The following is a 40,937-nucleotide window of genomic DNA, read 5'->3' as shown; positions in this document are numbered from 1 at the left end:
ACCCCCACCCCCGCCGCCGTTGCCGCCAGCCAGAAGGTGTGGATGGCCATGACCGTGGACCATGTGGTGGTCTGCGGCATGGTGCCCCGGCCAAGGCCGCGCCCCTGGGCTGGGTCATTGTCGGAAAAGACCGCGACATGGTGCGGCGCGTCGTCCAGCCCGGCAAGCTTCAGCCGCGCGTAATCCCCCGCGTCGGAGCCGTCGCGCGCGGCGAGGGCTTCGGCATTGCATCGGGCGAAATCCTCCCGCACGGCATGCCGGCGCGCGGGGTCGTCCACGCGGACGAAGCGCCACGGTTCGCTCAGCCCCACCGAGGGCGCAAGGCATGCCGTCGCCAGCAGCCCGTCAAGCACCCCGGCAGGCACGGGATCGCGCCGGAAATGGCGCACGTCGCGCCGCCAGCGCAGCAGGGTTTCGAATTCCTTGGTAAACGTGCCGGAAAATCCGGGCTGGGTCATGACTGTTCCTTACGTGGGGCGGGTGCAGGCGAAGCCGCCATGGATCGCGCGCCGGGGTCGCGCCTCAGTAGCGGCGGCCGTAGGACTGTCCCGGTTCTTCCGCCTGCGCCGGGCCGGCGAAGGCGGCATCTTCCCAGAACCCGCCCGCCACCTCATGCAGTTCGTCAAAGCTGGCCTTGTACCAGTCCACCTGTGTCGCGGTGCGCGCGGTGATGGTGAATTTCATGAACGGCTTGCCCGTGTCCCCACCATACGACCATCCCTCGCGCGAGAGGAACTCGAAATGGCACTGCTCACGGTGACCGAACCGCTGGAAGGCGTGGTCGACCACGACGGGGGCGATCTCCTCCGCCGTGGCGCGCATGTAGAAATTGGTCCGCCGGCGCAGCAGGGGCGTGTCCACGTTGTCAAGGATGCCCATGCTGTCGAGCACCTTCGCGCTTGAGGCGAAGCGCCCCGCGTCAAAGGAGACCTGCACCGTGCAGCGGCCATAGGCGCCATTGCCGGTGACGGTGACGCCGAACTGCGCGTAATCGCCAAGGCCGGGGATGCCGACGCTGGCGGCATGCGCCACGGGGGCGGGGAAGGGGGCGCAGACAGGGGCGGACAGGCACAGCGCGAGTGCCCCGCGCCGCAGGCAGGCGCGCAGGCGCGGGCGGCCGCGCGCCATCACGGAAGTCCGTGCCTGTATCGGTCGGCTCACGCTTGGGGGTCCTTATGCTGTGGTGCCATGGGGCATGGCGGAAACAGATGTGGCGGCGCATCGCTGCGCCGCCACACATTATGGCACCATGGGCATGGAAAAGCATTATCCCCGATGCGCTTTATCGCGCCATGGCCCCGCCGGGGCGGCGATGGCGCGACAGGCCGGGGCCTCAGCCGCGAGTCGGGGCCTCGATGGCCGTGCGGACCGACATCGGCACCGCGACGCTGTTGAGCGTCGCGAGTTCCGTCATGCCGCGACGGCGCAGCGCGGCGGCGAACCAGGCGAACAGACCGGTGGTCGTCTGGCGGGTTTCCTGCGTGCCGGGGGGAAGGCCGGTTGCGGGGACAAGGTGAAAAGTACTCATCTGAGCGTTTCCATGAGCCTTGGCGGGCACGATTGCCGCAAGCTGCTCCTGAGGCGGACGCTACGCCGTATTTCGCTGCTGGCAATATGATATTTTCGCAGCGTTTTCCCCCGTCCCATGATGTTTTTGCAATGCTTGTGCGGCCCCCCCCGCCGCAAGGTGGCGTCAGGGGTGATTTCAGACCGGGGCGACGCTCCATCTCGCGTGCCATTCCTGTCCGGGCGGCAGGTGGAACAGGCCGGGCTTGGTGGCGAATTCGCCCCTGAAATCCTGCGGGCTGCTCATGCCGTACCACGGCTCGATGCACAGGAAGTCGGCCCCCGGCTTCATCCACAGGCCCAGCTGGCGAAAGCCCTTCCATGTGAAGCGCAGGCCCGGCCCGTTGGGGATGCGGTACGTCAGGCCGTGGCTGGCGGGATGGTCGAGGATCAGCGCATCCTGCGCGAACAGGCTTTCCGACAGGGCGAGTTCGCGGCCCACGATGGGGGTGGGGAACAGTTCGGGCGACAGCAGGCCGCCCGTGACGCGGCGCACCTTTTCGGGTTCGGGCTGGTCGAATTCGATGATGTGCGCGTCCTTGGGCACGTCGGGGCGCAGCGGCCAGACAAAGGCCGGATGCGCGCCGAGCGAGGCGGACAGCGTGCGCGTGGGGTCGGGGTTGATGACGCGGTAATCCACCTCCAGCGCGCCATTGGCGATGCGGTAGGCGATCTTCAGCCGGAAGGCGAAGGGGAACAGCGCGCGCGTCTGTTCATTGTCGGCAAGTTCGAGCACGCAGCCATCGGCATTGCGTTCGATCCAGCGGAAATCCATGTCGCGGGCGAATCCGTGCTGCGTGATGCGGTAGGCCTTGCCATCGAACAGCGCCGTGTCGTTGTCGAGCCGCCCGACAATGGGGAACAGCACGGGGGAGTGGCGCTTCCACGCGTCCCCGGCATTCCACAGCAGGTCGCACCCCGCGAGTTCGTCATGCAGCGCGCACAGTTCCGCCCCATGCAGCGCCACCGTGGCGCGCAGGCGCGAATCGCCAAAGCTGTGACTGGCGTCTTCGTTCATCGCATGTCTCCTTCTGTCCTGCGCATCATCATGCGCGTCATGCGGGCAGGATGCCCGATTGTGCGGGCCTGCCGCCAGCCTTGTGACAACAGGTGTGGTGTGCGCCCGCAAAACCATTCAGGAGTTCTTGGTGAAGCTTTTTTCAAAAAGCTTCGAAAGACGCTGCCTTTCTGGAAAAAGGCGGCACCCCAGGACTTTTATTGCTTTCGCCATGTTTGCGCGGGCGCAGGCGCGGCGGTAGAAACCCCCGCATTCACCACAGCCATGGGACGGGCCGATACAGGCATGACGACGCCATCCTCCACGCCCCGGACATGGCGCGCCTTCGCCCTTACGCTGCTGGTCGTGGTGGTGTCGGGGGTGGGGGGCATGTTCGCCTTCATCGCGGGGATGGATGCGTGGGATGTCCTGCCGGTGCACCTGCCGCTGTCGCGCGTGCCGACGGGGGGCAACGCACGCTATACCATGGGGGCGCTGGCGCGTGGCGGGCGGTTTGATTCGGCCATGCTCGGCACTTCCACCGCGCGCCTGATCCGGCCCGACGTGATGGGGCCGCTGTTTGGCGCGCGCTTCGTCAACCTTGCCATGAACAACGCCACCGCATGGGAACAGGACCGCCTGCTTGACGTGTTCATGCAGGCCCACCGGACGCCACGGGTCGTCATGCTCGACCTTGACCATGTGTGGTGCCTGGCGGGGGACAATGCCGCGCGCGGGCCGCATGAACACTGGCCGGAATGGGCCTATTCCGCCCCGCCATGGCAACGGTACGGCCATATGCTCGACCTGTATGCGTTGCAGGAGGCGGTGAACCAGGCGCTCTACCAGCTCGGGCTGAAGGCCGACCATGCCGGGGCGGACGGGTACCAGAGCTTCGTGCCCGATGACGCGACCTATGACCGCGCGCGGGTCAGCGCCAATTTCGCGCTGTGGCTGTCGGCCACGCCGGTCGCATCCCCCACGGCGCAGGTGGCCCCCGCCGCGTCACTTGCGCTGCTGCCGCGCCTGCTGGCGCGCATCCCGGCCGATACGCTCAAGATCGTCTGGTTTCCCCCCGTCGCGCGGGAAATGAAGCAGCATGCAGGCCCCGCCCGCGCCATGGCCGTGGCGCAGTGCCGCGCGCGCATCGTCGCGGACATGGAGCGCGTGCCCAACGCCATCGTAGTCGATTTCGACATCCCCGGCCCCATTGCCGACGTGCGCGACAGTTTCTGGGACCCGCTGCATTACCGCACGGGGGTGGCGGCGCGCATCGCGCGCGACCTGGCCATGGCCGTGCGCGACCCGGACCGGCATGCGGATGATTACGTGGTCCGCGTGGCGCATCTTTCTCCACAGGTCCGCGACATGACGCATCCGCCGCCCGGATGATGCGTCCGGGACACAATGAAATGCCTGCATGAAAGGGGTGGACACAGCTTCCCTCACGAGTCGTGGCGCAGCATGCGCGGGCGTGCGCGACGGGTGTGGATTCTTTTTGGCAAACAGGACTCGTATCCTGACCGTCTTGGTCATATAACCGTTCGCCTTTTGGGCTGTCATGCGATTCCATGGCGGTTTTCCGCCATTTTTCAGAATCGTTGAAAAAGGCCGCGCCCGCAGGCTGCTCACAGATTTCCGGAAAGGTCTGTGGATAACTTTGTGTATAGTTTGTCGGCTATGGGGATTGCGGGGGTGGCCCGCGCCATTTCCCGGTTTGTTCCGGCGGATGTTCCTGCCGGTGTTCCCCTGCCTGTCCGGCCATGGCCGCGCGCATGCCGGGCCGGGTCGCCCGCGGCCGGATGGGGAACGCGGCCGTGGCCGGATGCCTTACAGGATCGTGCAGGACATCGCGGCCAGCCGCGACGGGGCAAGGAGCTGGATGATCTGGCGGGAGCGGTGGATCATCTTTTCCTGGTGGAAGACGCTCATCAGGCGCGAGACGGTTTCCGTGGACAGGCCAAGATAGTCGGCAATGTCCGCGCGCGACATCTGCAGCGAAAACGGCAGGTGGATGTCCTGGCCATTGTTGCGCGTCGCCTCCCGCAGGAGGAAGCCGGCCAGCTTCTCCCGTGCGGTCTTGCGCCCCAGCGCCAGCAGGCGTTCCTGGATCATCACCAGCTGCGACGTCGTCTCGTCCAGCAGGCGCGACAGGATGTCCGGCGCGTTGACCAGGATGTCCTCGAACATCGTGCGGCTCAGCCTGTTGACGGTGACATCGGTGATCGCCTCCGCCTGGAACATGTAGAGTTCCTGTGAACTGGTGCCCAGGATATGCCCGCTGCCGACAAAGCCGACGATCTGGCTGCGGCCGTTGGGCATGGATTTCGACAGCTTCACCGTCCCGTGGCGCACAAGGAAGGTGTAATGCGCGGTGGCGCTTTCCTCGATGATGATGTTGCGGGGGCGAAAGCGCGTCTCCCGGCAGGTGGCGTGGTGCTTGTTGCAGAAGTCCACGATGTCGCGGCACAGGCGGTCAGGCATCGGGGGAAAGGACGGGATCCCGTTGTGCGCCGCCGGGGGGATGGAGGGTGTGGTGGGCATAACGATGCTGTCTTCTTCTGCCGGTGAATGGGGGAAGCGGGCCTTTGGGGCTGCTTCTCGTCTGCCTGTCTTTCGCGGCCGTCATGTGCTGCGGACCGGGGGGCGGCATGGATGGGGCGTTCCATCATGGCGGCCCCTGCGGAAGGACCGGAGGGGTGAACGCACGATCGCGGTACGAAAAAGGCATGGCAATAACAGCATCACGCATGCATCGTGTCAATAATTTATGTATTTTTATTTAAAGCTTCCTAAAAAATACATTAATATTTCAAGCTGTGTTTTATAAATAACCATTATTGTTACAGCTTTGTAAAGCATTTGTGCGCCAGCATGCGGATCTGGCCGCATGAATGCTGTCGGGCGGTGTGTTTCCATGCGCGTCACCGGGGATGGCGCGCCCTGCCCGACGGGTCAGCCGTTGCCCTGTGGCAGGGCGGCGCCGTGCGCGCCCGGTTGCAGGTTCCCCTGCATCAGGGGGTTGGTCGTGAACAGGTCGATGATCCGCGTGACAAAGGCGCGGATGCTGTCCTCGCGCTCCTGTTCCAGCGGGATGTGCCCTTCGGCGATCATTCCCGCCAGGCCATGGCTCATGGCGAAGATGCAGTACCCGATATGCGCGGCCTGCGCCTCCCCGCTGGGGGGGGTGGCGGCGCTGTCGGCCGATTCGGCATGCGGGAACTCCTGCGCTTCCATCAGGTCGCGCAGGCGGTTGAAGGTGCGCCGCGCGGCCCGGCTGTAACGGGGGTGGCGCGCCGTGTCGTTCAGGTAGCCGAACATCACGCGATAGAGTTGCGTATGGCGGCAGGCGAACTCCACATAATGCGTGACCGTGCGTTTGAGCGCGTCATGGCGGTTGGCGGAGCGGTGGACGATATGGCCGATCATGTCGGAAAAATCATCCAGGCAGTCGGCCGCGATCTCCACCAGCAGCATGTTGAGCGACGCATAGTGGTTGTAGAAATTGGCGGGCGCGACCCGGACCTCGCGCGTGAGGCGACGGACCGACAGGTCCTCCAGCCGTTCGGTCTGCAGGATCCGCAGCGTGGCCAGGCGCAGGTCCTCCGCCACGTTGCCCTTGTGATAGGGGCGCGTCATCGGGCGCGGCCATGTGGGCGGCTGGTTCATGTCAGATATTGCATTTCTGATATCAGATTCTTGCATATCCATGGCTTTGCCTGAACGTAGTCTGGAAAAACGTGTAACGCATGGATCCCGCCATGTTTGCCATCACGCCATGGTGGCGCAGAACCTGCCCGCAGGAGGAGTGGTGTAAACGGTGCCCTGCCATTCCCGGATTCTCAGTATGAAAAATGGGCAGGTTTGATCTGTGACATGCCATGCGGTCCTGCTGGGGGATATGATGTGGCCCATCCTGATCCGCCAGTGGGGCAGGGGGCGGCACGAAAAGGCAAAGATGCATATCGGATGAATTATATCCCCACGGTGTAAGACATTTATTCTTAAAGCATGCACAAAGCCCGTAAGTCCATGCGCCGGTCCGGGGGAAACAGGAAATGATTCCTTGTTACAGCATGTTGCATGCACCAGTCGTACCGTGTTCAATTCACCCGGCCATAAGAACGGTACTGTGCCGTATGGAATCGGATTATGTCGATATCATGGCCACGGTCCCTTTTTGCCACCACAGGGGGCATTATGTTGCTTGACACTCTATGGGGGGGCCGGTAGATGCTTTTTAAGACAATATTAACAGCGTTCATAAGTGCCTGAAATCAAGGCGGATATGAAGGCCTGTCAGACCTGTCCCGGACAGGGGGGAATGGCGGGCCGTGGCGTAATTCGGCATGGAAGCCGCTGGCTAGGAATATGGGTGTCGGGATAGGCCCGGCCGTCTTGCGGGATATGGGCGCGTGCAGGCACGTGGCCGGATGTGCCGGACGGTCGGGCATGTGTCAATTTATTGGAATTCCGAAACGATGTACGGGACGATGATGTACAGGGAGATCCTGAAACGCCTGCGTCTTTAGCAGTTTGTACGTTCCCCCATTGTCTCCGCCATCTCTCCGTTCGTCATGATGGCGGTCGGGGTCTTCCTGATGCTGATGACGGGCGGCGTCACGATGTCGACCAACGGGCAGGCCCTGGTCTCGTGCGGGACGCTGGCCCTGTTCTTTGTGCTCAAGGGGCGCAAGGGGCGGGGGATCACCTGTTTCCTGATGATGCTCTCCCTGCTGGTGTCGCTGCGCTACATGGTGTGGCGGCTGACCACGACGCTGCAGCTGTATTCGCCACTGCAGGCGGTGCTGTCGCTTCTGCTGGTGCTGGCGGAACTCTATGCGCTGATGACGCTGTGCCTGAGCTATTTCCAGATGGCCTGGCCGCTCGACCGCAAGCCGCTGCCGCTGCCTGCCGATACCGCCGACTGGCCCGTGGTCGATGTGTATGTGCCGTCCTATAACGAGGAACTCTCCCTCGTGCGCTCCACCGTGCTGGGGGCGCTGGCGATCGACTGGCCCGAAGACAAGCTCAACGTCTATATCCTTGATGACGGGCGCCGCAAGAGCTTCCACGCCTTCGCGATGGAGGCGGGCGCGGGCTACATCATCCGTTCCGAAAACAACCATGCCAAGGCGGGCAACCTCAATCACGCGCTGCGCGTGACGGAAGGGGAATATGTCGTCATCTTCGACTGCGACCATATCCCCACGCGCGGCTTCCTGAAGAAGACGATCGGCTGGATGATGGCCGACCGCAAGCTCGCGCTGCTGCAGACGCCGCACCATTTCTATTCCCCCGACCCGTTCCAGCGCAACCTCGCCTCCGGGCAGCATGTGCCGCCGGAAGGCAACATGTTCTACGGGCTGGTGCAGGACGGCAATGACTTCTGGGACGCCACGTTCTTCTGCGGTTCGTGTGCTGCGATCCGCCGTTCGGCGGTGCTGGGCATCGGCGGCTTCGCGACCGAAACGGTGACGGAGGACGCGCACACCGCGCTCAAGATGCAGCGCGAGGGATGGCATACCGCCTACCTGCGCGAACCGCTGGCCGCCGGGCTTTCGACCGAACGCCTGATGCTGCATATCGGACAGCGCGTGCGCTGGGCGCGCGGGATGCTGCAGATCATGCGGCTGGACAATCCGCTGCTTGGCCCCGGCCTGCACTGGCAGCAGCGGCTTTGCTACCTCTCCGCGATGTCGCACTTCCTGTTCGCGATCCCGCGCCTGATCTTCCTTGCCTCCCCGCTGGCGTTCCTGTTCCTGGGGCAGAACATCATCGCCGCCTCGCCCTATGCGATCCTGGTCTATGCCTTCCCGCATGTCTTTCATTCCATCAGCACCCTGTCACGGGTGGAGGGGCGGTGGCGCTACTCCTTCTGGAGCGAGATCTACGAGACCACGCTGGCGCTGTTCCTTGTGCGCGTGACGATCATGACGCTGCTGAACCCGCGCAAGGGGGAGTTCAACGTCACGGACAAGGGCGGCCTGCTGCAGAGCGAGTATTTCGACCTCAACGCGGTCTATCCCAACGTCATCCTTGCCGGGATCCTTGCGGTGGCGCTCGTGCGCGGGATCGGCGGGATGCTGTGGGAATACCATGACCGCCTGGCGCTGCAGTCCTTTGCGCTCAATACGCTGTGGGTGGCCGTCAGCCTGATCATCGTCCTGGCCTCCATCGCGGTGGGGCGCGAAACGCGGCAGATCCGCCACAAGCCGCGCGTGCGCGCCAACCTGCCGATCACGCTGGTGGACGAGGAGGGGCGCCATTACCACGCCCATACCAGCGACATCTCGCTGGGCGGGATCGCGGCGCGCCTTTCGACGGAACATTCCCTGCCGACGCAGACGCGCGTCACCACGCTCTACCACAATGAAAAAGACGGCATCGACGTGCGCATCCCCGCCGTGATCCTGTTTTCCAAGCCGGGGATGCTGCACCTGCAATGGTGTGTCGACAACCTTGAGGTGGAACGCCAGATCGTCGAGTTCATGTTTGGCCGCAACGATGCGTGGGCCAACTGGGCCGATTTCCAGCCTGACCGCCCCCTGCGCAGCTTCCTGATGGTCCTGCGCAGCATCGGTGGCCTGTTCCGCCGTGGCGAGAAGCTGTTCCGCTGGCAGACCCCGCAGGAAGCGCCGCTATCCGAAGCCGAACATGTCGAAGAAGAAAAACTGGAGAGAAAGAGCCTCGTGCTGAAACCCGTCCGACGGAGCGCCCGCTACGGCGCCACGGCCTCGCTCATCGTGCTGCTGGGACTGGCCACCAGCGCGCCTTCGCTTGCGCAGGCTCCTTCTCCTGCCGCGTCCGCCGCGCCCGCCCCGGCGGAAGGGCCGGCCGCGCCGCCCGCGGGCGGGGATGCGCCACTGCAGCCGCCGCCGGGCACACTGCCGACGCCGCCGCAGCTTGCCCCCGCCGCCGCCGGGGAACAGGTGCCCCCCGCAACGCCGGTGCCGCTGCCGACGGGGCCCGCGACACAGCAGTTGCGTGAACGCATGGCCGAACGGACCGGCGTGTCGCCCGCGGCGCCGTTTGGCGACACCAATACCGGCGCGCTGCCCGCCGACCCGTCCGCCCCCCCGATCGACCCGGCGGACGCCACGCGCGTCGCGGATGGGGAGATCACGCGCACCTCCACCTTCCGCGACCTCGGCCTTGCGACCGGGCCGCTGACGCTGCGCGGGTTTTCGCCGCTGCAGGGGCTGGATGTCATCGTGCCGGCCAACCGCGTGGTGACGCGCGCGCGCATCACGCTGACGGGCGCGCTCTCTCCCTCCCTCCTGCCGGAGGCGAGCGCGGTCAGCGTCACGCTCAATGAACAGTATGTCGGCACGATCCGCGTCGATCCGGAACACCCGCGCTTCGGGCCGATCACCTTCGATATCGACCCGCTCTATTTCACCGGCGACAACAAGCTGAACTTCCACTTCGCCGGTGAATACCGCCGCGACTGCAACGACCTGTACAACGAGGTCCTGTGGGCGCGCATTTCCGACTTCTCCACCGTCACGCTGACGACGACGCGCATCGCGCCCGACCGCAAGCTGTCGTACCTGCCCGCGCCGTTCTATGACCCCAACCTGCGCACGCCGCTGCGCGTGCCGGTGGTCATGCCCAACCCGGATTCGCACGGGGTGCTCAAGGCGTCGGCGCTGGTCGCGTCGTGGTTTGGCAAGCTGGCGGATTTCCGCACGGCGTCCTTCCCCGTTTCCACCACCATCCCGGCATCGGGCAACGCGGTCGCGATCGGGGAGAACCTGCCCGTTGACGCGCACGGCACGCGGCCTGTCGGCCCGACCCTGTCGGAAGTCGAAAACCCCAATGACCGGCTGGGCACGATCCTGGTCATCACCGGGCGCAACGCGCAGGAGGTCGAGGTCGCGGCCCGCGTGCTGGCGTTCTCCTCCGACACGCTGGGCGCGGTGGGGACAAAGGTGGTCAATGACGTGACGCTGCAGCCGCGCCGCCCGTATGACGCGCCGGCCTTCGTCCCCACTGACCGACCGGTACGCTTTGGCGAGCTTGTCGCCGCAAGCGACCTGCAGGGGGGCGGGTTCGCGCCGCCGGTCATGGCGCTGCCGTTCCACCTGCCGCCCGACCTGTATTCATGGCGCAACCGTCCCTACCCGATCGACCTGTGGGTGCGCACGCCCGGCGGCCCTGTGGTGGACCTGGAGACGTCGCGCCTGGATGTGCACCTGAACAACAACTACCTCGACAGCTTCACGCTCAAGCCGCCAAGCCTGTGGCAGGCCTGGTCGGAACGGCTGGTCAACCAGCATGCGGGTGCGGTCGAACATGCCGCCGCCCTGCCGTCATGGCTGCTGTTCGGGCAGAACCAGCTGAAGTTCAGCTTTGACGCGCGCCCGATCGACCGTGGCGTGTGCCGCCGCACCCCCGATGACATCCACATGAGTGTCGATTCCGATTCGTGGATGGACTTCCGCCGTGGCTACCATTTCGCGCAGCTGCCGAACCTGTCGTACTTCGCGGAGGCCGCGTTCCCGTTCTCGCGCATGGCGGACCTGTCGGACACGACGGTGGTCGTGCCGCACCACCTCGATGCGGGCACGGCCGGGACGTTCATGGACCTGATGGGCTTCTTTGGCGCGACGACGTGGTATCCGGCCTCCGGCGTGCAGCTGGAGGACGTGAACGACCTGGCGGAGCATCCGCCGCAGGGTGACATCGTGGTGCTGGCGACGGCGGGCGATGCGCCGAAGTTCGCGGAACTGCTGTCACGCTCCCCCTATGAACTGTCCGACGGGCATATCCGCGTGGGCCAGCATATGGGCCTGCAGGGGATCTGGTACCTGTTCCAGGACCACGACCATGCCGGGCTGCAGGACGGGGTTCAGGCGAACCTGAACGCGCCGGTCGCCGGTGCGGGCGTGCTGATCGGGGCGCAGTCGCCGTTCCGTTCGGACCGTTCGGTCGTCGCCCTGATGGGCGATACGCCCGCGCGCATGCATGACCTTGTCATGGGCCTGCGCAGCAAGGAGGACGTGCCGCGCATCCAGGGTGACCTCGTGCTGCGCAATGGCGACAGGCTGACGAGTTACCGCACCGCGCCGACCTTCACCATGGGGTCGCTGCCGTGGTGGATGTGGCTGGACTGGTATCTCGGGACGCGTCCGCTCACGCTGTATGTGCTGGGCCTGCTGGGTGCCGGGCTTGTGGCCACGGCGGCCGTGAAGCTGCTGCGCCGCCATGCCCGCAAGCGGATGGAAGAGGGTGAACAGATCAAGGATGGCCCGTCCAAAACGGAGTAGGGACCGGTGCTGTCATGGCGTGCCGCCGGAACCGTGGCGCGGGATCAGGGGATCCGCGCGCCCGCCGGGAAATGGCTGCCGATGCAACCGGTGTCATACAAATTGTTATTATTGGAGAACTGAGACATGAGTGCACTTCTTGCCGGCCTTACATTGCTGATCATTGGTGACAGCCACGTCACCTTCAAGGATTCGCTCCTGTCCGTGCTGCCTGAGGAATTTTCGAAGCAGGGCGCAAAGGTCGTGACCTATGGCGTGTGCTCGTCCACGGCGGCGGACTGGGTGGTGCCGAACCCTAACAATGGCTGTGGCGCGGCGCAGCGCATCGGTGACGAACCGATCGCCGCGCCGAACATGAAGCCCGCGTCGCCGCCGCCGGTGACCGGCCTGATCGAAAAGTGGCACCCCAATGTGGTCATGGTCATCCTTGGCGACACGATGGCATCCTATGGCCAGAACGCGGTGTCCAAGGACTGGCTGGACGAGCAGGTGAAGACCCTGACCTATGCCATCGGCAAGACGTCGTGCATCTGGGTCGGCCCGACCTGGGGCCAGTACAGCCCCCGTTATGGCAAGACCGACCAGCGCGCGACCGAAATGGCGTCGCTGCTGAAGGCCGATGTCACGCCGTGCGTCTATATCGACGGCACGCAGTTGATGAAGCAGGGCAGCGTCAACACCATCGACGGCATCCATGCAACGCCCGCCAGCTACAAGGAATGGGGTGATGCGATCGTCAAGGCGACGACCCCTGAACTGGAAAAGATGAAAGACGCGGCCCCGGCCGCCGCACAGTAATTATTCAATAAAACAGATACGCATGGTGGCCATATTATTGGCCGCCATGCAGATGCCAGTAGTATTCCTGGCATCACACGTGGAAAAACAGCCCGATGCAACAGACTACAGTCGTCATGCCTGCCCAGAGCAAGTGGCAGCACATGCTCCAGCATGAGTTCTTTCCCAAGGACCGTCGTCGCGACATTGACGGGTTGCGCGCGCTTGCGATCATTGCGGTCGTGCTGTTTCACGCCGGATGGCTGAAGGGCGGCTTTGTCGGCGTTGACATATTCGTAGTCATTTCGGGCTATTTCATGGGGCGTTCCGCCCTGATGCAGCAGCCGTTCCAGCCCGCGCGCTTTGTCTGCCGCCGGTTGTACCGACTGTTACCCGCGCTGTTCTGCATGATCGCCATCATATCGGCGAGCATGCTGTGGTGGGTGCTGCAGAGCGACCGCGCCGACATTGCGATCAACGGTGCGTACGCCCTGGTGTACCTGTCCAATTTCTGGGCATCGGGCCATGTGGGGTATTTCCAGGGGCAGGCCATTGCCTACCCGTTCCTGCATACATGGTCGCTGTCGCTGGAAATGCAGTTCTACACGATCATTTTCATCATGGCGCTGGTGCTGCCGTTCACGCGGCACCGCAAGCTTGCGATCAGCAGCATCTTCACCCTGTCGCTGGGCTACAGCATCTACAGCCATGTCACTGGCGACACGCAGGGATATTACAACATCCTTGACCGCATGTGGCAGTTTTCCATGGGGACGATGATCTGGATCTTCCCCCGGCCGCGGCTGTCGCGGGTGCTGGCCAACGTGCTGTACCTGCTGGCGCTGGCGGTGCTGGTGGGGTCGTGCCTGTTCTATGTGCTGGAATTCGCCTGCCCGTCTTACATGATGCTGTTCCCCTGCCTTGCGGTGGTGGGCATCATCATGCTGCCGCAGACGGATGTCGCGCGCTTTACCCTTGTGCCGGTGTCGCCGGTGGGGGTGATTTCCTATTCAATCTACCTGTGGCACTGGCCCGCGATCGTGATGGCGAACTACCTGCTGTCATTCCAGGTGTTCGGCGCGACGATGGCCGGCGTGCTTGGCATCGTCATGGTCATCAGCCTGCTGAGCTATATCTTCGTCGAGCGCGTCTTCCTCGATTACGAGGGACGGGTCAGCCCGGCGGTGCGTAACCGTGGCGCGGCCATGCTGGTCGCGGCCTGCGGGCTGCTGGCCGGCGTGCTTGGCTATGTTTCGTATGTTTCGCGTGTCCACTGAGGCATACCCTCTTATCGTGCAATGCCTGCGGGCGGGGACATGATGGCACACCATAAAACCATGACAGGCCTGTCCTGTGGCGCGTTCCCGCGTGGGCGTTCCGGTCTGCTGGGGGTCACCGCATTGTGGGGCATGGCGACGGCCGGGGCGGTGTGCATGCCGCATGCCGCATGGGCGCAGGCACAGCCCGCGCCCCCCGGCGCCCAGGCCCCCGCCACGACGCCCGATGCGCAGGAGGAGGAGGCGATCGAACGCGCCGCCCATCCCACGCCGCAGGACGAGGAGGCGGCCCATCCCTATGCCGTGTCCGACGTGGATGACCCCGCCGATGGCCCCATGGCCGCGCCCCCCACGGACCTTGTCCCGTCCGACCCGTCGGAGACGCAGGCCGTTGACGCCAGCGTGCAGCGCCTTGAACATGCGACGGCGGTGTTCGACCTGCTGCTGGACGAGGGCAGCTACTGGCTGGCGCACCATGACCTGCGCCGCGCGCATGAGGCGGCGGGCCGTGCCCTGCAGATCGACCCGGCAAGTCCCGCCGCCCTGTACCTGATGGCGCGGATCGAGATTTCGCAGGGCGGGTTGCCGCAGGCGCAGGCGCTGACAGACCGGCTGGAACAGTCGGGGCGCATGACGGACGAGGTCGCGCAACTGCGCCGGATGATCAAGGCGGGGCCGCCGGATCCAAAGCTTCTGGCGGAAGCGCGCGCGCTGGCCGCGTCGGGCAAGATGATGCCCGCGATGTTCAAGTACAAGGCCCTGTTCAAGAATGGCGACCCGCCACCGGACATGGCGCTGGAATATTACCGTGTCCTGGGCGCGACCATCCTTGGCTATCAGGAGGCGCGGACCAAGCTTGCGGCCTATGTCGCGCATAACCCGCACGACCTTGACGCGGCGCTGACCTATTACCGTGTCCTGACCTATCGCGTGACGTCGCGTACCGAAGGGATGTCCGGGCTGGAACGCCTGATCAACGGCCATGTGCCCACCGGCATCCATGAGGAGGCGCTGCGCGCCTGGCGCGAGGCGCTGCTGTGGGAGCCGATCGTTGGCCAGACGGTCCCGCTGTACAAGGAATGGCTGTCGATGCACCCCGATGACGAGGAGGTGCATACACGCCTGATCAAGGCGCTGGAGACGCAGGCCACGTTCGATGCCGCGAACGACCGGATGGAGGGATACACCCTCATGGCGCAGCGGCGGTTCGGGGATTCGGAAGCGCTGTTCCGCAAGGCGCTGGCGGTGGACCCCAAGGATGTCGATGCGCTGGGCGGGATGGGCCTTGTGGCGCAGGCGCGCGGGCAGCGCGAGCAGGCGCGCGCCTATTTTGAAAAGGCGCTGGCCCTTGACCCCGATCATGCCGACCGCTGGCACAAGGCGATCACGGGGCTGAACGGCTGGAAAACGTCCGGCGGCGTGCGCAGCGACCCGCTGGTGGCGGGGATCGCCCATGACATCGCCGTGGGGGATTTCGCTGGCGCGCATGTGGGCCTCGAACGTCTGGCGCGGCGGCGCAACAGCGCACTGACGGTGCTGTCGCTGCAGGGTGCGCTGGCGCGGCGCGAGGGCAACACGGCGGAGGCCATGCTCGCCTACCGCACGATCCTTGAACGCTGGCCGGGGAATGCGGATGCGCTGTTCAACCTTGCGGACCTGCTGATCGCCAGTGGCCATGGGGAGGAGGCGCGCGCCATGCTCCCGCGCTTTGGTACCGGCCATCACACGATGGTCGAATACCTGGAGGCCGAACTCCTGGCGGCGGAGGCCGCGCAGGCGCCCAATGACGCGACGCGCATCGACCTGCTGCGCCGTGCGGTGGCGACCAACCCGCGCAGTCCGTGGCTGCGCCTGCGCCTGGCCCAGACGCTGTACAATACCGAAGACCCCGCCAGCCGTGCGGAGGCCGCGCGGATCATGGCGGACCTGACCACATCCCCGCATGCCGACGTGCAGGCGTTGCAGGCGGGCGTGATCTATGCGCTGAGCCAGCATGACACCGCCACGGCGCAACGCCTGCTGGCGCGCATTCCCGACAGCCAGCGCACGGTGGACATCGACGCCCTGTCGCAGCAGGCCGACCTTGCGCAGGAAATCCACGATATCGAGGCCGCCCACCATTTCGACCGCAAGGCGCTGATGGCGCTGGCGGACCGGTCGGACCCGACGGGCGTGCGCGGCGTGATGATCGGCAATGCCCTGATCGACCACAACATGCCCCAGTCCGTGCGCGACGTGCTGCAGGCGGAGGAACGCATGACCCCGGCGCCGCAGCCGCAGGGCATGCTGTCCTATGCCGGTCTGTACCTTCAGGTACACGACATTGCCGACGCGCGGCGCTGCCTTGACGTGTTCGACCGCCTGCGCCAGCAGGACGGTGTGCAGGTCACCGCGGAGCAGGCCCGCCTGCGGGAGCAGCTGGGACTGGCGATGCAGATCCTTGCGGCGGACCAGATGGACAATCGCGGCCATCCCGCCCGGGCGAAGGACGTGCTGGCGCCGCTGATGACGCGGTATCCGGATTCGGTGGACCTGCACCTTGCGATGGGCCGTGTCTACCAGGCGCGGGGCGACGCGCAGCGCGCGCTGGCGGAGGACCGCGCCGCGCTGGCGATCCGGCCCAACAACATCTATGCCCTGGCGTCGGCGGCGCGCGACGCTGGCGGGGCGGGCGACATGACGGCCGCGCGCGCATATGCACGCCGGCTGTCGGACCTGCAGCCAGACGCCCCCGTGACATGGGAAATCCGCGCGGAAATGGCCCGCATCGACCACAGTTCGCGCGCGCAGTTGGCCGACCTGGACCATGTGCATGAACAGCAGTGCGACATGCCCGGCACCGTGCATTGCGGCACGCGCGACAGTTTCCTGCCGGATTACCGCTGGCCCGACATCGACAGCGAATATGTCAACCTGCGCGGGGCGACGCTGCCGGATACGTACCATTACCTGCGGCAGGATGACCAGATCCAGGCGACCAACCGCCAGATGGTCTACCTGCGGGATTCGGTCTCGCCGCAGATCGACGCCAACACCTTCGTGCGCAGCCGCACCGGCACGACGGGGCTGGGGCAGTTGACGGAATTCGCCATTCCCATCACCGGGACCATCCCGTTCAATTCATGGGACCACCGGCTGTCATTCTCCGTGACGCCGACGCTGCTGTTCACCGGCGACCCGCTGCGCAACCCCAGTTCGGCGCGGCAGTTCGGTACGGTGGCGGTCAACGGCGCGCAGCCATGGGGGTACCACCATTACTATACACAGGGCGTTGGCCTGAATCTCAGCTATTTCAACCGCTGGTTCAATGCGGATATCGGGTCCTCGCCGCTGGGCATGCCCATCGCCAACGTGGTGGGCGGGGTGGAATTCGCCCCGCACCTGACGCGCAACCTGACGCTGCGCATCAGTGGCGGGCGGCGCATGGTGACCGACAGCGAACTGTCCTATGCGGGGGAACGCGATCCGGGCACCGGCCGCAAATGGGGCGGCGTCACGCGCAATTTCGGCCACGGCGCGCTGGAATGGTCGGAGGCGGGGTGGAACGTCTATGCCGGGGGTGGCTTTGCCTACCTGGAGGGGGACAACGTCGTCAGCAACACCGAGACCGAGGCCGGGGCCGGCGGCAGCGCCACCGTGTGGGAGGAAAAGGGCCGCCAGCGCCTGCGTGTCGGCGGGGACCTGATGTATTTCGGCTACAAGCGCGACACCTACTTCTTCACATGGGGGCAGGGGGGATACTTCTCCCCGCGTGATTATTTCGGTGCGATGGTGCCGGTGGAATGGTCGGGCCATACCGACCACTGGACATGGTTCCTGCGTGGCGAGGCGGGATACCAGAATTACCACAGCAGGAGCGCGCCCTATTACCCCACCAGTTCCCTGCTGCAGTCCCAGCTTACGGCCCCCAGCACCTTTGGCGGGTATGGGGCCAGCGGCCTGGCGGGCAATGTGCGCGGGCGCGTGGTCTATCAGGTGAACCACCGTTTCCGCCTCGGGCTGGAGGGGGGATACACCCGTGCCGGCACATGGTCTGAATCGGATGGCATGCTGCTGTTCCATTATGCGTTCGACGGGCAGTAAGGAACCCATGGCATGACACGATCGCATCGAAAGGCGACCCGGATGAAGATGGCGGACCAGCATATCACCCTGTTTGCGGCCCTTGCGCTGGCGGCGTTGCCGCATGGGGTGCGGGCGCAGGCCTGTCCCGATGCGGGCGACGGCACGCAGGGCCTGTGCATGCCCGCGGCGCAGGCGGCGTCCGCCGGGATGGACCGCGCGCCCGCCGCCCATGACGATGCGGGGGCGGGATACCGCACGGGCGACCTGTGGCAGGCGCACGGGCAGGTCTGGCAGGCGGAATCGGTCGCGGCGGGGCAGGCGCGCTGGACGCGCATGACGCCCGCGCGCCCTGCCGATACGTTCGGCGCGCATGCCCTCTTTGCCGGCGGGCCGATGCAGATGGTGTCGGGCTATCACGGGCCCGCGCTGGATGTGGAGGTCACGCAGGGCGGGCGGCCGGTGGTGGTCACGCTTGGCATCGGCGCGGACGGGGACCTCGACCACGCGGCCCTGCGCGCGGCGCTGGCGCGGCGCGATGCCGGGACGTTCGCCAATGTCGTGCGGGTGTATGACCAGTCGGGGCATGGCAACCACCTGGCCGCGACGCCGCAGCATGTCGTGCATGTTGGCGAGGTCCGCATCGCGGGGCATGACGCCATTTCGTGGGGGGAGGCCAACGGCCCCGGCGGCTTTGTCCTGCCCGCGGGGATGCGCGTGCCGGCCGACGGCTTCTTTTTCGGCACGACGGGCACCTATGCCTCCTCCAATTCCGGGTTCTCGGCATTTCCCGTGCCGGTCCTGCTGGGCCAGGCGGGGCAGAAAAACACGTTCAAGCTGTTCCTTGGCAGCTACAGCCTTGACGGTTTCGCGCATGTGGCCGACGGGATGGACCCCGACCACCGCACGGACCTGGTGGTCATGAACGCCCCCGCCGCCGTCAGCGTGTATGCCGACCATGATGGCTATCACCTTGACGCGGGCAATGCGGCCGGCAGCTACCTGCGTGGCGCGATGCCCGCGGGCATGCTGTCGGGCGGGTATGTCGGGTATAATGCCGACGGGGGCGAATGGTTCGTGCAGGGGCGCAACACCGGGCAGTGGACGGGCATCGTCATTGCCGATGTCGCCCCACGCCGCGAACAGGTCCGCGCGTTCCAGGCCGCCGCCGCCGTGGCGGGTGAGGAGATGCCGCAGCTACGTTCGGTGTTCGTGGCGATCGGGGACAGCCGGACGGAGGGATACCTGCTGTCGGATGGCCGCAACTGGCCTTACCTGATGCAGCGCCATGGGCGGTACCAGAGCTATGATTTCGCGGTGTCGGGGGCAACGACGCGGCAGATGGTGGGCATGCTGCCTGCGGCGGAGGCGGCGGGACGCAACGCGCCGGTCAAGGTCGCGGTGGTGTTTGGCGGGGTGAACGACCACCTGCCGTACAACCACATCCCGGTGCAGGAGACGGTGCGCAACCTTGCGCGGATCACGCAGCGCCTGAAGGCGGCCGGGTTCCGTGTCGTCATCATGGCCGAGGCGAACACCACCGGCGCCCCGCGCGCGGAAATACAGCAGGCGATCGACAGCCACGAGATAACGGTTGATGCGGAAATCGACCCCTTTGCGCCGGGGCAGCCGATGGCCGACGTGGGCGACCGGACCTACTGGCTGCCGGATTATACCCACCCGACACAGCACGGGCACTGGGTCCTGTCGGAGACGGTGTGGAAACGGGTTGGCGGCTGGCTGATGCAGCGGGTGCGGGACTGACGGCGGCCGCGCACATGCCCCGTGCGAGAGGATTTGCCACGCCCATGGCATAGGCGACATACTGCGCGCCATTGCGCCGGAGAAAGCCTGCATGCCGCCATTCCGTGTCACCGACCATTGCGACGGGACCCGTTTTTACAATCCCCCCGCCATCGTGCCGCAGGACTGGCACCCGCGCAGGCTGCGCGCGCTGGCCATCTGGAAGTGGCAGCGCAACCGCCCGCCGTCCGACTGGCCCGCGTGGATCGACAACCCCACCCCCACGGGGGACCCGTACCAGCCCCCGGCCCCTGGCGCGGTGCAGGTGACGTTCATCGGCCACAGCACGTTCCTGCTGCGCATCATGCGCGCCGACGGGTCGGTGGTGACGGTGCTGACGGACCCGATCTTCTCGCAACGCTGTTCGCCCGTGCAGTGGGCGGGACCGAAGCGCGTGCGCGCGCCGGGCCGGGCGCTGGCGGACCTGCCGCCGATCGACGTCATCCTCGTCTCCCACTGCCATTACGACCATATGGACCTGCCCTCGCTGCGCGCGCTGGGGCGGCGGGGGGATGACCCGCTGGTGGTCGTGCCGCTGGGCAATGCACGCCACCTGCGCCGGACGGGACTGCGGCGCGTGGTCGAACTCGACTGGTGGGAGGGGGTGGAACTGCCCGGCGTGCGCATTGCCGCAACCCCCGCCCGCCACGCCACCGCGCGCACCCCCTTTGACCGCAACCGCAGCCTGTGGGCCGGGTTCATGGTGCAGGTGCACGGTGCGGGCGGGCGCGCGCAGCGGGTGTTCTTTGCCGGCGATACGGCGCATGGCCGCCACTGGGGCATGATCCGCGACCGGCTGGGGGCGCCGGACCTCGCGCTGCTGCCGATCGGGGCCTACAACCCGCGCGACCTGATGGCGGGGGTGCATGTCACGCCGGAGGAGGCATGCACGGGCTTCCTCGAACTTGGCGCGCGGCGGGGGATCGGCATGCATTTCGGCACGTTCCGCCTGACGGATGAACCGATGGACGAACCGGTACAGCGCCTGGCGCGCGTGGCGGCGGCGGCGGGGTGGCCTGCCGACAGGTTCACCACACTGGAACATGGCGCGTGCCGCGACATCATCTGCGATGCGCCCGGCGCGGGATGAAAACCAGGGGTTTTCCGGGCACTGTGGACAGGGAAGGGGGATATCGCCCTTGGGGCCCCGAACCCGCCGCCTACAGCGTCAGGGCGGGTTTGCGAACGGGCACCAGCCCCTGCAGGATCCGGCGCGTGGTGTCCAGTGCGCGCGTCAGGCGTGGGGAGTTGCGGTGGATCTTGAACGCCACCGTATTGCCCAGCCAGTAATGGAACAGTTCACGCGCCACGTTCGGTGCTTCGATGATCGGGGAGATCGACCCATCGCTGATGCCCGCGCGGATGCCCCCGTCCAGAAGCCCGACCAGCATGTCGATCCCGCGTTCCATCACCGCGCGCATGCCGTCGGACAGTTCGCTGACCTCGGACCCGATCTTGACGATCAGGCATTTCTGGCGCGGGTCGGGGCTGGTTTCACGTTCCACCCATGACGACCAGTACGCCATCATCCGCTCCAGCCCCGACAGGTGCGGCGTGCCGAGGAACATGCGGATTGCCTCGGCATGCTCGCACATGTTATACTGTAGCAGTTCCTGGCCGAATATGTCCTTGGAAGAAAAGTAGTAATAAAAAGACCCCTTTGGCACGTGGGCGGCCTCCAGCACGTCATTGATGCTGGTATTGGCAAAGCCCTTGCGTGCAATCAGGGGCCATGCCTGTTCCATCAGCCTCAGGCGTGTGGTGGCTTGCATTGGTGTGGCGGCCATGCTGACGGCTTATCTCCTTGGCGAAGGTCGTGCGGTCCAGGGCATGTTCCCGTGCGGATGGGGTGCACGCATGCACATGCCGCGAGAGTGTACCCGGGTAAATAAAAACGCGAACATACTTGAAATATAAATGTTTATTTAATGTCCGTGGTGAATTCGTTACGCGTCTCGTCAATACCAGTTTTGAACAGTTTTGTCAGGCGTCCTTGATGTTGGGGAATGTATCAATCCCTGACGTCGCCCTTATGCCCGCATATGGTGCGTGGTTTAAGGGGAAAACGGGAAAGGGCCGGCGCCACCCCGCGTTTGGGAGAGTCGCGGGGCATGCCCTGTTGGGGCATGTATAGCGAATTCTTATGTAACCATATGATAAAATGATGGAAAGTCCGGGCATGCAAAACCACTAATTAATACGTTTAATTACAATTACAACGAATCGTAGTCGTTTAATCTTGACACTTCCACATGCTCCGTTATGATGCTGCCCATATCGTAATGCTCCTGACTTCTGGAGGGTCCGTACCATGTGTCTATATACACACGGACATAGACGATGTCCTGTTTTCCTTGCGCCGGCACGCCCCCGGCATTTCCATCCAGTGCGATAGGCATTCCCCGGGACCTGCCGAAATCGTCTGGAGATGCAGAAAGATTTTTTCGGATATGGATCATGCTGGAATCAACAATTATTGAAATTGACGGCATTTTTGTCGGTACCGCGATTGCGCTGGCCGGTGTGGTCGGACGGCGGTTCTATGCCACCCATGACAGCGTGCGTGCCCTGCATAATGTTGTGCTGCCCGACCTGTCGAGCCTGCGTCGCCGCGTCGCCGCCCTGTTCCGCGCCGCCACACGCTGACCCCGGCAGGAAGCGCGCTCCCCGTACCCTGATGTCATGGTTTCCAAAGGGCGATGCCCTTTGGTGGGGGGCGGGGGCAAAGCCCCTGAGACAATCGCCGCATGCACCGCCCGGGCAACTTGCTCCGGACCCGGCAGGGAGCGCGCTCCCTGCACCCTGATCTGTTGAAAATCATGGTTTCCAAAGGGCAATGCCCTTTGGTGGGGTTTCAGGGGCAACGCCCCTGAGCCTTCAGAACCGGAAGACGAAATTGGACTGGTAATATGTCCCGCTCGACCCGCCGGCGGCGTTCAGGGCGCGTGATGTCATGAAGCGCGAGACATACTGTGTCCATGACAGGTGTGTATTGATCTGCCATGCCAGTGACGCCTGCGGGGCCATTCCGATGAACTTTCCGCCGAAGTTGCCGGGAAAGCTGTAGGCGCCAGAGGATTTGTAAACCCGGTCATTTGTGCTGTCGCGCCAGAACAGGGGATACTTGATCTGGATGCTGACGGATTTGAACGGTGTGATGCGCACCATCGGCGCGAAGCTGATGAGGTTCGACGCCGTCATGTAGGTCGTGGTGTCGAGGTAGTTGGTCTGCGGATTGAACGGCGAGATATAGGTGCCGATATCCCCGCTCTTGCTGGCGTCATTGCCGCCGGAATACACATCCGTCTGGATCCCGGCAAAGGTGTGCAGCCTGTCCTTTGGCACGCGGTATCCGACGATGGAGTTGATGGCATAGGCGCTGACATTGCGTGCGACGTTGGTCCTGGCATAGCGGAACACGCCGCCCTGCCACACCGCGCCGACGGAAAATTCGATCGGCCCGGCCTGCCCGTGCCAGCGCACGCCGAAATTGTTGCGCGTGTTCGATCCCGTCGCCGTGCCCGTCTGCGTCGCGATCGCGCCGGACGATCCCGACAGCTTGTAGCCGATATAGAACGCATCGACGAAGGAATAGCCACGTTCGCCAAGGAAGCGGAAATCCGGCGGCGCCCATGTGGTGTCGAACCCGTACAGCCGCGTGGAATAGTTTTCGGTGTCGTGGAACATCTTGTTCTGGCTGTCATTCGTCTGCACGAAATCCCAGCCGTCGATGCGGATGCGGTCCCAGATGGCATAGGCGCGGAACCCGTCCCATGACAGCGGCACGTTCGGCGTCTCGCGGTTATAGAGCATGTAGGAGGGCGCATCGAGGAACTGCTGCCGCCCGAACATGAACCCCGTTTTCGCGCCAAACAGGTTCCACCGCGTCTCCACGAACGCCTGCTGCGCATCCAGCCGCTTGCGATAGGTGGAGCCGTAGCCATACCCGCCCCACCCGCCGGCATCGGCGTTGATGAGTTGCCCGAAAAACCGCAGGTGCGACCCGATATGCAGGTCCGCGCCATACAGGTTGCGCACGCCAAAGCGGCCCGAATCGTTGGGTTTCTGGGTGCCGAGGTTGGGCCGGGTCTCGAACCAGTTGCGCAGCCGCGTCTCGCCCGAAAAGCTGATCCAGACCAGCCCGTCCGGCGTCAGCGGGATGTATTTCAGCACGTCGAACGGGTCGGTGTGGTTTTTGCTGTTGCGCAGGCGGCTCCAGTCCTCGGCCCAGGGGGCGACGCCGTATTGACCGACCGGTCCAAAGCCAGCCGCCTCCCCGTTGCCGCGATTGAACACGCCCCAGTCATAGGGATGGCCGTTGATGCGGTTCTGCGCCCCGGTCATGACGATCGGCTGTCCCACCGGGTTGGCATGGGGATAGGTCTGGATCGGCGGGCGGGGGCCAACATGGACCGTCATGTTTTCGGGCCGCCCGTCCGGCGTGGCCGGGGCCACCGTGACGTGCGACGGCGTGACGTGCGACGCCGCCACGGCAGGGGCCGCGTGGCCATGCGCGGGCGTGCGTGGGGAGGGGCGGGTGGCCCCTGCCGTGAGGCTTCCCTGCGTGGTGGCGGCCTGCGCGCGCGCGCTGGGCAGTCCGCCCCATGGCAGCGCGAGGGCAAGGGCGGCCGATCCCGCCAGCGGCGCGGTACGCAGGCAGCGCGCGTTCCGTATGATGACGGAGGCGAAGCGGGAGGGCATCGCGCCTGCTGTGACTGACCTTGGCAAGGATGTCATGGGAAGACCATCTTGGTGGGAAAGGGGACGGAACGGGGGTGAAGTCTGATCCATATCCGTAATGTGATTTTATAATACGGTCAACAAAGTTAAATATCGAAAGTGTCGTTTGATGTGTGCATATCCGGCGCGGTCGGCCGGAACAGTGACGTGGCATGATTGTAACGCATTGGAATAAAACGATAAAAATGAATGCGTGCCCGTCTTCGTCGTGGCATATAAACAACATAACGATCGTTAATTATCGTGAATCACATGCCACGAAGATGATTATTGACAGGTTTTGCGGGCGCGTCCTATCGTATTGAACGATATAAAATGGTTTAATTATCCCCCGCTCCCGCCGCCCTGTCGCGTGGCGGGCCGCCGGGGATGCCCGTCATGTGTGACGCCGCCTGGGAAGACCTGTTCCATGAAGCCATCATTCCTTTCGAACCGTCGTGCTTTCCTTCAGGCCGGGCTGGGCTGCGCCGCGCTGCTGGCGGGGCGTCCGCGCGGGGCATGGGCGGCGGGGACGCTGCTGAATGTCTCCTACGACCCGACGCGCGAACTGTATCAGGAGGTCGACCGCGCCTTTGCCGCGCAATGGGCGCGCACGCATGGGGGGGCGCCGGTGATGGTGCGGACCTCCCACGGGGGATCGGCCGCGCAGGCCCGTTCGGTGCAGGAGGGCGCGCCCGCCGACGTGGTGACGCTGGGCCTGGCCTATGACATCGACATGCTGGCGGCGAGCGGCCTTCTGCCCGCCAACTGGCAGGGGCTGCTGCCGCACAATGCGACTCCGTTCACCAGCACGATCGTCTTTCTGGTGCGCAAGGGCAACCCGAAAGGCATCCATGACTGGCCCGACCTGATCCGCGACGGGGTGCAGGTCATCACCCCCAACCCCAAGACATCGGGCGGCGCGCGGTGGAACTACCTCGCGGCATGGGGCTGGGAGCTGCGCCAGTCCGGCGGCACGCCGGACACGGCGCGGGCGTACCTGCGGGCGCTGTTTTCCCACGTCCCGGTGCTTGATACCGGCGCGCGGGGCGCGACCAACAGCTTCGTGCAGCGCGGCAGTGGCGACGTCCTGCTGGCGTGGGAGGACGAGGCCCTGATGGCCGCGCGCGACATCGGGCCGGACCAGTTCGACATCGTCGTGCCACCGCTGACGATCCTTGCCGAACCGCCCGTCGCGGTGGTGGAGCGCAATGCAAAGGCGCATGGCACGCTGGAAATTGCGCGCGCCTACCTTGATTTCCTGTTCACCGACGCGGGGCAGCGGATCGGGGCGAAACATTATTTCCGGCCCGTCACGCCGTCCATACTGGCCGAAAACCGCGCGACCTTCGCCGATGTCGCAACCTTCGACATCGCCTCCCTTGGTGGCTGGACGCAGGTGCAGAAGACGCATTTCGCCGATGGCGGCGTCTTTGACGGCATCTATGCCCGATGACACCCGGCCGGGACATGGCGGCGGGTGGCCTGTTCGCATGGCGCGGGCGGCGGCATGGCCTGCCGGGCATGGGCGTCGGGCTGTCGCTGACGTTCGCGTGGCTGGGCGCGCTGGTGGTGCTGCCGCTTCTGGCGCTGCTGGCGCGGCCGTGGGCGGAGGGATCGGGCAGCGGGATCGCCGCCTTTGGCCACCTGCTGCATGACGGGCGGATGCTCGCCGCGCTGCGGGTCAGCTTTGCCTGCGCCCTTGTGGCGGCGGCACTCGACGTGGTGGCGGGCATGGTGATCGCATGGGGCCTGGTGCGCGTGCGGGTGCCGGGATGGCGCGTGATCGACGCGCTGGTGGAACTGCCGTTCGCGCTGCCGACCGCCGTGGTGGGCATCACGATGGCGACGTTGTATGGCCCGCATGGCTGGGTTGGCGCGCCGCTGGCCCGGATGGGGCTGAAGGTGGCGTTCACGCCGGCGGGCATCATTGTCGCGCTGATGTTCGTGGGGCTGCCGTTCGTGGTGCGCACGATCGCCCCCGTGCTGCGCGCCCTCCCGCCCGAGGCGGAGGAAGCCGCCCGCACCCTTGGCGCGACGCGCGCGCAGGTGGTGGCCCGCGTGGTGATGCCCGCGCTGTATCCCGCGCTGCTGACGTCGTTCGCCATGGCGTTCGCGCGCGGCGTGGGGGAATATGGCTCGGTCATCTTCATTGCGGGGAACCAGCCGTTCCATACCGAAATCGCCCCGCTGCTGGTGGTCATCCGCCTGCAGGAATATGACACGCAGGGCGCAAGCCTGATCGGGCTGGTGCTGGTGGGGATCGCGATGGCGTCTCTGGGCGTGATCGCATGGCTGCGCCAGCGCATCGGGCGTGGCGGCGCGGGGGGCGCGGCATGAGGGCGGATACGGCGAACCGCGCCGGGCGATGGGCGTTCGCGGCCCTTGTCTGGGCGCTGGTGGGGATCATGGTGCTGCTGCCGCCGGTGATGGTGTTCGCCGCCGCCCTGTCGCACGGGCTGCGCCCGGCGTGGGACGCCATGTGCGATCCCGATGCGCTGTCGGCCATCCGGCTGACGATGGTCATCACCGCGCTGGCGGTGGCGATCAACAGCTTTTTCGGCGTGATGGCGGCATGGACGCTGGCGCGGTTTTCGTTTCCGGGGCGCGGGCTGGTCATCGTGCTGGTGGAACTGCCGCTCAGCGTCTCTCCCGTGGTGGGGGGACTGGTGTGGCTTCTGGTGTTCGGCACGCAGGGATGGTGGGGGGTGGCGCTGGAACGCTGGGGCTATCCCGTCATGTTCGCGCCGCCGGGCATCCTGCTGGCGACGCTGTTTGTCACCTTCCCCTATGTCACGCGCACGATGATGCCGATGCTGCGCCATATGGGCCGCGCGCAGGAAGAAGCCGCCGTGACGCTGGGGGCGGGGATGTGGCGGGTGCTGTGGCATGTCACGCTGCCCGGTGCGCGCGCGGCGCTGGTGTCGGGGGTGCTGATGACCACGGCGCGGGCGATGGGCGAATTCGGCGCGGTGTCGGTGGTGTCGGGCCATATTCCCGGCCTGACGGAAACGATGCCGCTGCATATCGAGACACTGTATAACGGATACCAGACGGTCGCGGCGTTTGCGATGGCGGCGCTGCTTGCGCTCATGGCGATGGCCGTGGTCGCGCTGCGGGGCCTTGTGGAACGCGCGGCCGTGTCGATGGGGAATGCCGCATGAGCGTACGCCTTGAAAACCTGACGCGCCGGGTGGGGGGACGCCCGATCGTCGATGACGTGTCGCTGGATGTGGCGGAGGGCAGCTTCACCGCGCTGCTTGGCCCGTCGGGTGCGGGCAAGACGTCGCTTCTGCGCATCATCGCCGGGCTGGACCCGCATGATTCGGGGCGCGTGCTGCTCAACGGGCAGCGCGTGGACATGCTGGAGGCGCGTGCGCGCAATATCGGCTTCGTGTTCCAGAACTATGCCCTGTTCGACCATATGACGGTGGCGCGCAACATCGCGTTCGGCCTGTCCATCCGCCCGCGCCGCATCCGTCCCGGTCGCGCGCAGATCGCGGCACGGGTGGAGGAGCTGCTGGACCTGATGCACCTGCCGGGCATGGGCGGGCGGTATCCGCACGAACTGTCGGGCGGGCAGCGCCAGCGTGTCGCACTGGCGCGCGCGCTGGCGACGGGGCCGCGCGTGCTGCTGCTGGATGAACCGTTCGGCGCGCTGGACCCGCTGGTGCGGCGCAGCATCCGGGGCTGGCTGCGTGAACTGCATGACCGGCTGGGGCTGACGACGCTGCTTGTCACCCATGACCGGCATGAGGCTGGCGAGCTTGCCGATACCATCGCCCTGATGCGCGATGGCCGCATCGTGCAGTCTGGCACCCCGCAGCAGTTGCACGACGCGCCGGCCACCCCGTTCGCGATGGAGTTCATGAACGATGTCACCCGCCTGCCCGGACGGGTGGCGAATGGTGCGTTCATCGCGGACCTGCCGGACGTGCGTCCCGTTGTGGTCAATGGCGGGGACGGCCCGGCAGAGCTTCTGGTGCGGGCGGGCGATGTGCGCCTGCTGCCGGGGCAGGGGGCGGCGACGGCGTGGCTGCGGCAGGCCAATGGTCCGATCGGTACATTCGATGTCATGAGCGGCCCCGATACGCTGCGCCTGGACAGCGTGGTGCCACCGGGGGGCGGGCGGATCGTCGTGAACTGCGCGCTTGACGCCGCCGCCGGACGGGTGGCGCGCGACGGGCGGTGGCTGGAGGGACGGGATGCGGCGCTGGAACCTGTGCGGGGGCGTGGGGCATTGCCCTTTGGCAACCAGGACTTTTAACGAATCAGGGTGCAGGGATCGCGATCCCTGCCGGGTCCGGGAAGCCGCCCGGATATAACAGATGCCGACCATCTCAGGGGCGTTGCCCCCGAACCCCCACCAAAGGGTATTACCCTTTGGAAACCATGATTTCTGGCGAAACAGGGGTGGGGGTGCGTACATAAAAAACGCACGCCATGGGGGCCATGGCATGCGCGAAGTGGTCGTCTGCGCCCCCGGGGGACCGGGGCTGTGTTCCTCCCCCGCGCGCCTGATGGGCGGTGGGGAGGAACGGCAGGGGGGACGGAATTGAGGCTCCGTCTCCTCCGGTCGCAGGGGGTCAGATCTTGTTGATCGTGCCCTTGACGCTACCGACGGCCTTTTCGGCCTCACCCTTCAGCTTCTGGGCCATGCCCCGGGCTTCGAGATCCTCGTTGCCTGTGGCCTTGCCGACGGTTTCCTTGATCGAGCCCACGGCCTTGTCGGTCGTGCCCTTCAGCTTGTCGGTAAATTCACCCATGATGATGGTTCCTGATTTCCTTGAGTTCGTGCCCGCCCCACGGGGGATGCGGGCACGTCCGGTGGCGTGATCGTCGCGATCGGCCATACGGGTCAAACGCCTTTCCGCGCGCCGGGTTGCGCGGGTGTGAAAAAATGACCCGCCCCAATCATGATGTTCCATGTATTGATCGAGGGTTAATGCCCCGGCAGGAAATGACGGATGGTATTCATGGCCTGCATGTCATGGGACATATTGCCGCCCATGCACGCGCCCCGGCCGCGTTACTGCCGCCGGGGCGCATGTCTTCATTTACCAGTAGGGATAGACCGGCGGCGGGGGCGGTGGCGGCGGTGGCCCGTAATAGCGGCCCCATACCGGCGGCGGCGGCCTGCGCCATACGCGCGGCGGCGGCCCGCGCCAGCCCCGGCGTTCGTAACGCGGGCCGTAATGGTAACCCGGCGGCATCGGCTGCGCCACGGCAAGCGCGGGGGCCAGCCCCACCATGACCGCCAGCGCGCCAAGTATCGTTCTTTTCATCCTGCATTCTCCACTAACGGGTCGGCCGGGTGGCATATCACAGGGCCATTGCGGCAGGAGTGGGGAAAGATCGCGGCAACATGGCGTTCCCCACCGGGCATGGCCGGGACGGCGTGGCGGCGTGCCCACCCTTCAGCCGGGCATGATCCTTTGCAATACCAGCAGGACCATAAGCGCCACGGCAATCGAAATCAGGCCCTGTATGATCTGCTCTTTCATCCTGTGGCGTACTCCGTGGAACCATGGTGGCGCGCATGGTGGCGTGGCGGCGGCCATATGGCAACCGCCCGGCCGTCATGGCCCCTACCACCCGCGCCCGGGGCGGCCATACCCGCCGCCCGGTGGTCCGCCGCGCCCGCCGTAATACCCGCCGCCATAATACCCGTCGCGATGGTGGCGGTGGTCGTGCCAGCCCCGCCCGCCATAGCATCCCGCCAGCGACAGCAGGCACAGCATGAGTGCCACGGACCGCACGACCGGGCGCGCGGGCGTGCGGTACGCGTGGCGGGGCTGCGTTTCGCCATGCGGCATGGTCCCGGCCTGCATGCGGGCGGCATGGCGGTCCCGGTCCCGCGCAGGTGGCTGCGGGGCGGGGGGAAGGAGGTGGAATGTCGTCATGGTGATCTTTCTCCCATGGTCCGTCATGGACCCAGTAGAAGCACAGGGAGCAACGGATGGTGGATCACAGGGTTGCCGGTTTCGCGTGTGATCCCCTATCCCTGTTTTCCTGCATGCGCCGTGAACAAGGAACCCTGCCGACATGCCAGCGGAATATGGCGGATATTTGCCCGGTGGCCGGCCGGATGACCGGCCCGGTGGCCTGAGGCGGCGGCAGGCGGCGACGCGGCTGATGTTCCTGGTGGTCGGCTTCACGCTGGCGGCGTGGGGGCCGCTGGTCCCGTTCGCGCGGGCGCGGGCGGGCCTGTCATCGGGGGGGCTGGGCCTGCTGCTGCTGTGCCTGGGGCTGGGGTCGGTCGTGGGGATGCCGCTGGCCGCGCGCATGCTTCCACGGGCGGGGTGCAGGCGGGTGCTGCTGGTGTCGGCCGCGCTGTTGTGCCTGATGCTGCCGGGGCTGGCGCTGGCGTCCTCCGCTGTCACGCTGGCGGGGTGCCTCCTGCTGTTCGGCGCGGCGATGGGGGCGATGGACTGCGTCATCAACGTGCAGGCCGTCGCGGTGGAACATGAAAGCGCGCGGCCCATGATGTCGGGTTTCCACGGCATGTTCAGCGTCGGCACGCTGCTGGGCGCGGCGGGGGCCAGTGGCGGGCTGGGGCTGGGGATGTCGCCCGCCACCATCGCCGTGGCCGCGATGGCCTGTGTCGCGGGGGCAGGGGCGATGGCGTCGGGCGGGCTGCTGGGGCCGCAGGGGGACGTGCCCCCGGCGGGGCGAAAGGGGAATGCGCGCCGCCTTGTCCTGCCGCGCGGGGTTGTCCTGCTGGCGGGGGCGATGTGCTGCGTCGCGTTCCTTGTCGAAGGCGCGGTGCTGGACTGGGGCGCCGTCTTCCTGTCCACCGCGCGCCACCTGCCGCCTGCGCGCGCGGGCGCGGGGTATGTGGCGTTCTGCGCCATGATGGTCGCGGGCCGCCTGTCGGGGGACGCCATCGTGCGGCGCATGGGCGATGCGTGGGTGATCGGCATGGGGGCGGCCTGCGCCGCGATGGGGCTGGCGCTGGTCGTGGCGGTGGCGGCGCCGTGGGTGGCGTTTGGCGGACTGGCGCTGATGGGGGCGGGATGCGCCAATATCGTGCCCGTCCTGTATGGCGCGATGGGGCGCCAGCGCGTCATGCCCGTCGCCGCCGTCGTGTCGGGGGTTACGATCATGGGCTATGCCGGGATCCTGCTTGGCCCCGCGCTGATCGGGCTGGTCGCGCAGTACAGCAGCCTGTCGGTGGCGTTCGTGATGCTGGCTGTGATGCTGGCGATGGTGGGCATGGGCGCGCGGGCGGTCACAGGCCCCGACACACCGAAAAGGTAAGGAACGCCGCCTCTTTTCGAAAAAGGCGGCACCCGGAAAACTCCTGTCCGTCCCGGTGTTCAGTTCCCGGTGGCGCGGTCAAGGCTGCGTCCCGCCTTTTCCGCTGGCCCCTTGGGCGGGTCGAACGTGTCCTGCATCTTGTTGCCGAATTTATCCAGCTTCTCGCCCGCGGTCTCATGATGGCGCTTGCAGCCGGACAGGCCGGTACAGGCAAGCGCCACCGACAGCATCAGGACGGTCATCGTGCTTGTTCGTGTCATGAAGGAGGCTCCTGCTGGGGGGAGCCATGAAAACGCGCCGCCTGCCGTCGGGTTGCGTCAGCCCTGCCCGTCCTGCGGATGGGCGGCGGGGGGCGTGGCCTGTGTCGTGCCGCCGTGGGCGTCGGTGGCGGGCGGGTCGAACATCGCCCGGCAGCGCGGCGACAGGCGGTCGATCTTGCGCTGCATGCAGGCGGTGATGCGTTTTTCATCGGGGATGGAGGTCGCGCACAGCCGCAGCGCATCGCCCTGGCAGGCGCGGGCCTGCTGCTGGCGGGTATGCTCGCGCGCCCACGCACCCGGCGCGGTGACAAGCAGCACACCAGCCAGCAGAAATGTCACCGGAAATGAAAAGCGTCGCATCACCTGTCCTGTTTCCCCTCGTCATGGTCGTCCCGCTTCCAACGCTCGAGTGTCCGGTGGGTTTGGCGCGATAGGAAAACGGGGTGGGTCAGGGTTTTTAAAGGAGTAAAAGTCTGCGGGTGCCGCCTTTTTCCAAAAAAGGCGGCGTTCCCTGAAGCTTTTTGCAAAAAGCTTCACCAAAAACTTTTTTTCGGTTTACAGGATGCCGCCCGCGATCGGCAGGTTTACGCCGGTCATGTAGCTTGAATCCTCGCCCAGCAGGAATTCGACCACGCCGGGGATTTCCTCGATACTGCCATAGCGGCGCATCGGCACGCTGCCGATCATCTGTTTCGCCACTTCCTTGGGGTCGGTGGAGAAATACTGGCTGCCGACCTTCGCCTGCAGTTCCACCTGCCGGTCCCACATCATGCCCGGCCCCATGAAGGCGGGGCTGATGGCGTTGACGCGGATGTTATACGGCGCAAGGTCCTTCGACGCCACTTCGGTCAGGCCGATGATCGCGAATTTCGACGCGCCATAGGCCGCCATGTTCGGCGGTCCCTGCACGCCCGCCATGCTGGCGGTATTGACGATGCGGCCGAATTTGCGCGCGACCATGTGCTGCGACACCGTGCGCAGGACATGGAACGCGCCGCGCACGTTGATGTCCATGACGCGGGCGAAGTCGTCTTCGGGGTAATCCTGCACCGGGGCGAACGCGCCCTGGTATCCGGCATTGTTGAACAGGAAGTCGATGGCCCCGAATTCCGCCACGACCGCCGCCACCGTGTCGCGCACTGCGGCGATGTCGGTCACGTCGCACATATACGAACGCGCCTTCACCCCGTGCGCGGCCACGGCCTTTTCCGCCGCCTGCAGGGCCTGCGCGTTCATGTCGAGCAGCGCGATGGCCGCGCCGGAGCGGGCCAACCGGTGCGCGCAGGCCAGGCCGATATTGCCCGCGGCCCCCGTCAGGAGCGCCACCCTGCCGGAGAATCTGGCGGATTTTTCTGTCATTTTACATCCCTTGTCATGTCATGCGGGCAGCAGGAAGGCCGGTTTGGGCAGGCAACTCCTCCCGGCGCGGCCTGTTGACACCGTATGGATGGGATAACCCATGTCAACACGGTCCGTTTCAATACGGGCCATGCCGTCATCACGCATCACGGGAGGCGTTTTTGGGACGCATCATGAAAATCACCACCGCCGTCATCATGCTGGGCGCGCTGTCGGCGTGTGACAGGCCCAAGCCCGGCGGCGGCGGGTCGGACGATGGCGGAGGCCCCGGCATCAGCAGCAACGGCACGCCACGGAAATAGCGGCATGGCCATGAACGGCCCGCAAACCCCCTGCCATTCCTGCCAGACCGGAATACGGAGTACCCGATGCGACACGCCATGACGCGCCTTGCCTGCCTTCTTGTGGTTTCGGCCGGGCTTGCGGCCTGTGCCGGGCGGCATGTGCCCCCGCCGGGCGGTTCCAGCGCCCCCAACGGCGTCGGGGGCATGGGCGGTTCCCCGCAGCAGTCCGGCGGCGGACCGGGCAGCGTGGGCGGTCCCGGCATGTAGGGATGCCGGGTTGACATTCTTATGATCGGGAATGGGGCGAATTCATGAAAAATCCACATTCTGCGGGCCATGGTTGCGATATGCTGCATGCCTGTGGGGAACATGTCGCCCCTGCATGACGGAGGTTACGCCATGAAACGCTCGATCCGCCAGATTCCCCGTGAAATCCGTGATGAATGGAAGCAGACGCTGCTGCATGCGTGGGACCGCACGGGCCGTCCGGCCCTGCGGGAATGGCCATCGCAGACAGCCGTGAAGACGGTGGTGGAGGACGCGGTGCGGCGCGAATGCGGCTGTGCCGTCGCCACGGGCGCGTAAACCGGCCCCATACCCGACAAAAGGTTCCTGGCGGGGCTTTCCCGGCAGGAACGCCCCGTGTTCCCCCCGTCAGAAATCCTCTGGCACGTCCCAGTCTTCATGCGCGGTGATGACCTGCACCGTCCCGTTGCCAAGTGCTGCGGCGGCAACGATGCCGGTCGCGCTTGACCCCGCATCCAGTCCCAGCCGGTAGCCTTCGGGCCGCAGGTCGCCCAGCGGCTTGCAGGTGCCTTCGGGTGTGGTGGGAATGCGGTGTTCGAACGTGTGGCCATGCGCCACGAACCACCCGCCCGGCCATGGGGTGGGGGCGCTGTGGAATTCCTCGCGTATCCACAGGGGGTTGTCGTCGTCGTGGGCGTAAAGCGGGTTGTAGCGACGTGCCCATGCCACCGGGTCGGCGGCGGTGGGGTTGATGCCCGCATGCAGCATCAGCAGCGACCCCGTGGTGCGGAACGTGGCGATGGGGGGCCGCCCGTTCGCGCCGGGTTTCCACCGGTCGATCCCGTATTCCAGCACGCGGCGCGCCATGTCCGGCGCGACCCCCGACGCGATGGCCGCCTCCAGCAGGGCGCGGCGCCGGTCGCCATGCGGATGCAGCCACGGCGTCAGCCAGTCGCCGCCCCCCGCCAGGAAGAGATCGGGATAGTCCGGGTTGAAGATCGGCGCGAACAGCATCTGTTCATGATTGCCCGGCAGCGCGTGAAAGGCGATGTCCGTGCCCGGCAGCCGGCCATCACGCGCATAACGCAGCACATCCATCAGGCAGCCGATGCTGTCGGGTCCCCGGTCGATCACATCGCCAAGCGAGGTGCACGTCGCGGTGGGGAAATGCCGCGCGCAGTACTGCCACAGCGCATGCAGGTGCGCGCGTTCGCCATGCACGTCGCCAATGATGAATTCGACATGCCCGTGTGGCAGCGACACGGGGGCGGGCAGGACCGCGCCGACGCGCAGCGTGATGTGCGATGGCATGGGCGGCAGTGCGTGCATGACCGGCCGTGTTCCTCCTGCTGTGACAGGCACGATCATAGCCGATCCGCACCGGGCGTTGCATCATGTGATCGCATGCGCCGCCCCGCGCAAGGCCGCGCCGGTCAGCCATAGTCAACCGGCCCGCCGCACGTTTCGTCATCGCTGAGCCTGCTGGCGTCAATGCGCAGGAGCGTACGTTCCGGCGCGCGCCAGCCCGGTATGGCGACGACCTCCTCCGAACCGCTGCTCAGCAGCAGCAGGCCGTCAAGGTCGAAACACGCGACGCCATCCGCCCCGGCCGTCACGGGACAGTGCAGCAGCAGCCCCTGCATCGCATATTCATAGGTCTCGATCTCCAGCCACAGGTCCGGCAGGGTGGCTGCGGGACTGGCGCGCACGCGTCCCATGCGCTCCCATATCTCGCGCGTGCCGGGGATCTCCTTGAAATCCATCACGACGCGGTACTGCCGGTGTGTCAGGACAACCGACTCCAGCCCATCGGCGCGAAGCGGGGGATGCGCCATGTCTTGTCCTTTCCTGCCGTCCCGCCCCATGTTGGCCGAAAAGGGTGGGGCGGGCACCCGTGGCCGGCGGCATGACTGCCATGTAAGGGAAGGGCGCGGGGCCGGTTTGACAGGGGGGGTGTTTTGCGAAACGCTGCCTGCCCCATGACGCCACATGTCCCGGCCCCGTTCCTGTTTGTCGATGTGGAGGCCTCCTCCCTGCGTGAAGGGGGATTCCCCATCGAGGTCGCATGGGTGACGCAGGATGGCGCGTGTGAGAGCCACCTTGTCCGGCCACGGGAGGAATGGCGCGAATGGTCCGCGCAGGCTGCGTCGCTCCATGGCCTGACGCGCGGCATGCTGCGCGCGCACGGGCGGGCGGCGCAGGATGTCGCGCGCCGTTTCGTGCAGGCCGCGCACGCGCGGCGCGTCGTCAGTGACGCCGTGGCGTTTGACGGGGCGTGGCTGTCGATGCTGTGTGAGGCGGCGGGTCTGGTGGCGCCGACGCTGCTGCCGGTACAACTGGCCTATGCCGAGGCGGTGGCGCCGTTCCTTGACCGCGCCGCGTCCCGCCCGGCACAGGCACGCATGGCCCTGCAGGTGGTCGCCCGGCACGAGGCCGCGCAGGAGGCCTGCGACCGTGTGCGCCACCGGGCGCTGCCCGATGCGTGGGCGCTGTTTCGCACATGGCGCGCGATTGCGGGCGCAAGCGTCCCGCCGGCCCCCCCGGCCTGATCCCCCACGCCCCTGAACGATGGCAGGCGGCGCGGAGGGAACCTCCGGCCGCCTGCCATCATGCCGCCTGCGCCCGCCGGGACGTGCGTCCGGGGCGGGTCATATTCGTCCCATGACCATCAGCACCACCAGCACCAGCACAACAAGCCCCAGCGCGCCGGAAGGGTAATAGCCCCAGCCCGTGCTGTACGGCCATGTCGGCAGGGCCCCGATCAGCAGGATGACGATGACGACGAGCAGGATGTTGTTCATTGTTCGGACCTTCGGGAACGAGGGCATCGCCACAGTATCGTGACCGGTATCGTGACCGGTGTCCTGGCCGGGTACGGCGTGGCGACATCGTGGGGCGATAACCCCACATCCATTGCGAAGTTCCCTGCCATATCGCGGTGATATGCGGACGTGGCGTACTGCACGGTCCTGTCGGGCGGGGCGGGAACTTTGCCCCATCCCGCCGGTTTGGGGCAGCACAGAGGTTGAGGACAACGCCCATGTGCCCTGCATCATGCCCCCAGGCCCAGCCATCGCGCCCCGGACCCGGCCTTGGCATCCCGCCGGAGGCCCCGCCCGACCCGCACCCGGAGGACCACGACCCCACCGCCCCGCACCCCGGCGAGGAAAACGACATACCCGCGCCGCTGAAGCTGCCCGAACATGACGGGCCGGACGACGAGGATGTGGAGACGTGGGACAATGAAGGCGGCGACGACCCGGAGGACGAGGATGAAGACCTGCTGTCCGGTGACCCTGATGACGACCCGGACGGCTATCCCTGGCGTTAGTCCCCCGCCGGTCGCGCGGTGCTACAGCATCGCCAGCACGACCGGGATCAGCGTCCCTGCCGCCAGCAGGCCGTAATGCAGCTTCTTCTGCCGTGTCTGCGTCAGGCCGATCCAGACGCCCAGCACGGTGGAGATGATGAGGCTGCCTGACACAAGGGCGAAGAACCAGCGCAGCAGCAGCGTCGGCACGGGCGTCGATTCGGGCGGCCGTGGCCGTGGCGGCCCGCTGTCGCCCGCGGGGCGCGGTGGGCCGGGGCGCGGCGGCTTGGCGCGGAAGGCCTGTTTCTTGTGCAGTTCGCCCAGTTTTTCGATAATCGGGACGGGCACGTATCCATTGTGGGATTCATGGAACCCGAAGATCTGGAAAATGCCGGTCAGCGCGAAAAACAGCAGGCTTGGCGCGGCAACCAGGGCCGACCACCCATGTACCCGCCGCACCGTGATGCGCGGCATCAGGGTCGTGATTCCGGATGGGAAATGACTGAAATATCACACATCTTTGCCAAGGCTCGTCCCGTTGTCCCCATCCCCGATGGATGGAGTCCGATCATTAATCCATAATTGAGAACCCTTCGCAACGGGACGGCAAAAATGTCACGAAATGTATGGGGGTGTCCCGGCAGGGAAGGCCGTCGGCGCATGGGGCATCCGGGCGGCTTGCTCCGGATCCGGCAGGGAGCGCGCTCCCTGCACCCTGATTCGTTTTAAAAGTCATGGTTTCCAAAGGGCAATGCCTTTTGGTGGGGGTTCGGGGGCGAAGCCCCTGAGGCCACAGGCGCGTGCAACACCCGGGCGGCTTGCTCCGGACCCGGCAGGGAGCGTGCTCCCTGCACCCTGATTCGTTAAGAAGTCGTGGTTTCCAAAGGGCAATGCCCTTTGGTGGGGGTTCGGGGGCAACGCCCCTGAGTGCGTCGGCGTGTGCGACATCCGGGCGCTGCCCGCCCCCTGGCGGGGAACAGGATCAGTGGCGGAAGTCTGCGGCGCCCGGCAGGTCGGCGGCGGGGGTTGTCGTGGTGCCGATGCCGCCGGGGTCGTTCATCATGCCGCTGGGGCCGATGCCGGGCGTGTTGTCGCGGGCGGAGATGCCGGTATCGTACGCGCCGGTGCCATACGTGGCGCTGTTGCCCGTGCCGCCGACATAGCTATTGGCGCCGGTATTTGCCGTGCCGGCCGTGCCGGTGGCGGGCAGGCCCATGTCGTTCACGCCGCTGGTGCCTGCGCATCCCTTGGCGATCTGGACGCGGTGCAGGGCTTCCATCTTGCCCTTTTCACGGGCCAGCAGGCCCTTGACGTCGCTGCCGGTCATTTCCGACAGGGGAATCCCCACCATCAGGACGCCCCACGTATCGGTCTTGTGGGCGCGGTGCTGCTTGTCCGTCAGGGTCTGCAGCACGTCGCCTTCCTTCAGTTCCGCCTCGCCCAACTGCTGGCAGGTCAGGCTGGAATAGGCACTGTCGGGAACATAGGTGGGCCGGACGCTATCGGGGCTGGCGGCACATCCGGCCAGCAGCACCATACCGCCAAACAGCGGCACGAGCTTGTTCATGATCTTCTCCGTTCATGATGACCCGGACTTGTCGCATGTCTGGCAATATGTGGCTATGTAACAGCCTGTGACTTTATGTTTCAAAAAAGGGCGGCGGGCTTACTCGTCGCCAAAGTAGTTCTCGCAAACGCCTTTGGCACAAGAAGAATTCAGCAGCACGCCGTCCTTGCTCACCTGCCCTTCGTGATAGGTATAGGTGCGTTGCACGCCCTTCTGGTGGGGGGAGGGCATGCGGATTTCCAGCGTGTCGCCCACGGTCCTGGTCCGGGCCATGTCCGAACAGGTGCCGAAGAAATTGGTGTGGTGTTCCTTTTTCCGGTTCACCTGCACGACGGCCACGGTCGCGGGACACAGCGAACCGCCGATGCTCTGCACCAGCACGATGTCGCTGTCGCCCATCTGGATGGGTTGCGACAGCATCAGGCCACTGTTGCCCGCAAGGACGGGGTGCAGGGTATGGCCGCGCCATGTGATCTTGTCGTTGCTGACGGCGATGGTGCCAAACCGGGTCTGTGCCTGCTGCGCCTGCGCCACGGTGGAGACCCCCGCCACAAGGGCAAGGCCCAGCAGCGGTCCCGAAAATATACGTGATGGTCGCAGCATGTCCCCAATGTCCTTCATCAGCCCCATGTCCCGTCAGCGCGGCCGGCCCTCCCGTCCGCCATGGATGCGCAACATTAAGGACCAGGACCCTCCCCCATGCAAGGCGGTGGCACTGCATGGAGAATTCGTCCATACATGCGCATGGCACGCGGCGACACGGTGATATTCTGCTGGCCGTAGCACCGCTTCTGGCGGGAGCGCATTGCGGGGTTTTGTAGCAGGCCCCGCCCGCGTGCCACTTTCGCGCATGTGGCGGTTTCGCACGTTCAGGGGCCTTGCCCCCGAACCCCCACCAAAGGGCATTGCCCTTTGGAAACCATGGCTTTTGATGGAACAGGGTGCAGGGAGCGCGCTCCCTGCCGGGTCCGGAGCAAGCCGCCCGGGTGTTGCGGGTGGCGATGGCCTCAGGGGCGTTGCCCCTGAAACCCCACCAAAGGGTATTACCCTTTGGAAACCATGGTTTCTGGACAGATCAGGCGGCCATGCGGGTGATGGCCTGGCAGTAGTACAGGAAGGCGAGGCGCAGCGCGCGGTCGTCCGCGCCTTCGGTGACCTTGCGCAGGGTTGCGGCGGTGGCGTCGTCGCCGGCCTTCAGGCGGTCGATGTCCTTGATGTCGGACACGGTGATGTCGGCGGGGGTCAGGTCCTGTCCCGGCTTTGCGGCGGACAGGCGGTATTCGACCAGCGCCTGCGACAGGGCCTGCGGCAGGACGCGCGCGTCGGCGGGGACTTCGTCATCGGACAGGATGTTCTCCAGCGCCGCGTTGAAACGGGTGCGGATTTCGGTTGCGTTCATGTGCGTATGCCCTTTTGTGGCGGTGGTGTGATCGGGTGGCGGCGGTGCGCGCCACGCGGCGGACATGGCGATACCACGTCCACGGCGCGGGGACTAAGCCATGGGGGTGCATGCCGCGCGCGCTTTTACAGCAGGTCGTGCATTTCGCTGCGGATGTCGTTGCATTTGCGCGTCAGCATCCCGGCCTGCGACGCGGTCATGAAATTGATGATGAACGCGCCCAGAAGGGAGCCGAACGACAGCCCGATCAGGATCTTGCCCAGAAGGGAGATCGGGTCGTTGTAATGCTGCGCCGAATACCACAGCAGCACGAGGCTGACGACCGATCCCGTCACGCCCATCACACCGGTGGATTTGAGCAGCGAGTCCTCCTCGCTGCTGAAGGCGGCGGCCTCCTTCCACAGCAGGTACATCTTCTGGTCCATCTCGCTGATGCTGCGGTTGTGGGCGTCCTGCGCATCGGCGTCGTTGTGGCGCGTGGTCTTCTTGTGGCGCTCCAGCTCCTGCTGGGCCTTTTCAAAGACGCGGCGGCGTTCCTTTATGGCCGGAAGGCTGATGTCCACGAAGCTCAGGATCGCCATGTTCATCCCGGCCGAAAGCTGGACGAGCGCCTGATACTCGCCCCATGTCACCCATGTCACCTGAATTGCCGCCCGTCCTGCCTGTTGGGGATCACACGCACGGGGTTATAGACCACAATCATCGCCCATGGCATCCCCCATGCTGCAGGGCCTCCATCGCGCGGTGTTATGGCTGGCGCGGGATCGGGGGGTCAGGGG

At 65.8% G+C, this 40,937-nt stretch carries 40 protein-coding genes; 18 read left to right on the top strand and 22 right to left on the bottom strand.

Going from position 1 to position 40,937, the window contains the following annotated elements; translation table 11 throughout:
• From bluB to KMAL_RS10370, 4 genes are all read right to left on the bottom strand, one after another.
• Window positions 1-458, bottom strand: a 458-nt coding sequence (bluB, locus tag KMAL_RS10385) for a 5,6-dimethylbenzimidazole synthase (protein WP_110095637.1), incomplete at its 3' end; no start/stop codon positions are given.
• Window positions 459-522: 64 nt separating this feature from the next.
• Window positions 523-1,161, bottom strand: coding sequence for a hypothetical protein (locus tag KMAL_RS10380; protein WP_146044198.1), 639 nt, complete (start codon window positions 1,159-1,161; stop codon window positions 523-525).
• A 172-nt stretch (window positions 1,162-1,333) separates the two neighbouring features.
• Window positions 1,334-1,528, bottom strand: a complete 195-nt coding sequence (locus KMAL_RS10375; protein ID WP_110095635.1) for a hypothetical protein — start codon at window positions 1,526-1,528, stop codon at window positions 1,334-1,336.
• Window positions 1,529-1,705: 177 nt separating this feature from the next.
• Complete coding sequence (locus tag KMAL_RS10370) at window positions 1,706-2,584, bottom strand: aldose 1-epimerase family protein (RefSeq protein ID WP_110095634.1); 879 nt, start codon at window positions 2,582-2,584, stop codon at window positions 1,706-1,708.
• 285 nt (window positions 2,585-2,869) lie between these two features.
• Between KMAL_RS10370 and KMAL_RS10365 the strand changes: the two genes are divergently transcribed.
• Window positions 2,870-3,955, top strand: a complete 1,086-nt coding sequence (locus KMAL_RS10365) for a hypothetical protein (RefSeq protein ID WP_146044197.1) — start codon at window positions 2,870-2,872, stop codon at window positions 3,953-3,955.
• Window positions 3,956-4,393: 438 nt separating this feature from the next.
• Here the strand turns inward: KMAL_RS10365 and KMAL_RS10360 are convergent, their stop codons facing one another.
• Together KMAL_RS10360 and KMAL_RS10355 are read right to left on the bottom strand one after the other, a co-directional pair.
• A complete protein-coding gene (locus KMAL_RS10360) occupies window positions 4,394-5,107 on the bottom strand; it encodes a Crp/Fnr family transcriptional regulator (protein WP_110095632.1) in 714 nt (237 codons plus the stop codon).
• Between the two features lie 411 nt (window positions 5,108-5,518).
• Window positions 5,519-6,232: a TetR/AcrR family transcriptional regulator gene (locus KMAL_RS10355; RefSeq protein WP_167400077.1), complete on the bottom strand. Its 714-nt coding sequence runs from the start codon at window positions 6,230-6,232 to the stop codon at window positions 5,519-5,521.
• Between the two features lie 932 nt (window positions 6,233-7,164).
• Here KMAL_RS10355 and bcsA point away from each other — a divergent pair.
• The 6 genes from bcsA to KMAL_RS10325 all read left to right on the top strand — a co-directional run bounded on the left by bcsA (window position 7,165) and on the right by KMAL_RS10325 (window position 20,844).
• Window positions 7,165-11,835, top strand: a complete 4,671-nt coding sequence (gene bcsA / locus KMAL_RS10350; protein ID WP_408887914.1) for a UDP-forming cellulose synthase catalytic subunit — start codon at window positions 7,165-7,167, stop codon at window positions 11,833-11,835.
• A gap of 126 nt (window positions 11,836-11,961) precedes the next feature.
• Window positions 11,962-12,633, top strand: a complete 672-nt coding sequence (locus KMAL_RS10345) for an SGNH/GDSL hydrolase family protein (protein WP_110095630.1) — start codon at window positions 11,962-11,964, stop codon at window positions 12,631-12,633.
• 95 nt (window positions 12,634-12,728) lie between these two features.
• Entirely contained in the window at window positions 12,729-13,889 is a 1,161-nt protein-coding gene (locus KMAL_RS10340) for an acyltransferase family protein (protein WP_110095629.1), read from the top strand.
• Between the two features lie 60 nt (window positions 13,890-13,949).
• Complete coding sequence (locus KMAL_RS10335; RefSeq protein WP_239020073.1) at window positions 13,950-17,972, top strand: cellulose biosynthesis protein BcsC; 4,023 nt, start codon at window positions 13,950-13,952, stop codon at window positions 17,970-17,972.
• 12 nt (window positions 17,973-17,984) lie between these two features.
• Complete coding sequence (locus tag KMAL_RS10330; protein WP_239020072.1) at window positions 17,985-19,715, top strand: SGNH/GDSL hydrolase family protein; 1,731 nt, start codon at window positions 17,985-17,987, stop codon at window positions 19,713-19,715.
• Between the two features lie 91 nt (window positions 19,716-19,806).
• Window positions 19,807-20,844, top strand: a complete 1,038-nt coding sequence (locus KMAL_RS10325) for an MBL fold metallo-hydrolase (RefSeq protein ID WP_110095627.1) — start codon at window positions 19,807-19,809, stop codon at window positions 20,842-20,844.
• Window positions 20,845-20,914: 70 nt separating this feature from the next.
• Here KMAL_RS10325 and KMAL_RS10320 read toward each other — a convergent pair whose 3' ends face one another.
• Window positions 20,915-21,541 carry a TetR/AcrR family transcriptional regulator gene (locus tag KMAL_RS10320; RefSeq protein ID WP_110095626.1) on the bottom strand — a complete coding sequence of 209 codons (627 nt, stop codon included), beginning with the start codon at window positions 21,539-21,541 and terminating at the stop codon, window positions 20,915-20,917.
• A gap of 670 nt (window positions 21,542-22,211) precedes the next feature.
• Between KMAL_RS10320 and KMAL_RS10310 the strand changes: the two genes are divergently transcribed.
• Window positions 22,212-22,400 (top strand): hypothetical protein, encoded by a 189-nt coding sequence (locus tag KMAL_RS10310; protein ID WP_110095624.1) that lies wholly within the window; start codon window positions 22,212-22,214, stop codon window positions 22,398-22,400.
• A gap of 231 nt (window positions 22,401-22,631) precedes the next feature.
• On the opposite strand, the gene KMAL_RS10305 is transcribed toward KMAL_RS10310, so the two are convergent.
• Window positions 22,632-24,173, bottom strand: coding sequence for an alginate export family protein (locus tag KMAL_RS10305; protein ID WP_239020074.1), 1,542 nt, complete (start codon window positions 24,171-24,173; stop codon window positions 22,632-22,634).
• A gap of 730 nt (window positions 24,174-24,903) precedes the next feature.
• On the opposite strand from KMAL_RS10305, the gene KMAL_RS10300 reads away from it, so the two are divergent.
• The 4 genes from KMAL_RS10300 to KMAL_RS10285 are packed head-to-tail and all read left to right on the top strand — an operon-like array spanning window position 24,904 to window position 28,740.
• Entirely contained in the window at window positions 24,904-25,929 is a 1,026-nt protein-coding gene (locus KMAL_RS10300; protein WP_110095622.1) for a sulfate ABC transporter substrate-binding protein, read from the top strand.
• Window positions 25,926-26,813 carry a sulfate ABC transporter permease subunit CysT gene (cysT, locus tag KMAL_RS10295; RefSeq protein ID WP_110095621.1) on the top strand — a complete coding sequence of 296 codons (888 nt, stop codon included), beginning with the start codon at window positions 25,926-25,928 and terminating at the stop codon, window positions 26,811-26,813. Before KMAL_RS10300 ends, cysT begins: the two co-directional genes overlap by 4 nt.
• On the top strand, window positions 26,810-27,637 hold the full coding sequence (locus KMAL_RS10290; RefSeq protein ID WP_110095639.1) for a sulfate ABC transporter permease: 828 nt from the start codon (window positions 26,810-26,812) through the stop codon (window positions 27,635-27,637). The genes cysT and KMAL_RS10290 overlap by 4 nt, the downstream gene beginning before the upstream one ends.
• The gene (locus KMAL_RS10285) at window positions 27,634-28,740 is read left to right on the top strand and encodes a sulfate/molybdate ABC transporter ATP-binding protein (RefSeq protein ID WP_110095620.1); all 1,107 of its coding nucleotides are present in this window, start codon (window positions 27,634-27,636) and stop codon (window positions 28,738-28,740) included. Before KMAL_RS10290 ends, KMAL_RS10285 begins: the two co-directional genes overlap by 4 nt.
• 319 nt (window positions 28,741-29,059) lie before the next feature.
• Here the strand turns inward: KMAL_RS10285 and KMAL_RS10280 are convergent, their stop codons facing one another.
• The 3 genes from KMAL_RS10280 to KMAL_RS10270 form a co-directional block, all read right to left on the bottom strand.
• On the bottom strand, window positions 29,060-29,326 hold the full coding sequence (locus KMAL_RS10280; RefSeq protein WP_239020071.1) for a CsbD family protein: 267 nt from the start codon (window positions 29,324-29,326) through the stop codon (window positions 29,060-29,062).
• A gap of 204 nt (window positions 29,327-29,530) precedes the next feature.
• Entirely contained in the window at window positions 29,531-29,758 is a 228-nt protein-coding gene (locus KMAL_RS10275) for a hypothetical protein (protein ID WP_146044196.1), read from the bottom strand.
• Between the two features lie 303 nt (window positions 29,759-30,061).
• Window positions 30,062-30,376 (bottom strand): hypothetical protein, encoded by a 315-nt coding sequence (locus KMAL_RS10270; RefSeq protein ID WP_110095617.1) that lies wholly within the window; start codon window positions 30,374-30,376, stop codon window positions 30,062-30,064.
• A gap of 142 nt (window positions 30,377-30,518) precedes the next feature.
• Between KMAL_RS10270 and KMAL_RS10265 the strand changes: the two genes are divergently transcribed.
• Window positions 30,519-31,733 carry an MFS transporter gene (locus KMAL_RS10265; protein WP_110095616.1) on the top strand — a complete coding sequence of 405 codons (1,215 nt, stop codon included), beginning with the start codon at window positions 30,519-30,521 and terminating at the stop codon, window positions 31,731-31,733.
• A gap of 59 nt (window positions 31,734-31,792) precedes the next feature.
• Here KMAL_RS10265 and KMAL_RS10260 read toward each other — a convergent pair whose 3' ends face one another.
• The 3 genes from KMAL_RS10260 to KMAL_RS10250 all read right to left on the bottom strand — a co-directional run bounded on the left by KMAL_RS10260 (window position 31,793) and on the right by KMAL_RS10250 (window position 33,352).
• Window positions 31,793-31,993, bottom strand: coding sequence for a hypothetical protein (locus KMAL_RS10260; protein ID WP_110095615.1), 201 nt, complete (start codon window positions 31,991-31,993; stop codon window positions 31,793-31,795).
• Window positions 31,994-32,050: 57 nt separating this feature from the next.
• Complete coding sequence (locus KMAL_RS17625; RefSeq protein ID WP_239020070.1) at window positions 32,051-32,353, bottom strand: hypothetical protein; 303 nt, start codon at window positions 32,351-32,353, stop codon at window positions 32,051-32,053.
• A gap of 195 nt (window positions 32,354-32,548) precedes the next feature.
• Window positions 32,549-33,352 carry an SDR family NAD(P)-dependent oxidoreductase gene (locus tag KMAL_RS10250; RefSeq protein ID WP_110095614.1) on the bottom strand — a complete coding sequence of 268 codons (804 nt, stop codon included), beginning with the start codon at window positions 33,350-33,352 and terminating at the stop codon, window positions 32,549-32,551.
• 173 nt (window positions 33,353-33,525) lie between these two features.
• On the opposite strand from KMAL_RS10250, the gene KMAL_RS17805 reads away from it, so the two are divergent.
• From KMAL_RS17805 to KMAL_RS10240, 3 genes are all read left to right on the top strand, one after another.
• Window positions 33,526-33,654 carry a hypothetical protein gene (locus tag KMAL_RS17805; protein WP_275399307.1) on the top strand — a complete coding sequence of 43 codons (129 nt, stop codon included), beginning with the start codon at window positions 33,526-33,528 and terminating at the stop codon, window positions 33,652-33,654.
• A gap of 66 nt (window positions 33,655-33,720) precedes the next feature.
• Window positions 33,721-33,903 carry a hypothetical protein gene (locus tag KMAL_RS10245; protein WP_110095613.1) on the top strand — a complete coding sequence of 61 codons (183 nt, stop codon included), beginning with the start codon at window positions 33,721-33,723 and terminating at the stop codon, window positions 33,901-33,903.
• Between the two features lie 132 nt (window positions 33,904-34,035).
• Window positions 34,036-34,221, top strand: coding sequence for a hypothetical protein (locus KMAL_RS10240; protein ID WP_146044195.1), 186 nt, complete (start codon window positions 34,036-34,038; stop codon window positions 34,219-34,221).
• A gap of 69 nt (window positions 34,222-34,290) precedes the next feature.
• On the opposite strand, the gene KMAL_RS10235 is transcribed toward KMAL_RS10240, so the two are convergent.
• Entirely contained in the window at window positions 34,291-35,211 is a 921-nt protein-coding gene (locus tag KMAL_RS10235; protein WP_167400076.1) for a metallophosphoesterase, read from the bottom strand.
• A 104-nt stretch (window positions 35,212-35,315) separates the two neighbouring features.
• Window positions 35,316-35,717, bottom strand: coding sequence for a hypothetical protein (locus KMAL_RS10230; RefSeq protein ID WP_110095610.1), 402 nt, complete (start codon window positions 35,715-35,717; stop codon window positions 35,316-35,318).
• A 144-nt stretch (window positions 35,718-35,861) separates the two neighbouring features.
• On the opposite strand from KMAL_RS10230, the gene KMAL_RS10225 reads away from it, so the two are divergent.
• The gene (locus KMAL_RS10225; RefSeq protein WP_110095609.1) at window positions 35,862-36,431 is read left to right on the top strand and encodes a 3'-5' exonuclease; all 570 of its coding nucleotides are present in this window, start codon (window positions 35,862-35,864) and stop codon (window positions 36,429-36,431) included.
• A gap of 99 nt (window positions 36,432-36,530) precedes the next feature.
• Here the strand turns inward: KMAL_RS10225 and KMAL_RS10220 are convergent, their stop codons facing one another.
• Window positions 36,531-36,683, bottom strand: coding sequence for a DUF3309 family protein (locus KMAL_RS10220; RefSeq protein ID WP_110095608.1), 153 nt, complete (start codon window positions 36,681-36,683; stop codon window positions 36,531-36,533).
• Between the two features lie 239 nt (window positions 36,684-36,922).
• On the opposite strand from KMAL_RS10220, the gene KMAL_RS10215 reads away from it, so the two are divergent.
• Entirely contained in the window at window positions 36,923-37,213 is a 291-nt protein-coding gene (locus tag KMAL_RS10215; RefSeq protein ID WP_110095607.1) for a hypothetical protein, read from the top strand.
• A gap of 21 nt (window positions 37,214-37,234) precedes the next feature.
• Here KMAL_RS10215 and KMAL_RS10210 read toward each other — a convergent pair whose 3' ends face one another.
• From KMAL_RS10210 to KMAL_RS10190, 5 genes are all read right to left on the bottom strand, one after another.
• Window positions 37,235-37,666, bottom strand: a complete 432-nt coding sequence (locus KMAL_RS10210) for a hypothetical protein (RefSeq protein WP_110095606.1) — start codon at window positions 37,664-37,666, stop codon at window positions 37,235-37,237.
• 508 nt (window positions 37,667-38,174) lie between these two features.
• Window positions 38,175-38,759, bottom strand: coding sequence for a hypothetical protein (locus KMAL_RS17620; RefSeq protein WP_239020069.1), 585 nt, complete (start codon window positions 38,757-38,759; stop codon window positions 38,175-38,177).
• Window positions 38,760-38,858: 99 nt separating this feature from the next.
• Window positions 38,859-39,362 carry a hypothetical protein gene (locus KMAL_RS10200; protein WP_146044194.1) on the bottom strand — a complete coding sequence of 168 codons (504 nt, stop codon included), beginning with the start codon at window positions 39,360-39,362 and terminating at the stop codon, window positions 38,859-38,861.
• A gap of 472 nt (window positions 39,363-39,834) precedes the next feature.
• The gene (locus KMAL_RS10195; RefSeq protein ID WP_110571061.1) at window positions 39,835-40,224 is read right to left on the bottom strand and encodes a hypothetical protein; all 390 of its coding nucleotides are present in this window, start codon (window positions 40,222-40,224) and stop codon (window positions 39,835-39,837) included.
• A gap of 59 nt (window positions 40,225-40,283) precedes the next feature.
• Window positions 40,284-40,790, bottom strand: a complete 507-nt coding sequence (locus KMAL_RS10190; protein WP_110095638.1) for a hypothetical protein — start codon at window positions 40,788-40,790, stop codon at window positions 40,284-40,286.
• Window positions 40,791-40,937 lie beyond the last annotated feature (147 nt).

The organism is Novacetimonas maltaceti, assembly GCF_002906255.1.
GTDB lineage: Bacteria > Pseudomonadota > Alphaproteobacteria > Acetobacterales > Acetobacteraceae > Novacetimonas > Novacetimonas maltaceti.
The sequence above is the reverse complement of the archived record's forward strand: the minus strand, read 5'-3'. Positions and strand labels throughout refer to the sequence as shown.

What these genes read in the sequence shown, in the direction of transcription:
- KMAL_RS17620 (WP_239020069.1), bottom strand. Translation starts at nt 38,759, where the DNA reads ATGAACAAGCTCGTGCCGCTGTTTGGCGGTATGGTGCTGCTGGCCGGA.
- KMAL_RS10210 (WP_110095606.1), bottom strand. Translation starts at nt 37,666, where the DNA reads ATGCCGCGCATCACGGTGCGGCGGGTACATGGGTGGTCGGCCCTGGTT.
- KMAL_RS10285 (WP_110095620.1), top strand. Translation starts at nt 27,634, where the DNA reads ATGAGCGTACGCCTTGAAAACCTGACGCGCCGGGTGGGGGGACGCCCG.
- KMAL_RS10375 (WP_110095635.1), bottom strand. Translation starts at nt 1,528, where the DNA reads ATGAGTACTTTTCACCTTGTCCCCGCAACCGGCCTTCCCCCCGGCACG.
- KMAL_RS10360 (WP_110095632.1), bottom strand. Translation starts at nt 5,107, where the DNA reads ATGCCCACCACACCCTCCATCCCCCCGGCGGCGCACAACGGGATCCCG.
- KMAL_RS10340 (WP_110095629.1), top strand. Translation starts at nt 12,729, where the DNA reads ATGCAACAGACTACAGTCGTCATGCCTGCCCAGAGCAAGTGGCAGCAC.
- KMAL_RS10335 (WP_239020073.1), top strand. Translation starts at nt 13,950, where the DNA reads ATGACAGGCCTGTCCTGTGGCGCGTTCCCGCGTGGGCGTTCCGGTCTG.
- KMAL_RS10200 (WP_146044194.1), bottom strand. Translation starts at nt 39,362, where the DNA reads ATGCTGCGACCATCACGTATATTTTCGGGACCGCTGCTGGGCCTTGCC.
- KMAL_RS10270 (WP_110095617.1), bottom strand. Translation starts at nt 30,376, where the DNA reads ATGACGACATTCCACCTCCTTCCCCCCGCCCCGCAGCCACCTGCGCGG.
- KMAL_RS10250 (WP_110095614.1), bottom strand. Translation starts at nt 33,352, where the DNA reads ATGACAGAAAAATCCGCCAGATTCTCCGGCAGGGTGGCGCTCCTGACG.
- KMAL_RS10220 (WP_110095608.1), bottom strand. Translation starts at nt 36,683, where the DNA reads ATGAACAACATCCTGCTCGTCGTCATCGTCATCCTGCTGATCGGGGCC.
- KMAL_RS10215 (WP_110095607.1), top strand. Translation starts at nt 36,923, where the DNA reads ATGTGCCCTGCATCATGCCCCCAGGCCCAGCCATCGCGCCCCGGACCC.
- KMAL_RS10320 (WP_110095626.1), bottom strand. Translation starts at nt 21,541, where the DNA reads ATGGCCGCCACACCAATGCAAGCCACCACACGCCTGAGGCTGATGGAA.
- KMAL_RS10290 (WP_110095639.1), top strand. Translation starts at nt 26,810, where the DNA reads ATGAGGGCGGATACGGCGAACCGCGCCGGGCGATGGGCGTTCGCGGCC.
- KMAL_RS10365 (WP_146044197.1), top strand. Translation starts at nt 2,870, where the DNA reads ATGACGACGCCATCCTCCACGCCCCGGACATGGCGCGCCTTCGCCCTT.
- KMAL_RS10300 (WP_110095622.1), top strand. Translation starts at nt 24,904, where the DNA reads ATGAAGCCATCATTCCTTTCGAACCGTCGTGCTTTCCTTCAGGCCGGG.
- KMAL_RS10240 (WP_146044195.1), top strand. Translation starts at nt 34,036, where the DNA reads ATGAAACGCTCGATCCGCCAGATTCCCCGTGAAATCCGTGATGAATGG.
- KMAL_RS10265 (WP_110095616.1), top strand. Translation starts at nt 30,519, where the DNA reads ATGCCAGCGGAATATGGCGGATATTTGCCCGGTGGCCGGCCGGATGAC.
- KMAL_RS17625 (WP_239020070.1), bottom strand. Translation starts at nt 32,353, where the DNA reads ATGCGACGCTTTTCATTTCCGGTGACATTTCTGCTGGCTGGTGTGCTG.
- KMAL_RS10310 (WP_110095624.1), top strand. Translation starts at nt 22,212, where the DNA reads ATGCTGGAATCAACAATTATTGAAATTGACGGCATTTTTGTCGGTACC.
- KMAL_RS10330 (WP_239020072.1), top strand. Translation starts at nt 17,985, where the DNA reads ATGACACGATCGCATCGAAAGGCGACCCGGATGAAGATGGCGGACCAG.
- KMAL_RS10355 (WP_167400077.1), bottom strand. Translation starts at nt 6,232, where the DNA reads ATGAACCAGCCGCCCACATGGCCGCGCCCGATGACGCGCCCCTATCAC.
- KMAL_RS10235 (WP_167400076.1), bottom strand. Translation starts at nt 35,211, where the DNA reads ATGCACGCACTGCCGCCCATGCCATCGCACATCACGCTGCGCGTCGGC.
- KMAL_RS10325 (WP_110095627.1), top strand. Translation starts at nt 19,807, where the DNA reads ATGCCGCCATTCCGTGTCACCGACCATTGCGACGGGACCCGTTTTTAC.
- KMAL_RS10345 (WP_110095630.1), top strand. Translation starts at nt 11,962, where the DNA reads ATGAGTGCACTTCTTGCCGGCCTTACATTGCTGATCATTGGTGACAGC.
- KMAL_RS10245 (WP_110095613.1), top strand. Translation starts at nt 33,721, where the DNA reads ATGCGACACGCCATGACGCGCCTTGCCTGCCTTCTTGTGGTTTCGGCC.
- KMAL_RS10260 (WP_110095615.1), bottom strand. Translation starts at nt 31,993, where the DNA reads ATGACACGAACAAGCACGATGACCGTCCTGATGCTGTCGGTGGCGCTT.
- KMAL_RS10230 (WP_110095610.1), bottom strand. Translation starts at nt 35,717, where the DNA reads ATGGCGCATCCCCCGCTTCGCGCCGATGGGCTGGAGTCGGTTGTCCTG.
- cysT (WP_110095621.1), top strand. Translation starts at nt 25,926, where the DNA reads ATGACACCCGGCCGGGACATGGCGGCGGGTGGCCTGTTCGCATGGCGC.
- KMAL_RS10280 (WP_239020071.1), bottom strand. Translation starts at nt 29,326, where the DNA reads ATGGCCGATCGCGACGATCACGCCACCGGACGTGCCCGCATCCCCCGT.
- KMAL_RS10225 (WP_110095609.1), top strand. Translation starts at nt 35,862, where the DNA reads ATGACGCCACATGTCCCGGCCCCGTTCCTGTTTGTCGATGTGGAGGCC.
- KMAL_RS10195 (WP_110571061.1), bottom strand. Translation starts at nt 40,224, where the DNA reads ATGTCCGCCGCGTGGCGCGCACCGCCGCCACCCGATCACACCACCGCC.
- KMAL_RS10305 (WP_239020074.1), bottom strand. Translation starts at nt 24,173, where the DNA reads ATGACGGTCCATGTTGGCCCCCGCCCGCCGATCCAGACCTATCCCCAT.
- KMAL_RS10275 (WP_146044196.1), bottom strand. Translation starts at nt 29,758, where the DNA reads ATGAAAAGAACGATACTTGGCGCGCTGGCGGTCATGGTGGGGCTGGCC.
- KMAL_RS10370 (WP_110095634.1), bottom strand. Translation starts at nt 2,584, where the DNA reads ATGAACGAAGACGCCAGTCACAGCTTTGGCGATTCGCGCCTGCGCGCC.
- bcsA (WP_408887914.1), top strand. Translation starts at nt 7,165, where the DNA reads ATGCTGATGACGGGCGGCGTCACGATGTCGACCAACGGGCAGGCCCTG.
- KMAL_RS17805 (WP_275399307.1), top strand. Translation starts at nt 33,526, where the DNA reads ATGAAAATCACCACCGCCGTCATCATGCTGGGCGCGCTGTCGGCGTGT.